The sequence below is a fragment of the Niallia oryzisoli genome, from assembly GCF_043641075.1.
Lineage (GTDB): Bacteria > Bacillota > Bacilli > Bacillales > Cytobacillaceae > Bacillus_BD > Bacillus_BD oryzisoli_A.
Genome location: NZ_JBHZRC010000006.1, coordinates 134,283 through 191,953, shown reverse-complemented (window position 1 = coordinate 191,953; position 57,671 = coordinate 134,283). Strand labels below are relative to the sequence as shown.

The 57,671-nt window shown below is 39.4% G+C and carries 54 protein-coding genes and 2 riboswitches (2 of these 56 cut by a window edge); of the genes, 39 read left to right on the top strand and 15 right to left on the bottom strand.

Features of this window, described 5'->3' with window-relative positions; translation table 11 throughout:
- The 5 genes from ACHUFV_RS17715 to ACHUFV_RS17695 all read left to right on the top strand — a co-directional run.
- Window positions 1-917, top strand: the 3' portion of a protein-coding gene (locus ACHUFV_RS17715; RefSeq protein ID WP_394236448.1) for an aromatic ring-hydroxylating oxygenase subunit alpha. The gene continues 166 nt to the left of window position 1, outside the view; 917 of the gene's 1,083 nt are visible here — the last part of the coding sequence; its start codon lies beyond the left edge, outside the window; it ends in the stop codon at window positions 915-917.
- The gene (locus ACHUFV_RS17710; RefSeq protein ID WP_394236446.1) at window positions 914-2,368 is read left to right on the top strand and encodes an aldehyde dehydrogenase family protein; all 1,455 of its coding nucleotides are present in this window, start codon (window positions 914-916) and stop codon (window positions 2,366-2,368) included. The genes ACHUFV_RS17715 and ACHUFV_RS17710 overlap by 4 nt, the downstream gene beginning before the upstream one ends.
- Before the next feature lie 31 nt (window positions 2,369-2,399).
- A complete protein-coding gene (locus ACHUFV_RS17705; RefSeq protein WP_394236444.1) occupies window positions 2,400-3,494 on the top strand; it encodes a tartrate dehydrogenase in 1,095 nt (364 codons plus the stop codon).
- 86 nt (window positions 3,495-3,580) lie between these two features.
- Window positions 3,581-5,185: a BCCT family transporter gene (locus ACHUFV_RS17700; protein ID WP_394236442.1), complete on the top strand. Its 1,605-nt coding sequence runs from the start codon at window positions 3,581-3,583 to the stop codon at window positions 5,183-5,185.
- A gap of 178 nt (window positions 5,186-5,363) precedes the next feature.
- Entirely contained in the window at window positions 5,364-6,068 is a 705-nt protein-coding gene (locus ACHUFV_RS17695) for a vanadium-dependent haloperoxidase (RefSeq protein WP_394236441.1), read from the top strand.
- Window positions 6,069-6,095: 27 nt separating this feature from the next.
- On the opposite strand, the gene ACHUFV_RS17690 is transcribed toward ACHUFV_RS17695, so the two are convergent.
- The gene (locus ACHUFV_RS17690; protein WP_394236439.1) at window positions 6,096-7,049 is read right to left on the bottom strand and encodes an HD-GYP domain-containing protein; all 954 of its coding nucleotides are present in this window, start codon (window positions 7,047-7,049) and stop codon (window positions 6,096-6,098) included.
- Window positions 7,050-7,253: 204 nt separating this feature from the next.
- Entirely contained in the window at window positions 7,254-8,144 is an 891-nt protein-coding gene (locus tag ACHUFV_RS17685) for a 5'-methylthioadenosine/S-adenosylhomocysteine nucleosidase (protein WP_394236437.1), read from the bottom strand.
- Window positions 8,145-8,322: 178 nt separating this feature from the next.
- Here ACHUFV_RS17685 and ACHUFV_RS17680 point away from each other — a divergent pair, with 178 nt between their 5' ends.
- From ACHUFV_RS17680 to ACHUFV_RS17670, 3 genes are all read left to right on the top strand, one after another.
- On the top strand, window positions 8,323-8,646 hold the full coding sequence (locus ACHUFV_RS17680; RefSeq protein WP_394236435.1) for a hypothetical protein: 324 nt from the start codon (window positions 8,323-8,325) through the stop codon (window positions 8,644-8,646).
- 164 nt (window positions 8,647-8,810) lie between these two features.
- A complete protein-coding gene (locus tag ACHUFV_RS17675) occupies window positions 8,811-10,076 on the top strand; it encodes an MFS transporter (RefSeq protein ID WP_394236433.1) in 1,266 nt (421 codons plus the stop codon).
- Between the two features lie 62 nt (window positions 10,077-10,138).
- A complete protein-coding gene (locus ACHUFV_RS17670) occupies window positions 10,139-10,699 on the top strand; it encodes a DNA-3-methyladenine glycosylase I (RefSeq protein ID WP_394236431.1) in 561 nt (186 codons plus the stop codon).
- A gap of 85 nt (window positions 10,700-10,784) precedes the next feature.
- Here ACHUFV_RS17670 and ACHUFV_RS17665 read toward each other — a convergent pair whose 3' ends face one another.
- The 7 genes from ACHUFV_RS17665 to ACHUFV_RS17635 form a co-directional block, all read right to left on the bottom strand.
- Window positions 10,785-11,078 (bottom strand): Dabb family protein, encoded by a 294-nt coding sequence (locus tag ACHUFV_RS17665; RefSeq protein ID WP_394236429.1) that lies wholly within the window; start codon window positions 11,076-11,078, stop codon window positions 10,785-10,787.
- A 7-nt stretch (window positions 11,079-11,085) separates the two neighbouring features.
- Window positions 11,086-12,342 (bottom strand): flavin-dependent oxidoreductase, encoded by a 1,257-nt coding sequence (locus ACHUFV_RS17660; protein ID WP_394236427.1) that lies wholly within the window; start codon window positions 12,340-12,342, stop codon window positions 11,086-11,088.
- 155 nt (window positions 12,343-12,497) lie between these two features.
- Window positions 12,498-14,222 (bottom strand): methyl-accepting chemotaxis protein, encoded by a 1,725-nt coding sequence (locus tag ACHUFV_RS17655; RefSeq protein ID WP_394236425.1) that lies wholly within the window; start codon window positions 14,220-14,222, stop codon window positions 12,498-12,500.
- A 169-nt stretch (window positions 14,223-14,391) separates the two neighbouring features.
- Entirely contained in the window at window positions 14,392-14,790 is a 399-nt protein-coding gene (locus tag ACHUFV_RS17650) for a sporulation protein (protein ID WP_394236424.1), read from the bottom strand.
- A 389-nt stretch (window positions 14,791-15,179) separates the two neighbouring features.
- The gene (gene corA / locus ACHUFV_RS17645; protein WP_394236422.1) at window positions 15,180-16,136 is read right to left on the bottom strand and encodes a magnesium/cobalt transporter CorA; all 957 of its coding nucleotides are present in this window, start codon (window positions 16,134-16,136) and stop codon (window positions 15,180-15,182) included.
- 179 nt (window positions 16,137-16,315) lie between these two features.
- Entirely contained in the window at window positions 16,316-17,401 is a 1,086-nt protein-coding gene (locus tag ACHUFV_RS17640) for a zinc-dependent alcohol dehydrogenase (protein ID WP_394236420.1), read from the bottom strand.
- A gap of 15 nt (window positions 17,402-17,416) precedes the next feature.
- On the bottom strand, window positions 17,417-18,409 hold the full coding sequence (locus ACHUFV_RS17635) for an ABC transporter substrate-binding protein (protein ID WP_394236418.1): 993 nt from the start codon (window positions 18,407-18,409) through the stop codon (window positions 17,417-17,419).
- Between the two features lie 189 nt (window positions 18,410-18,598).
- On the opposite strand from ACHUFV_RS17635, the gene ACHUFV_RS17630 reads away from it, so the two are divergent.
- The 18 genes from ACHUFV_RS17630 to thiC all read left to right on the top strand — a co-directional run bounded on the left by ACHUFV_RS17630 (window position 18,599) and on the right by thiC (window position 37,252).
- Window positions 18,599-19,351 (top strand): IclR family transcriptional regulator, encoded by a 753-nt coding sequence (locus ACHUFV_RS17630; protein ID WP_394236416.1) that lies wholly within the window; start codon window positions 18,599-18,601, stop codon window positions 19,349-19,351.
- A 377-nt stretch (window positions 19,352-19,728) separates the two neighbouring features.
- Entirely contained in the window at window positions 19,729-20,751 is a 1,023-nt protein-coding gene (locus ACHUFV_RS17625) for an ABC transporter substrate-binding protein (protein ID WP_394236414.1), read from the top strand.
- A gap of 33 nt (window positions 20,752-20,784) precedes the next feature.
- Window positions 20,785-21,594, top strand: coding sequence for an ABC transporter ATP-binding protein (locus tag ACHUFV_RS17620; protein WP_394236412.1), 810 nt, complete (start codon window positions 20,785-20,787; stop codon window positions 21,592-21,594).
- Window positions 21,594-22,400, top strand: coding sequence for an ABC transporter permease (locus ACHUFV_RS17615; protein WP_394236410.1), 807 nt, complete (start codon window positions 21,594-21,596; stop codon window positions 22,398-22,400). Before ACHUFV_RS17620 ends, ACHUFV_RS17615 begins: the two co-directional genes overlap by 1 nt.
- 277 nt (window positions 22,401-22,677) lie before the next feature.
- Entirely contained in the window at window positions 22,678-23,970 is a 1,293-nt protein-coding gene (locus ACHUFV_RS17610; RefSeq protein ID WP_394236408.1) for a Rieske 2Fe-2S domain-containing protein, read from the top strand.
- 99 nt (window positions 23,971-24,069) lie between these two features.
- Window positions 24,070-24,306 (top strand): Rossmann-fold NAD(P)-binding domain-containing protein, encoded by a 237-nt coding sequence (locus tag ACHUFV_RS17605; protein WP_394236406.1) that lies wholly within the window; start codon window positions 24,070-24,072, stop codon window positions 24,304-24,306.
- A gap of 7 nt (window positions 24,307-24,313) precedes the next feature.
- Window positions 24,314-25,294 (top strand): DMT family transporter, encoded by a 981-nt coding sequence (locus ACHUFV_RS17600; protein WP_394236404.1) that lies wholly within the window; start codon window positions 24,314-24,316, stop codon window positions 25,292-25,294.
- A 38-nt stretch (window positions 25,295-25,332) separates the two neighbouring features.
- Window positions 25,333-26,010 (top strand): class II aldolase/adducin family protein, encoded by a 678-nt coding sequence (locus tag ACHUFV_RS17595; RefSeq protein ID WP_394236578.1) that lies wholly within the window; start codon window positions 25,333-25,335, stop codon window positions 26,008-26,010.
- Between the two features lie 150 nt (window positions 26,011-26,160).
- Window positions 26,161-26,850, top strand: coding sequence for a phosphatase PAP2 family protein (locus ACHUFV_RS17590; protein WP_394236402.1), 690 nt, complete (start codon window positions 26,161-26,163; stop codon window positions 26,848-26,850).
- Between the two features lie 327 nt (window positions 26,851-27,177).
- On the top strand, window positions 27,178-28,299 hold the full coding sequence (locus ACHUFV_RS17585; protein ID WP_394236400.1) for a ferritin family protein: 1,122 nt from the start codon (window positions 27,178-27,180) through the stop codon (window positions 28,297-28,299).
- Between the two features lie 17 nt (window positions 28,300-28,316).
- Window positions 28,317-28,613, top strand: coding sequence for an MmoB/DmpM family protein (locus ACHUFV_RS17580; protein WP_394236398.1), 297 nt, complete (start codon window positions 28,317-28,319; stop codon window positions 28,611-28,613).
- A gap of 15 nt (window positions 28,614-28,628) precedes the next feature.
- Entirely contained in the window at window positions 28,629-30,131 is a 1,503-nt protein-coding gene (locus ACHUFV_RS17575; protein ID WP_394236396.1) for a YHS domain-containing protein, read from the top strand.
- 25 nt (window positions 30,132-30,156) lie between these two features.
- Window positions 30,157-30,441, top strand: coding sequence for an EsaB/YukD family protein (locus ACHUFV_RS17570; RefSeq protein ID WP_394236394.1), 285 nt, complete (start codon window positions 30,157-30,159; stop codon window positions 30,439-30,441).
- 93 nt (window positions 30,442-30,534) lie between these two features.
- Window positions 30,535-31,560, top strand: a complete 1,026-nt coding sequence (locus ACHUFV_RS17565) for an NADH:ubiquinone reductase (Na(+)-transporting) subunit F (protein ID WP_394236392.1) — start codon at window positions 30,535-30,537, stop codon at window positions 31,558-31,560.
- A gap of 278 nt (window positions 31,561-31,838) precedes the next feature.
- A complete protein-coding gene (locus ACHUFV_RS17560) occupies window positions 31,839-32,753 on the top strand; it encodes a catechol 2,3-dioxygenase (protein ID WP_394236390.1) in 915 nt (304 codons plus the stop codon).
- A 48-nt stretch (window positions 32,754-32,801) separates the two neighbouring features.
- On the top strand, window positions 32,802-33,134 hold the full coding sequence (locus tag ACHUFV_RS17555; RefSeq protein ID WP_394236388.1) for a 2Fe-2S iron-sulfur cluster-binding protein: 333 nt from the start codon (window positions 32,802-32,804) through the stop codon (window positions 33,132-33,134).
- A gap of 152 nt (window positions 33,135-33,286) precedes the next feature.
- On the top strand, window positions 33,287-35,143 hold the full coding sequence (locus tag ACHUFV_RS17550) for a XylR N-terminal domain-containing protein (RefSeq protein ID WP_394236386.1): 1,857 nt from the start codon (window positions 33,287-33,289) through the stop codon (window positions 35,141-35,143).
- A 99-nt stretch (window positions 35,144-35,242) separates the two neighbouring features.
- A riboswitch (TPP riboswitch) is annotated at window positions 35,243-35,358 on the top strand.
- A 136-nt stretch (window positions 35,359-35,494) separates the two neighbouring features.
- Window positions 35,495-37,252, top strand: coding sequence for a phosphomethylpyrimidine synthase ThiC (gene thiC, locus ACHUFV_RS17545; protein ID WP_394236384.1), 1,758 nt, complete (start codon window positions 35,495-35,497; stop codon window positions 37,250-37,252).
- 52 nt (window positions 37,253-37,304) lie between these two features.
- Here thiC and ACHUFV_RS17540 read toward each other — a convergent pair whose 3' ends face one another.
- The gene (locus ACHUFV_RS17540) at window positions 37,305-38,231 is read right to left on the bottom strand and encodes a DUF4405 domain-containing protein (RefSeq protein ID WP_394236382.1); all 927 of its coding nucleotides are present in this window, start codon (window positions 38,229-38,231) and stop codon (window positions 37,305-37,307) included.
- Window positions 38,232-38,400: 169 nt separating this feature from the next.
- Between ACHUFV_RS17540 and ACHUFV_RS17535 the strand changes: the two genes are divergently transcribed.
- Window positions 38,401-39,348, top strand: a complete 948-nt coding sequence (locus ACHUFV_RS17535) for a D-2-hydroxyacid dehydrogenase (RefSeq protein ID WP_394236380.1) — start codon at window positions 38,401-38,403, stop codon at window positions 39,346-39,348.
- A 165-nt stretch (window positions 39,349-39,513) separates the two neighbouring features.
- The gene (locus tag ACHUFV_RS17530; RefSeq protein WP_394236379.1) at window positions 39,514-40,215 is read left to right on the top strand and encodes an L-2-amino-thiazoline-4-carboxylic acid hydrolase; all 702 of its coding nucleotides are present in this window, start codon (window positions 39,514-39,516) and stop codon (window positions 40,213-40,215) included.
- A gap of 200 nt (window positions 40,216-40,415) precedes the next feature.
- Here ACHUFV_RS17530 and ACHUFV_RS17525 read toward each other — a convergent pair whose 3' ends face one another.
- Window positions 40,416-41,516 (bottom strand): DUF4236 domain-containing protein, encoded by a 1,101-nt coding sequence (locus ACHUFV_RS17525; RefSeq protein ID WP_394236377.1) that lies wholly within the window; start codon window positions 41,514-41,516, stop codon window positions 40,416-40,418.
- A gap of 924 nt (window positions 41,517-42,440) precedes the next feature.
- Here ACHUFV_RS17525 and ACHUFV_RS17520 point away from each other — a divergent pair.
- From ACHUFV_RS17520 to ACHUFV_RS17510, 3 genes are all read left to right on the top strand, one after another.
- Window positions 42,441-43,061, top strand: coding sequence for an HAD hydrolase-like protein (locus tag ACHUFV_RS17520; protein ID WP_394236375.1), 621 nt, complete (start codon window positions 42,441-42,443; stop codon window positions 43,059-43,061).
- A 33-nt stretch (window positions 43,062-43,094) separates the two neighbouring features.
- Window positions 43,095-44,168, top strand: a complete 1,074-nt coding sequence (locus tag ACHUFV_RS17515; protein ID WP_394236373.1) for an NAD(P)H-dependent flavin oxidoreductase — start codon at window positions 43,095-43,097, stop codon at window positions 44,166-44,168.
- 167 nt (window positions 44,169-44,335) lie between these two features.
- The gene (locus tag ACHUFV_RS17510; protein ID WP_394236372.1) at window positions 44,336-45,697 is read left to right on the top strand and encodes an FAD-binding oxidoreductase; all 1,362 of its coding nucleotides are present in this window, start codon (window positions 44,336-44,338) and stop codon (window positions 45,695-45,697) included.
- Window positions 45,698-45,764: 67 nt separating this feature from the next.
- Here ACHUFV_RS17510 and ACHUFV_RS17505 read toward each other — a convergent pair whose 3' ends face one another.
- On the bottom strand, window positions 45,765-46,475 hold the full coding sequence (locus ACHUFV_RS17505; RefSeq protein WP_394236370.1) for an NUDIX hydrolase: 711 nt from the start codon (window positions 46,473-46,475) through the stop codon (window positions 45,765-45,767).
- A gap of 276 nt (window positions 46,476-46,751) precedes the next feature.
- Between ACHUFV_RS17505 and ACHUFV_RS17500 the strand changes: the two genes are divergently transcribed.
- The 5 genes from ACHUFV_RS17500 to ACHUFV_RS17480 all read left to right on the top strand — a co-directional run bounded on the left by ACHUFV_RS17500 (window position 46,752) and on the right by ACHUFV_RS17480 (window position 52,408).
- A complete protein-coding gene (locus ACHUFV_RS17500) occupies window positions 46,752-47,990 on the top strand; it encodes a GGDEF domain-containing protein (RefSeq protein WP_394236368.1) in 1,239 nt (412 codons plus the stop codon).
- 270 nt (window positions 47,991-48,260) lie between these two features.
- The gene (fabZ, locus tag ACHUFV_RS17495; RefSeq protein WP_394236576.1) at window positions 48,261-48,686 is read left to right on the top strand and encodes a 3-hydroxyacyl-ACP dehydratase FabZ; all 426 of its coding nucleotides are present in this window, start codon (window positions 48,261-48,263) and stop codon (window positions 48,684-48,686) included.
- A 152-nt stretch (window positions 48,687-48,838) separates the two neighbouring features.
- A riboswitch (SAM riboswitch) is annotated at window positions 48,839-48,954 on the top strand.
- A 90-nt stretch (window positions 48,955-49,044) separates the two neighbouring features.
- The gene (locus tag ACHUFV_RS17490) at window positions 49,045-49,398 is read left to right on the top strand and encodes a peptide-methionine (S)-S-oxide reductase (RefSeq protein ID WP_394236366.1); all 354 of its coding nucleotides are present in this window, start codon (window positions 49,045-49,047) and stop codon (window positions 49,396-49,398) included.
- Window positions 49,399-49,598: 200 nt separating this feature from the next.
- Window positions 49,599-51,239 carry a spore germination protein gene (locus ACHUFV_RS17485; RefSeq protein ID WP_394236364.1) on the top strand — a complete coding sequence of 547 codons (1,641 nt, stop codon included), beginning with the start codon at window positions 49,599-49,601 and terminating at the stop codon, window positions 51,237-51,239.
- On the top strand, window positions 51,236-52,408 hold the full coding sequence (locus ACHUFV_RS17480) for a Ger(x)C family spore germination protein (RefSeq protein WP_394236362.1): 1,173 nt from the start codon (window positions 51,236-51,238) through the stop codon (window positions 52,406-52,408). Before ACHUFV_RS17485 ends, ACHUFV_RS17480 begins: the two co-directional genes overlap by 4 nt.
- A gap of 115 nt (window positions 52,409-52,523) precedes the next feature.
- Here ACHUFV_RS17480 and ACHUFV_RS17475 read toward each other — a convergent pair whose 3' ends face one another.
- From ACHUFV_RS17475 to ACHUFV_RS17465, 3 genes are all read right to left on the bottom strand, one after another.
- Window positions 52,524-53,645, bottom strand: coding sequence for a GerAB/ArcD/ProY family transporter (locus ACHUFV_RS17475; RefSeq protein ID WP_394236360.1), 1,122 nt, complete (start codon window positions 53,643-53,645; stop codon window positions 52,524-52,526).
- Window positions 53,646-53,871: 226 nt separating this feature from the next.
- Complete coding sequence (locus tag ACHUFV_RS17470) at window positions 53,872-53,973, bottom strand: YjcZ family sporulation protein (RefSeq protein ID WP_394236358.1); 102 nt, start codon at window positions 53,971-53,973, stop codon at window positions 53,872-53,874.
- A gap of 259 nt (window positions 53,974-54,232) precedes the next feature.
- A complete protein-coding gene (locus ACHUFV_RS17465) occupies window positions 54,233-54,577 on the bottom strand; it encodes a hypothetical protein (RefSeq protein WP_394236356.1) in 345 nt (114 codons plus the stop codon).
- 315 nt (window positions 54,578-54,892) lie between these two features.
- Between ACHUFV_RS17465 and ACHUFV_RS17460 the strand changes: the two genes are divergently transcribed.
- From ACHUFV_RS17460 to ACHUFV_RS17450, 3 genes are all read left to right on the top strand, one after another.
- A complete protein-coding gene (locus ACHUFV_RS17460; protein ID WP_394236354.1) occupies window positions 54,893-55,336 on the top strand; it encodes a flavodoxin domain-containing protein in 444 nt (147 codons plus the stop codon).
- 131 nt (window positions 55,337-55,467) lie between these two features.
- Window positions 55,468-56,085, top strand: a complete 618-nt coding sequence (locus ACHUFV_RS17455) for an HAD family hydrolase (protein ID WP_394236353.1) — start codon at window positions 55,468-55,470, stop codon at window positions 56,083-56,085.
- Between the two features lie 858 nt (window positions 56,086-56,943).
- Window positions 56,944-57,671 carry the start of a helicase C-terminal domain-containing protein gene (locus tag ACHUFV_RS17450; RefSeq protein WP_394236352.1) on the top strand. Its footprint extends 1,543 nt past the window's final position, so only the first 728 of its 2,271 coding nucleotides appear in the window; it begins with the start codon at window positions 56,944-56,946; the stop codon falls past the right edge of the window.

Below are 57,671 nucleotides of genomic sequence, written 5' to 3'. Positions count from 1 at the left end.
TCTTCACAACGGAAGTAGCAGGTGAACCGATTATCGTTACCCGTGGAATGGATGGAGAAATCCGTGCCTTCTATAATGTCTGTCCGCACCGAGCGACGAAGCTGGAAAAAAAGGAATCAGGGCAAAAGAAAATTCTTCAATGCGGATACCATGGCTGGACCTTCCACTTAGACGGTCAGCTAAACAAAGCCCCTAACTTCAGTGGTGAGGATGCCTCATGTATTAGTGATCGCTGTTTAAGAGGGGTAAGGATGGAAGTCATGCAATCCTTTATTTTTGTTAACCTGGACGATGATGCTAAACCGCTGAATGAATCCTATGGCGATTTCGCTAGCAGACTCGATAAATATCCATTTTTAGGTGAATTAAAACGAATTAATTCTAAAACAAGGATTATTAAGGCAAACTGGAAGGCCTTTATTGATAACTATTTAGAATGCGACCATTGTTATGTGGCACACCCATCATTTGTTTCAACTCTTGATATGAAAAACTATCAAATTATTACCTGTGAAAATTATTCTGTACAAGGAACGGTTGTGAAGCCTGATAAACAAATGGGAACCACTGATTTGAATGAAGCTGAAATGCAGGGCGGGGAGTTCTTCTGGTTATGGCCGAATTTAATGATGACTATTTATCCTGGACCAGGGAATATCGCAACCATTCAAATGATTCCAATTGATCATGAAACAACCTTAGGAGTTTATACTTATTATTTCAGAGATGAAAACTTAACACAGGAAGAAAAGGATTTAGTGGCATTTGCGGAACAGGTTCGCCAGGAGGATGTGGAGCTGGTGGAATTGGAGCAGGTAGGCTTCCGCTCACGTGCCTTCAATAAAGGGGTGTATTCTCAATCAGAAAAGGCGATTGTTCAATTCCACGATATGGTACTGGAGGCATTAGGAAAATGATAAATAACGTACAAGACACATTACGATTGAAAAAATATCTATTCATCGATGGAAAAAAGGTTGAGGCTGATAGATATACAGATTTATTGTCACCGTATTCCGGAGAAAAAATTGCTGAAATAGCCATGGCTGATGAGAAACTAGTAAAAGAAGCCATCTCGGTTGCGGACAAGGCTTATCCAAAGATTGCCGGTATGCCTGCGTTTGAGCGTGCAGCCATTTTAGAAAGAGTCGTAGCTTTATTAACGGAAAGAGCAGATGAGGCTGCGAGAATTCTAGCATTAGAGTGTGCGAAACCGTTAACGTTTGCGAAAGCAGAGGTTTCCCGAACGATTGAAACCTATAAATTCGCTGCCGAGGAAGCAAAGCGGATTCACGGGGAAACGATCCCATTTGATGCTTCACCAGGCGGTGTTGGTAGAATCGGCTACACGGTCCGAAAACCAATAGGTGTCATTGGAGCGATAACACCGTTTAATTTTCCGCTGAATTTGGTGGCCCATAAGGTAGGGCCTGCGATTGCATCAGGGAATTCAGTTGTATTAAAACCGGCATCGCAAACGCCTTTGTCTGCACTTTTTATTGCGGAGCTTTTTCAGGAGGCGGGATTGCCTGACGGTGTTCTGAATGTCGTGACAGGCTCCGGCAGCGTCGTAGGTGAAGCGTTAATTCATGATGACCGAGTACAGATGATTACCTTTACAGGAAGCCCTGCCGTTGGGATTGGAATTCGAAATAAAGCCGGTCTAAAGAAAACAACATTGGAGTTAGGCTCGAATGCAGCGGTAATTGTTGATAAAAATATCGAGATTGATAGAATAGTAGATAGATGTGTAATGGGGGCGTTTTCAAATCAGGGACAAGTATGCATTTCCCTGCAGCGCATTTATGCACATGAAGATGTTTATGAGGAATTAGTAGGGAAATTAGTTACCGCAACAAAACAGTTAAAAATAGGCGACCCGCTTGACCCAGAAACACATATTTCAGCACTTATTTCGAAAAATGAAACAGAACGTGCTGTGAGCTGGATTCAGGAAGCAAAGCAACAGGGGGCCGTTGTATTAGCCGGCGGGCAGACAGAGGATGGGATTTTACAGCCAACGATTCTAACGAATGTACATCCAACCTTAAAGGTTTCGTGCCAGGAAGTGTTCGCCCCAATTGTAATTGTAAACAAAGTGAGTTCAGTTGAAGAAGCGATCGAGTATGTTAACGATTCACGCTACGGCTTGCAGGCTGGCATTTACACTGAAAATATTAATCAGGCATTAACTGCAGCGAATCAATTGGAGGTCGGAGCCGTCCTAATCAATGACATTCCAACATTCCGAGTGGATCATATGCCATATGGCGGCGTAAAAGAGAGCGGAACAGGAAGAGAAGGCATAAAGTATGCCATTGAAGAAATGACAGAAATGAAATTAATTGTTTGGAATCAAAATCTGTAAGCTTTAATCAACAGGAATAAGGAGACAAGCGATGAAAACATTTAAAATTGCCAGCATTCCCGGTGACGGAATTGGACCCGAAGTCATTCAGGAAGGAATTAAGATTCTTAATAAAGTAGCAGAAAAAGATGCAGGCTTTCAATTTGAATTTACTGAATTCCCATGGGGCTGCGAATATTACACAAAGCATGGCGTCATGATGGATGACGATGGAATGGACAAGCTAAAGGAATTTGATGCCATATACCTTGGGGCAGTCGGCTATCCGGGTGTACCTGATCATATCTCGTTATGGGATTTATTATTAAAGATTCGGAAGGGCTTTGACCAGTATGTCAATATCAGACCAATCACATTATTGGAAGCAGCACCATGTCCGTTAAAGGATACGAAGCGCGAGGATGTTAACATGCTGTTTATCCGTGAAAATAGTGAAGGCGAATATGCAGGAGCAGGGGATTGGCTGTTCAAGGGTAAGGAGAATGAGGTTGTTTTGCAAAATGGCGTCTTTTCCCGCAAAGGAACGGAACGTATCATCCGCTATGCCTTCGAAACAGCCCGTAAAGAAGGCAAAACGCTGACAAGCATCAGTAAAGGAAATGCCTTGAATTATTCGATGGTTTTCTGGGATCAGGTGTTTGAAGAAATTAGCAGCGAATATCCGGACGTGAAGACAGCATCCTATCTTGTTGATGCAGCAGCTATGCTAATGATTAAGGATCCAAAGCGATTTGAAGTGGTTGTCACTTCGAATTTATTCGGTGACATTTTAACCGATTTAGGTGCGGCCATTGCAGGTGGAATCGGCCTGGCGGCGGGTGCGAATATCAATCCTGAAAGAAACTACCCATCTATGTTCGAGCCGATTCATGGCTCTGCACCGGATATCGCTGGACAAGGTATTGCCAATCCACTTGCTGCGGTTTGGTCAGCGAGTCAAATGATGGACTTTTTCGGCTATGAAAACTATGGTGAAAGTATTTTACAGGCCATTGAAAAGGTATTAATGGACGGAACTGTCTTAACGACAGATATGGGCGGGACGGCCACAACGGAGCAGGTTGGAGATCAAGTGATAAGGTACCTAGAAGAAATACTTGCGAAGCAGGCAGTAGAAAAAATATAAGGCATCAGACTATCACATACTTTTTTGTTGTGTGATAGTCTGAAAATAATATTCCGAATATTGGAAAAATTATGTGGAGGGATAAAATGAAAAAGGAGAGCAAGATTGATAAGCAGATACTGAGCATGGCATTAGTATTGATTCTTGTTATTACAGTGCCCATTTTAATTAATCCTGAAAAAGGGACAGCCTTTTTAAATGGGGTATTAAATTTTATTACAGGTAATTTTGGCTCCTTTTATTTATGGGTCTGTTTAGGGATCTTTGGGTTTTTATTTTGGCTGGCATTTAGTAAATACGGCAAGATCAAATTCGGCAATGAAAAGCCTGAGTTTTCAACCTTTAGTTGGCTTGCACTTATTTTTACGGCTGGAATTGGTTCCGGGATTATGTACTGGGGCATTATTGAATGGGCTTTCTACTATGATTCACCGCCGTATGGATTAGAGTCAGGGAGTGTGGAAGCGGCAGGGTTTGCCTCTACATATGGAATGTTCCACTGGGGTTTTTCCGCCTGGGCAATCTACTGTGTACCGTCGATTCCCATTGCCTACGCTTTATATGTAAGAAACTATAATTCCGTTCGCTTGAGTACAGCCTGCCGCGGGATCATTGGAGACCGTGCAGATGGCTGGTTAGGAAAACTGATTGATGTATGCTTTATGTTTGGCTTAATGGGTGGAATTGGAACGTCGTTAGCATTAGGAACCCCTTTAATAGCGGAAGGGATTCATCAGTGGTTTGGTGTTGAGAAATCAACAGGTTTAAACCTAAGTATTGTATTAGGATTAACTGTCTTTTTCTGTATCTGTTTATTCTTTGGGTTGAAAAAAGGCTTGAAGCTTTTGAGCGATTGGAATTTGTATTTATATTTTGCGCTGGCAATCTTCGTGATCATTTTTGGACCAACAGCCTTTATTCTGGCTACCTTTACAGACAGTGTGGGAATACTGTTCCAAAACTTCTTTAGAATGAGCCTTTACACAGACCCGGTTGGGAAATCAGGCTTCAGTGAAGCATGGACGATTTTCTATTGGGGCTGGTGGTTCTCCTATGCACCGTTTACAGGCATGTTTGCGGCCCGTATTTCAAAGGGCAGAAGTATTAAGGAACTGATTCTTGGTCAATTAGTCGGCGGAACCATCGGCTGCTGGGTGTCCTTTGCGGTATTTGGAAACACGAGTATGTTTTTTGAAATTACAGGTGCTGCACCGATTATCGAAACACTTAATGCAGAAGGTGCACCAGCAGCCATTTTTGCCTCCCTACAAGCGTTGCCATTAGGAGGTATTGTGACTGTGTTATATGTAGTAGTAGCAGCGATTTTCCTTGCTACAACAGTCAACTCAGGTGCTTATACATTGGCAGACGTTGCCTCTAAAAATCTACGTAATGGGGAAGAGCCGGTTCGCTGGTATCGTGTATTCTGGGGGATTTTATTAACAGGTATTGCAATCGTATTAATGTATGGCGAAGCCTTAAATGCCTTGCAAACGCTAACAATCATAACAGCACTGCCATTAGTATTTATCATGATTCTCATGATGGCCTCTTTCATTAAATGGATCAAAGAAGACGAAAAAATGCTCTTCGGCACAGAAACAAACACAGAAGCAAAAAAACTAAAAGAAGACAAAACTATCCCAACTATTGAAATAACAATCAATAACAAAAATGAGGAAGTCATTTAAGAAGCAGAGGGTCGGTTCTCATGCTTCCAAATACAATAAAGCTGACAGGCTGCATCTTCATGAGTGCTGCCTGTCAGCTTTTCCTATTTAATTTTGTGTCAATGTCCACTCTCAGTGACATATTCCAACGTAGTTAGTCATAGAAAAATAAGAGAATAATCGTGAGGGGTTGAACGACATGCCGACAAGGTATAGAAAATGGTCAGACTATCCTTACCCCGGAGATATGGTACCGCCTAAAGGGAATCCAGCACCAGCCTACTGGCCAATGTTTTTTATTAATAGGCCAAGTACCCATGAATTTTTTGATCCCTTTCGGCAGCGTATTGCTTGGAACATTCGCCATCCAGCTCAAATTAATTGGACAGAAGAATTGACCCTCGTTCAACAAACTCAAGCCTCCTTAACGCCCGAACAAAAACGCATTGCTCAGTATTGGGGGACAGGGGAAGCAACGGAAAAGATGACGAGGTTACTTTTCCGTTTAGCAGAAAAATATAGAATGGGTTCCCCGATGACTGCTAGAGTGTTAGCGTTTTTTCATGCAGCTGTTAATGATGCTTTAGTCATATCATGGTATTTCAAATATCTTTGGGATGTTGCACGTCCTAATCAATATGATCCAAATCTGTCCACTGTCGTGTTTACACCTAAGTTTCCATCCTATCCGTCCGCACATGCAACGGTAGCAGGCTGTGCAGAGGTTATAATGAGTCATTTCTTTCCGAGAGAAGCAGCTGACCTCAAAAGAATGGTGGATGAATGTGCTCTTTCAAGGCTATACGCAGGTGTACATTTCAAAATAGACAACGATGAAGGGCTTAAGCTAGGCAGGCAAATCGGAAGAATCGCAGTTCAACTAATGGTTTCCCAAAATATATGAAGCAATAGAACCGTCCCCATGCTTCCATTAACCATTCACTAATGATAATGTTTGATTCCTATCTGGATTAGCTTGCTTATTCATAAAAGAGGAGCCTTCTTTTGTGAATACATTGTAAAAAGCATTTACGACTAAAGGATCGAATTGAGATCCTTTATTTTGATTTAGTTCGGTAAAAACATCCTCCCAAACTAATTGATTCCGATAGACCCTTTTGGAGGTCATGGCATCGAAGGCATCCGCAACCGCCATGATTCTTGCTTCCAAAGGAATATCGTCACCTTTTAAGCCATTTGGATAGCCCTTCCCATCATATCGTTCATGGTGATGTAGGATCATATGTAAGATTCCGGTACTTTTAAATCGCTTAATATGCTTGACCATGTTATAGCCGATCTCCGGATGCTGTTTAATCAGTTTGTATTCCTGCTCAGATAATGTAGCTGGTTTATTTAATAGGACTTCGGCTATACCAATTTTACCTATATCATGGAGAAGACCACCCATGTAGATGTTTTCGCATATCCTTGGGGAAAGCTTCATTTCTTCCGCAATTTTTCTAGCGTAATTTGCTACGTTTTGAGAATGAAAGGCCGTGTATTCATCCCGGGAGTCTAGTGATTTAGCTAAGCTAGTAATAAGGTCAAAAGTATTCCGCTTCTCGTTTAGATATTTTTCAATTAAAGTCATGATAAAAGCGGATAGGGTAAACGAGGTGATCCAATGAAATGTAATCATATGCAGGTTCATAACGGAGAAACGAGGTTCTCCAAGTAATGAAAATACTCCACTTAGTATAGCTTGTATCCAAACTTTGCGAAAAGATAAGGATGAGAGAATAAGCAATAATAGATTGAAAATAAACAGGGTCTCTCTAGTATCCGTGTACTGGTCCGCAAAAAAATAAATAGGCAATAAAATGAGTAACATGCATCGGTAGATGAAGGTTTTTTCCAATATAATGGACAGCTTCGAATTCATTATTCTGTCTCCTTTTTGTTGCTTTGATCTTTGATAAACAATATAAGATAAAAAGCTTAAAAAAAGCTTAAAGTATAGATAGGGACCTAGAAAAAGGGTGTCAAGCATCCCCACAATTCAGTATCTCGTATCACATGCGTAACATGCATGGGACATTGATGGATTGTGGATGATGCTTGACACCCTTAACGTACAGCACTGCACCTATTTAATCATAGATATATATTGCTTTACGACTTCAAACACATATTCTTGATTGGCTGCAGCTGTATTTGGATTGTATTTTCCTTGGTTTACTTTATTATTGGATAGGATTCGGATCACTAGGAGTGGTACATTGTAGGAGCCAGCAATTTGGGCAGCAGAGGCACCTTCCATTTCTTCAACAGAGGTTCCGAATTTTTCATGGAACCATTTGATACGGTCTATTTCATTATTCCAGGTATCAGCCGAGCCGATGGTTCCTTCTACAACCTTTCCTTTTGTGTATTTATGTTTTACAGCATTAGCAGCGGCAAGAAGCTTCTGGTCCCCGTCAAAGTAGCGGATTTTCTCTGCGTTCGGGTCTTCCCCGGCACTGCCTTCAGAGGCTAATAAATCCATTGGAATCCATTTCATCGGATCACTTCCTTTACCTTCTGCCAGCTCCGGCGTTTTAAATGAACCGATGTTAGTTGTTCTTCTTCCTAGCACAATGTCATACACGTTTAAACTTGCATCATGCCCGCCTGATGTTCCTTGATTGATTATTGCAATGGGATGATACCGTTCAATCGCGATGGCGGTCGCAGCAGCAGAGTTTTCCATCCCTTTACCCGTTTTCATCACGATGACAGGATAGTCATCAAGCGTTCCAATCCAGAAAATAAAGCTTCCGGACTTTTCTACTTTTACATGTTTCAATCTTTGGGCAAAATGTTCTCCTTCGATTGGCATAGGGGCCTGAATAATGATTGGTTTAAGTGCAGTTTCTGATACTGCTTCCGATTTTTGCTGAGCATGAACCTGTACAGGTGCGTTCACGCCGGCTGCTCCCAAAAATAATAGAACAGCCATAATCATTGAGACGGATTGTTTTACCACGTTACGCTTCATCATATTTCCCTCGCATTAGTAGAATGATTTTTTTTTCATCCTTCTCTATCATTTTCCCAGGCCGAAAAACTTATTCAGAGAATGGATGATGGCTCTGGCTTATAGCAGGTAGCAATCCGATCGTTTTTGCGATATAATTAATTATTGATTCGTATCATCTAGATTTGGAGGAAAGTAAGTGAAACGTACCTTTGTTAAAATAGCGTCGTCACTGCTATATTGGAAATATTCAAGAGAAGAAGAGAGCTATGATCGCAACCTGAAAATATATAAATGCTATAGCGGATTAGGAATTTCTAATATTATCGTCAGTGTCATTTTATTTTTTCTCATTTTAGGGATTGGATCGATTTCAGCTGATATTGAAAGCGCATTAGATTCTGCTTTTATGATCAGTCTTATGTTTGGATTCATCCATTATCTTCTGCAAAAATTGCATGGCCTAGAGGTTTATGCAAAAGTAAAAAAGTCAATCGGCGATGTCAGTGCAAAACAAGATTAATAATGACTGCTTAAATCCACTCAATCTCTTTTTTGGGTGGATTTTACTTTTTCATCATACAAAAGCTAAATTGATGTGATTGCTTTTTCACGATAGAATAAAAGAGTGGAAACTATCTAAATAATCACATATGAGAGAGTATTGCATCATAGAAAGGGGTAACGATGAAAACAAGGAAATTTCACTATGCCTGGATGATCGTGTTTGTTACGTTTCTTACGTTTCTTGCAGTCCAGGGCGGCCGCTTAGCTTTTGGGGCTTTCGTTGGACCATGGGAGGGGGATCTTTCCATGGATAGAGGAACCACCTCACTCATTTCCGCCTTAAGCTTTGTCATTTATGGCATTTCACAGCCGGTAATTGGCAGGCTCGTAGATAAATATGGGGCCCGGCTTATTATTTCTGCAAGTACGTTACTAGTGGGGGTCAGTTTCTTTTTCATTACATTTGTTCATCAGCCATGGCAATTATTTGTGCTTTATGCTTTTGTCTCACTTGGTGTTGGCGGTGCATCGAATGTAGCGGGTACCGTACTTGTCATGAATTGGTTCAATAAAAAACGTGGGCTGGCATTAGGAATTTTGGAGGCAGGTTTTGGATTTGGGCAAATGCTGATTGTCCCAGGTTCACTTTTATTAATTCAGTATATTGATTGGAGAATGACGAATTTATTATTAGGTATCTTTTTAATCCTCATCGTATTTCCGGTCGTGGTGTTCTTTTTACGAAATCAACCAAAGGAAAAAGGGCTCGAGCCGATTGGAGGACAGCAGAAGGAAATAAATCCCTCGATGGATGACAGGCCTGAAGCAAAATTTTCGATAGCGGAAGTATTGAGGAAAAGGCAGTTTTGGTTCCTGATGCTGCCGTTTGCCGTATGTGGTTTTACAACAACGGGCCTAATGGATACCCATTTGATACCGATGTCCCATAATCATGGATTTTCCACGACTGTTACAAGTGCGGCCGTCAGTATATTAGCGGCCTTTAATATTATCGGCATTCTTTTATCTGGTGTGATTATTGATTACTGGAGCAGTCGAAAACTGCTTGTCTTTCTATATATTACACGCGCATTATCGATTGTGATTCTTGTCTATTCTCATAATCCGGTATTGTTGCTGATCTTCGCAGCCTTATTTGGATTAGTTGACTTTGCAACGGTAGCACCGACACAACTGTTAGCAGCTGAATATTTTAAGAACTATTCAATTGGCTTTATCGTTGGGTGTCTGTCTTTAAGTCATCAGGTAGGCTCGGCACTAGGGGCATATGTCCCAGGTTATTTATATAATTTGTCTGGGAATTATAATTTCTCCTTGTATATTTCGATCTTAATCTTGGTCGCAGCCTTTATCATGAATCTTTTACTGCCGGAGCCTGATAAAAAACCAATGACTAATACTGAGTCTGTAGAGCTTCCAAGTTGATTCAGGGCAATAATTAAGGTACAGTTCGAAACAGGAATCTTTTATGGAAGGAACATTCTGGAATGAAAAGATGCGCGTGGGTAACAAGTGAGCCATTATATATAGAGTATCACGATCAGGATTGGGGAGTACCTGTTTATGATGATCGATTATTATTTGAAATGCTGTGCCTGGAAGGGGCCCAGGCCGGGTTAAGCTGGTGGACGATCTTACAAAAAAGGGAAAATTACCGAAAAGCCTTTGCTAATTTTGATGCGGAAAAAATTGTCCATTTTAGCGAGGAAAAATTGGAAGCGTTAAGGGAAGATAAAGGAATTGTCCGAAATAAGCTGAAAATTCAAAGTGTCGTCACGAATGCAAAAGCATTCCTGAAGATTCAAGAGCAGCATGGTTCATTTTCCGAATATATATGGAGCTTCGTCAATCACAAGCCGATTGTGAATGAGTGGAAAACGAAGGAAGAGGTACCGGTTACAAACGAAATCAGCGAAAAGATGAGTAAACAGCTAAAAAAAGACGGCTTCAAATTTGTCGGAAGCACCATCTGCTACTCCTACATGCAGGCAGTCGGCATGATCAACGACCACACATTGGATTGCTTCCGCCATCCACATAATAAATAACAGTATACAAGGTGTCAGGCACCACAAAAGGACATTTCTTGCATTTTGTCTTTTTGTGGTGCCTGACACCTTTTTTGCTTTTTTATTAAATCTCAAAATCTACAACAATCGTATCTTCAAGTCCTAATTCCTTTAAGGATGCTAGGATTTCTTGATGTTTAGGGTGTGGGAGGTAGTTTTCTAATGCTGCTCGGTCGGTAAAGCGTGCCGTTAAGGCAATCTCATATCCCTTGCTGCGAGTTGAAAAGTTACGTCCCTGCTGGATATCAATGATGCCTGGAATATAGTCTTTTAAACTCAATGTTTTCTGAATCAGCTCATCAAGCTGGGCATTTGATAGTTCATTTTTAAATCGAATTAAGACAATGTGCTCGATCATTTTTTTGTCACACCGCTTTGCTATTTAATGATTGACGGTCAAATCCGGCAATTTGTTTGTATTTGTTGGCTATTTCCTCTAATTCCTGCTGCGAGACTACATCGTTTAGGTTCGCAAATCCATTCGGTGCCCGTTCCTCTACAATCTGCATGACACTTTCCGGACCGTTCTTCCGGTTTGTCAACACAATGTTCGCAGTTGGTTCCATGCGGGCATTTGCATATGCAGTCAATGCTTGTTCCATAGTTTCCTGTTCGACAAAGGCTTGTCCCAAGGCATCAGCATCCAAGATTGCCTGTGAAGCCCCGTTAGATCCGATTGGATACATTGGATGTGCTGCATCACCAAGTAAAGTTACTCTCCCAAATGTCCATTGTGGCAGCGGGTCACGGTCAACCATTGGAAATTCATAGACCGTTTCGGTTTCCTCAATTAACTTTGGTACATTCAACCAGCCAAAATCCCACTTGGAAAAGGCAGGTGCAAATACTTCTTTTTCTACTTTCTTATTCCAATCATTACGGGGAGGAACGTCTCCAGGAACAGCCAGCTCAGCGATCCAATTAACAAGAGAACGGCCTCTTTCAGCTGTTTCAGGGCAAACCGGATAGGCGACAAATTTTTGATCCTGGAATCCAGACATGATCATCGATTTCCCTGTTAAAAATGGAGCTGATTCCGTTATGCCACGCCATAAAATACGGCCGCTGAATTTGGGCAGACCTTCATTTGGATAGAAGTGTTTACGGACAACCGAATGAATACCATCTGCAGCTATAAGAAAATCACCGCGATACATTCCAATAATATCACCTGTTTTTCTGTTTTCAAAAGTAGCTTCAACGCCATCATCAAAGGATTGGAAGGATTTTAGGTGGTGACCGGTAAAAATGACTTCTTCACCAATCTGCTCTTTTACTGCATTTAATAATAGAATATGTAAACGGCCGCGATGAATGGAATACTGCGGCCACTTATAGCCTGCATCCAAGCCTCTTGGCTCATGCCAAATAGGCTGGCCAAACTTGTTATAATAATTTAATTCAGCTGTAGGAATCCCGGTTTTCTTCAATTCTTCAGTCAACCCTAATTCCGTTAAAATTCGAACGGCATGCGGCAGTAAATTAATTCCTACTCCTAATGCTTTAATCGTTTCTACACTTTCAAATATACGCACTGACACGCCAACGCGGTGAAGTTTCAGGGCGGTAACAAGCCCTCCAATACCACCACCGACAATCATTGCTGTTTTATCCTTATTCAACTTTTTCGCCTCCATCTAAAGCTGTCATAAAAATTGGGTTTATAGTTTTCCTACTATATTTTTTTATTATCACATAATTTAGAATATTTTTAAAGAATAAAGTAATAGACACGAAATAGAAAGGGACGGTAGTTCATAGAACACCGTCCCTTATACTATTCTATTCTAAAATGGTCAACTGATTTATTTAAATCCTTAGCTAATCGTGCAACTGATTCAGATATAGCAACAATCTCATGCATGCTACCAGTGGATTGTTGGATCGTAGCAGAAGCCTGTTCAATGCCTAAGGATGTCTCTTGAGAAATGGATGCAACATAATTAAGGGAATCCTTAATATCTCCACTCTTTGTAAAAATGTTCTTCAGATTTTCGGATATAGTCTCGGTTTGTAACTGCATATTTACTACTGCTTGTTTTATATCATTAAAGGTGTCCCCGGTCAATTTTATTTTTTTCTTACCCTCAACGACTTGTGTATAGCTGAGCTGCAAGGCTTTTACTGTATTATTTGATTCAGGTTGAATCCTGTTTACCATCTCTGTAATATTTCCAAGTGACCCTGTAACCTGCTCTGCCAGTTTGCGAACTTCACCAGCCACAACGGCGAAGCCTTTTCCATGTTCCCCGGCACGAGCTGCTTCTATTGCAGCATTGAGTGCCAATAAATTGGTTTGAACAGCAATGGCTTGAATCACCTGCACCAGCTTCGATATTTCCTTTGATTGTTCATCTAATAGCTTTACCTTTTCAATGGATTCCAATACACCACTATGAATCGTATCCATTTGATTTTCCGATTCATTCATGAGCTGATAGCCATTTTTCGTTAATTCAATCACTCCAAGAGAGGAAATGCTCATTTCGCTTCCTTTTTCCGCTGCCTCTTGTATTTGACCGGTGAACTGGTTCATTGTATGGAAAACTTGGTTAGCTGAAGATGCTTGACTATCTGATCCTTTTGCTATTTCCTGCATTGTGCCGGCAATCTGTTGGTTCCCTTCACTTACTTCACTGGAACCTTCTAAAAGCTGATTGGATGAATGGACCAATTGAATAGCATTCTTGTTTATACCATGTATGACTTGTTTTAAATCATTCATCATTTGTTGAAATGCTCTTGTTAATGTGCCAATTTCATCTGTTCGACTCGTTGCAAGCTGGACGGACAGGTCACCGGCTCCCACTTTTTGCACCTGGGCTGTAAGGTTTTTTAATGGCTTAACTAAAAAGTAGGTAACGATGTATATCATAAGGGCACTAATCAATAATATACCAACGGTCACGGTAATCATTTTCTTTTTATATGAATCCATTAATTGATAAACATTTGTTGCATCTAAATCAGCCCCAACAATGCCGATCACTTCACCAGAATCAGTCTTTAAAGGCAGATAGGTGGAAAGGAGGGCCCCGTATTCTTTATCGTTTGACATCTCGATTTGCAATTTGCCTGTTTCAAACGCTTTTTTGATTTTGGGATATTGTGAAATATCCTCCTGATCACCTAATTGTGATGCATCTTTATCACCGATCGGCATGCCATCAACCATATAGAAATATTGATAGTCATTTTCTACTGGTTTACGGGACATTGTATATAAATAAGTTAAACCAGTATTCTCTTTTAAAAGATTTAATTTTTTGCGTAATTCAACATAATAGTTCGTTTCTCCAGATTCCAAAGTGATTTCCTGCTGATATTTATCCATATCAATCGTTTCAACAGCCTGTTTTGTAATATTTTCTGCAACATTGCTTAAAGAATCTTTGACTAACGTAACAGAGGATTGATAGCTGTAATACGACACAACCAAACAGGATAATAACAACAAAGCGGAAAAAACCATAATGATTTTTGCCTGAATATACTTTTTCATTCTACCCACCACACATTCTCAAAAGAAAATTCATTATAAACTCTAAGAATATTATAATGGTATAATGAAAAACTTCCAGTAAAAAGAAATTCTCGCCTAAGGTGTCAGGCACCACAAAAAGACAAAATACAGGAAAATGTCCATTTGTGGTGCCTGACACCGATACGAATCATTTAGATTTTGGTTTTAAATAAATAATGTCGTGGTCTTTACTTTCAGTTCCTTCATGAAAAACAAGCTTTGATTTAAAGTAATAGTATTGATCCTTCCGTGATTGATCAGTACCGTCGGGAATGGTAAAGGTAAATGATAATTGATCTTCCTGGTTCGGTTGAATCTTCCTCGAAGTCAAAATGGTTACAGTATCTACAATCGTTTCTTGTTCCGTTTCTGTATCCACAACAATCAAATCACAATGAATTCGACTTATGGTTTGGTCTACTGTACCACCCTTCAGCAGGAAATGACCAGAAACCTGTTCGCCAGGGGAGTACGTTTCCTTTTCCAAAACTAAATCAATGCTTGCCGAGCCTATCCCTAAAAGTGACATGGTTTTTCTTAATAACATTTGTATATCCTCCATTTATTGGTTTTATCTATTTACAAAAATTGAATAGCCTTTACCAAAGATGGTAAAGGCTTTGAAAAATAAAAGACCTCTACCGGTTGGAAGGTAAAGGTCTAAGGACATAAAAGACCTCTACCAGCTGGTAAAGGTCTTGCTAACAACAATTGTTGCCAACAAAGCCGAGAGTTTGAGACTCCGAAATGACGACTTTGTTGTAAAAGCTACTCCCCTTTAGGAGAAAACGATTCAATTTATAAATTTATCATATAGTTACATACTGTATATTGTCAATTGTTTTTCTTGATATTAACAAATGCTTAATACATTAGAAATATTTCAAAGAAGGAATTTATTGCTCCGTCGAAGAAATAGAACCTCCCTGTGTTTGTTTAGTTAAACCATCCTTTTCTCTTAAACCAAATATACATTAATACTCCAATTATCCCCATAAATCCAAGGGTAATAAAATAACCGTATTTCCATGATAATTCAGGTATATGCTCAAAGTTCATCCCGTATATTCCCGCAATAAATGTAAGAGGAGAGAAAATAGAAGTAATAATGGTAAGGATTTTCATCACATTATTTGTCTGATGTGAATTTAACGAGAGGTAACTGTCTCGAATGTCTGCAGTAATTTCCCGATTAGCCATAACCATTTCCGATAATTTTAAAAGATGGTCATAAATATCAGAAAAATATTCTTTCCTATCCTTTATTCCATCCAAATGATGAGAATTTAACATACGGTAAAGTAAATCACGCATTGGATTAACGGTATGCATTAAATTTAATAACATATATCTTGTGTTATATAATTCAGTCATTAATAGATTCATTGATTTATGGTGCGTGTTATCTTCGATTTTATCTAAATCTTCCTCTATTTGGTACATAATAGGAAAATAGTTATCTACAGTTTCGTCCAATATTTTATAAAACACATAATAGGTATCCCATTTTTCAATATTCTTTTGAGACAATAATTGAGCCCAAACCTGATTGACTTCCTTTGATGGTGTTCGATGAAATGTAACAATAAAATTATCTCCAAGAAAAAAATCTAATTCTTCTTTTAAAATTTCTTTCTCTTCTTCTCGAACAATATGTGTAACATAAAAAGTATGGTCATCATAATAATCCAATTTTGGACGTTGAAGTCTCTGTAAACAGTCTTCAATCGCAAGCGGATGAAAATGAAAAGTATAAGCTAAATGTTTTACCTCCTCATCAGTTGGTTCACTAAAATCAACCCAAAACCATTTGTATTTAGATAAATCGATATGATCAATAGAAATATCTTTTTCAAAATGATTGTCATTCGTAATTCCAATTATATTTATCATCGTATGAACACCTTCTAAAAATAACTTCAATAACATTATACATGTTAATCATATTCTTCAACCACTTAACATAGAAAAGTAAGAAACTAATTCTATTTGGGGTTGATAATGGTGCCTAAAAAAACGCGGGGACGGTTCTACTGCTTCCATGAAGCAGTAGAACCGTCCCCGCGCATCATTTATGGTGTAACAGTAACTAACAAAGGTCCAGGTTCACCTTCGCCGCCGGCTGTTTTTAATGCTAAATCTACCTGATCTAACCTATAATTATGAGAATTTAGCAGGCTGAGAGGGAACCTGCCTGCTGCGATGAGTTCAGTAGCCATTTGAACTGACTCGAAGCTATGTCCTCTAACACCTTTAAGAGTTAGTGTTTTTTTGATCACTGTATCGACATCCCATTCTGGAATGGCTTGATACTTGTAGGCTCCAAGCAGGACTATTCCACCTTTTTTTGCAATATTAATTGAGTCTGTAATCGGAGCTGTACCGCCAGATGTTACATCTAGCACTACGTCTGCCATATGACCGTCTGTTATTTGCTCAATACTGGAATATAAATCATCCGTAGTCGTATTAATGATGTAATCCATTCCTAATTCTTTGGCTAATGTTAAGCGGCGCTGACTAGAACTTCGTCCAATCATAATGACTGTTGCTCCGGCAGCTTTAGCAGCGAGTCCGCAAGCTAATCCCTGCTGTCCAGGCCCGTAGATGGCAACAACTTGACCGGTAGTTACTTTTCCTTCCATACTCATCCATTCAAACCCGTTTGCTAATGGTAATGTCAGTGCTGCTTCGACAGCTGGTACATGGTCAGCCATCTTATGAAGAACAGAATTAGGATGGAGGTACATATATTGACTAAATCCGCCCCATAATGATGGATTCATAGAGATAGGGACTGTTCCATACCGGATTCCGCCAGAACGGGGGTCAGTAAAGGTACATGAACGATAGGCACCCGTCCTGCAGGCTTTACACTGACCACATGGAATATATTCCTCCATTGCAACCCGATCACCTGGTTTTAATCCCCATTTTTGGGATGCTATATCGCCAATCTTTTCAATATACCCCACAACATGATGTCCTAATATTTTAGGCTCCTGAAAGTGACGATAATAAGCCACATCTGTTCCGCAGATCCCAACTATTTCGACACGGAGAATGCCTTCCTCCGGAGAGATATCAGGTAATTCAAATTCACGGAGAGTTGTTTCCATTTCACCTACTGCGACTGCTGCTAGCACTTTTTTTCCCATTTGTTTGCCTCCTTACTATAACGTATATTTTTCTAAAGTAGATTTGGCAAACAAATCCTCTATCTTTAATTTATTCTTAATCATTCCTTGTTCATAGGAATAGGTAACGGCTGCTTCTAATGTCTCGCGGTTATTTTCTAATCCGTAGGGCCAGAAATCTTCGCCCATTAATTCTCTCGTATTTTCCCACTCTGAAGTAAACCAAGGTAGGGTAACTTTTAGGGCTGCTGTTTGCTTAAAGCCTTCATATACTTTTTGTTTTGACTGCTCAAAGGCCTTGAATAAATTTTGTGCGACCCATGGGTGCTTTTCTAAAATTTCATCTTTAATGGCTACTACATGCATAATAGGGAAAATTCCCGTACGCTTAAAATACTCCTTTTCAACAGCTGGATAATCAGGAAAAAGACGCTGAACATTCGGAGACCCTTCAAGAAAACAAGATGGTGCACGCGGTGCGATAAAGGCATCTATTTCACCAGATTCAAGCATTTGATTTAAGGTTTGGTTATCATCGATTTGTCTGATGTTAATATTCCAAGGAAGATCAAGCTTAATTTTCTCGATCCGACCGGCTGTTTCTTGACCGCCAATATACCAATTCATGTCAGCTGGATGAATACCATAATCATGCTGGAGTATTCCACGAATCCAAAGGCAGGCCGTTAACTGGTATTCCGGAATCCCAACTCGTTTCCCTTTTAAATCTTCGGGTTTTTCTATTCCAGAATTTTTATTGATGTAAATGCCGGAATGGCGGAAGAATCGGGACATAAAGACGGGAATGGCTGTGAAATTAGGATAACCGCGATCCTTTGCAACTAAATACGAAGATAAGGATAATTCTGCTACATCAAATTCTTGATGGCGCATCATTCTCCAAAATGTTTCCTCAACCGGCATATTCAGCCAATTCAGATCAACTCCATCTACTTGAACGGAACCGTTTGTTAGAGCATGGATCCGATCATAATCCCAGCAAGCAAAGCTTAATGATAGTTTTGACATATAGCCACTTCCTCTCAAATCCTATAATCAAAGTTCTATATTCATAATGTCTTATGGATGCCGATGCTGAAAATAGCCTGTTCTTTCATACGGCACAATACGTGATAAAATTATTGAAAATATTGCAATTATTTGTTAAATTTAGAATAATTAAAATATTATACAAAAGTAGAAAGCGGGGGACGAAACGTGTTGTCTTCTGTACATAATGCAATCAGAATTTTGCAGACCTTTTCGAAGACAGAAACAGAATTAGGTATTACTGAATTGAGTATGCGATTAGGGTTAGCAAAGAGTACTGTGTTCCGGCTTATGAAGACATTAAATGAAACAAATTTAGTCGAAAAAAACCAGGAAACTCAAAAATATCAATTAGGGATTGCTGCTTTCGAACTCGGATTTACCGTCTATCATTCGATGGAGCTGCGAAGAGTGTCAGTCCCTGTCCTTGATAAGCTTGCAAAGTCAATTAATCGTGTTGTACGTCTTGGTGTGTATGATAAGGGTGGTGTAGTATACCTTGTTAAACTAAGTCCAAATGGAGAGAGTGGAACAAAATCCAAGATTGGTGACCGAATTCCAACACACTGTTCTGCAATTGGGAAAATGCTATTAGCACACCAGAGTAACGATGAGGTTGTACGGGTTATCGAAGGAGGTTTACCTCGATATACAAATAATACAATTGTTACCGCAAGCGACTTGGAAAAAAACTTAATCGAAATTAGACAGAAGGATTACGCGTTAACAATGGAAGAATTGAGGGATGGAATTTCCTCTGTAGCCGTCCCAGTAAAAAATGATTTGGGAAAAGTAGTAGGAGCGATTAGCATTACTGGTTCTCGAGCATCTTTCTCTTTAAATCAAATCGAGCAATATGTAAGGGAACTCAGACAATGCAGCAGACTGATTACTGAACAAATGGGAATGGACTATTATTAATAAATAGTGGCATAGGAAAAAGAATTACATATTTCATTTCTAGTAATGATTAGTCTCTACTAATCATTCTTTCTTTTTATATAGGGTTGTAATTTCGTTCTTTTCCTTTGATCTGATCGAATTTACAAGTTAACAATAGTGTAAATTTTTTTAAGGCGTGTTCCATATACAAGAACAAAGCAAATCACATGTGAAATTTTTATGAGAATATGATAACTGTAATATTTAGAATATTTGGAAATTATTCAGAATTGTTATTTTATAACAGAGTGAAAGCGTTTCCTGAAAGAGGAGGGGATAAGGGTAGAAGGAATCGTTTAATAAAACTGTCAATTGTATTTCTACTATTTATAAAACAATTCTAGGGGGTCTTAATGATGAAAAAAGTAGTAAATGGATTTTCACCAAAACTATTCATTGTACCATTATTAATACTTGCTTTAATTCTTAGTGCCTGTGGAAAAACGGAGAAAACTCAATCTGATACAAAAGCTGCCGGTGGTACAAGTAAAGATAGTAAAACGAGTATAAGTATGGCATTCCCTTCTTATAATGCAAGCTATCTGCCAGCATTCGTAGCTGAAAAGCATGAGTTATTTGAAAAGCACAATCTAAATGTGTCTTTCACAAAGGTACAAGGCGGAGTCATTGCACTTAGAGGACTTCAGACAAATGAGTTTCAAATTATTTCTAGTTTGCCGGAATCAGTAATTAATGGAATTGCATCTGGTGCAAATATCAAAATGATTGGGACTTTTGATGATCAATCAATGTATAGTATTTACGCAACATCTGATATCCAAAAGCCTGAGGATTTAAAAGGTCAAGTTGTCGCAACGAACCGTACTGGAAATGGAACGGATATTCAGCTTCGCTGGTGGTTAAAGAACAATGGATTAGAGCCTGACAAGGATGTCCGTATCGTTGAAGCAGGGGAAAATTCAACACGTCTTCAGTCATTAGTAACAGGCCAGGCAAAGTTGACGATTCTTAGTCAGCCAACTGACTTAAAAGCGGAAGCTGCAGGGATGCATCAATTAGGACTTATGAGAGAGGATCTTAAAACATATAACCATAACATGTTAATTGCTAATGGCGAATTTATGAAGAACAATCCAGAAGCAGTTAAAGGCTTTATGGCTGCAATCGCAGAAGCAACCGAATATGCTAAGAAGCCGGAAAATAAAGACGAAATGATTCAAATCATTATGGAAAAATTAGAAATGAATCAGGAAGACGCTCAAAAGTCGTTTGATTTTGTTCAGCCTGCATTAGCAGACAAAGGAAAAATCAACATTGAAGGATTAAAATGGGCGATTGATACAACCAAAGAAGCAGGAATGTTAACAGGTGATGTTACGGTCAAGCAATTATACGATGATTCTTTTATTGCAGATTAATCTAGTCCATTCTAATTTGTAGAGGTGAAGTCTATGACAATGGTAAAAACAAAGACTCCTATTTTAAAATTTGATCATTTAAATGTTATTTATAATGAAGGTCAGCCGAATCAAGTGCATGCTTTAAAAAATGTATCCGGTGAGATACATGAAGGGGAGTTCATTTCGATTATTGGACCGAGTGGATGTGGAAAAAGCACCCTTCTTCACACATTAGATGGGCTGCTCACACCTACTTCTGGTACGATTACGATAAATGGTTCAGAAGTTCATGGACCTGATGAAAATAGAGCAATGGTATTTCAAGATTTTGCGTTAATGCCATGGCAAACGGTTTATGATAATGTTGCCTTTGGGTTACGAATGGCAGGAAAGAAGGACAAGCAGATACGTGATAAAGTTCTGCACTATATCAAAATGGTAGGATTAGAAGGTTTTGAACATAAATATCCCCATCAGCTGTCAGGAGGAATGAAGCAAAGGGTTGGAATTGCTCGTGGTTTTGCTGTTGAGCCAAAGGTATTACTTATGGACGAGCCATTCTCTGCTATAGACGAACAAACTCGCGAAATTATGCAGGAAGAAGTATTAAAAATCATGTTGAATGAGAAGAAAACAGTTATTTTCATTACTCACTCGATTGATGAGGCAGTTTTTCTTTCCAGCAGGATCATCTTAATGTCCGTGCGCCCAGGAGAAATTGTGGATGAAATTAAAATAGATATCCCTTATCCAAGAACACTTGAAACGAAGGTGTTACCAGAATACCAGGAATACAAGCAAACAATTTGGGATCATCTAAAAGGGGAAGTTAGAAGACAGTACAAGAAGGGGGAAGCATAATGCAAGAAATAGAAGTGACGAAAAGTCTTCCACCTACGATGAAAAAGAGTACATGGAAGATACCTAAAAGTATTCTCTATCCCTTTGTGACCTTGCTTATTATTCTGATTGTTTGGGAAATCTGCGGTCGTTTAAACCTTATTGATCCGTTTATGTTTAGCTGGCCAAGTAAAATTTTTACCGAAGCAGTAGCGTTTTTCGTTTCCACAGAGGTTTTTACTCATCTTGCTGTCAGCGGGATTGAGGTTGGAATAGGCTTTGCAATGGCGCTAATTGGAATTCCAATCGGATTAGCAATGGGGTATTGGAAAAATCTTGAGTTAGCTTTTGACCCTTTTGTAACAGCACTCTATACAACACCAATGATAGCTTTAACACCATTATTTGTGCTATGGTTTGGCTTAGACACTCTATCCAAGGTTATGATGGTATTCGCTTTATCCATATTTCCAATCTTGATTAACACGATGTCAGGTGTGAAAATGACAGATCCATCCTTAATCAAGGCTGCACGTTCCTATGGGGCAAGCAGAGGACAAATGTTCAAAGAGGTTATTTTGCCTTCTGCGATCCCATTTATCATTACAGGTATACGCTTAGCGATAGGTAGAGCATTAATTGCAGTAGTTGTTGCGGAAATGCTGGCGGGAAATAAGGGGATTGGCTATGCAATTAGACATGCATCAGAGCTGTTTCAAACTGCCCAATATTTGGCTTATGTTGCGGTATTAATGGTTCTATCTGTATTACTCACAGAGCTGTTAAAGATATTTGAGAAGAAAATTGCACCATGGCGGAATTTATAAGAAGTCGGTTGCTCCGCGATTGTATCTATTAAATTCAAATAGTTTTATAAAAAAAGTGTTTCAGCTGCATGCTGAAACACTTTTTTCCTTTCACAGAAATATCATCTAATCTATGTTATTTCAACAGAAGGGAATCAATAGTTTAAAAATATTAAGTATTTTTTCTATATTGTTCCATATGCAAGAACCCTCCCTATTTCAAGCCTTTCAGAGAAAGTATAATTTCTTTATAAATAATCAATAAATTCAAAATATTTACTAAAAGGAAGTGGGTCTTATGTTAAAGAAAGAGGATAATGAAAGATTATGTCTGACTAGTAAAGGAACGCCAATGGGGGAAGTATTCAGAAAATACTGGATTCCTGCGATTCTCTCTGAGGAAGTTCCAGAGCCAGATAGTCCTCAAATTAGATTGAAATTATTAGGGGAGGATCTCGTTGCTTTCCGCGATTCAGAAGGGAAGGTAGCCATTCTAGATGCCTATTGTCCACACCGCCGAGCGCATTTATTCTGGGGTAGGAATGAACAATGCGGGATTCGATGCACGTATCATGGTTGGAAATTTAATCGAGACGGTGAATGCGTGGATATGCCTAATGAACCAAGCGATAGCAATTTTAAACAAAAAGTTCATCTAACATCCTATCCGACTTGGGAGAAGAACGGAATTGTATGGACTTATATGGGACCAAAGGAAGAACAGCCAAATCTTCCAGATTATGAGTGGCTGCGAGCACCTATAACTCATTTCCAAGTATCAAAAACCTATGAAGGCTGTAACTGGCTGCAAGCTCTAGAAGGAGGGATTGATACATCCCATTCATCGTTTGCTCATAATAACAATATCCAAGATAAAAATTCTCTACGTAACCGTGCAACTAATCCTAAGCTTGAGGTTGATAAAACGGACTACGGTTTCCGATATGTAGGGATCCGTGATTTACAAGACGATGGTAACTATGTTCGTGCCTATCAGTTTATTATGCCGTCCCAGCAAATGCGTGGGCAGATGTTGAAATGGCAAGATGGCAGCCAAGAGGACTATCCAACTATTCGTGGTCACATTTGGGTACCAATTGATGATGAAAGTGTATGGGTGTGGAATTTTAAATATACTTCTGAACCTTCTATTCCTTTAGATCCGGACTTCTCGTTACAACAGGAAATTGCATTTGGAAGAGGTCCTGATGATGTACTGCCAGGGTATCGTTTAAAACGGAATCCTTCCAATGATTATCTCATTGATAGAGAAGTGCAGCGAACGAAGACATTTACGGGAATTGAGGGAATTAACACCCAGGATTATGCTTTACAGGAAACAATGGAAAAACCATTTGCGGATCGTACAAAAGAACGTCTTGGAACTGCCGATTTAGCCATAATTGCAGCAAGACAGCTATTGTTAGAAGCAATAAGAGATGTGGAAAATGGCAAAGCTCCAAAAGGAATTCATCCAGAAACAAGCCGTAATGTACGTGCTTGTGATGCCTTCCTTCCAAAGGGAATTGATTGGAGAGAAGGACTAAAGGAAAATATGACAGCTAAATATCAGTTAATTAAATCGAATTAAAATCAGTTTACAAGATGTTCAAAAATAGACAAATTCTTGTACGTAAGAAAATCGTTAATGTTTCTTTCGTACAGGTTTTTATTTTAAGGGGTGGATTGTATGCCATTAGCGGAACAATTGGTTATTCCAAATTATTTTTTTGGTAAATCTGTTGCGATACTCGGATATAGCAAAGAGGTTAGTGAATTTGCAAAACTGTTAAGGGAATATGAAATCTCAGTTGTTATTGGGCTTAGGCCTGTTGACGATTTATGGGCAGAAGCAGAACGTGATGGATTTGAGGTGAAAAGCCTTTGGGATGCAGTAGAATCAGCGGATATTATTCAGGTTTGGTAGTTGAAAGATGATTGGAGAAACGTTAGCTTTAGTGGCTGCCTTTTCTTTTGGTTGTGCCAATGTAATGGTAAAAAAGGGGGTAACACCTCATTCAAAAAATAACGGAGCTTTCCTCTCTGTGTTGATAACCTTCGGAATGGCAGGGATTATTACCGTTGCAAAAGGCGTATTTCAGGGTTGGCCGCCCTATTCAACAAAAGGGATCGGATGGTTCATTTTAGCAGGTATCTTAACAGCATACATTGGAAGGACGTTACTTTTTACATCTATTCAGCATTTAGGTTCAGTACGGGCTTCTACACTTAAACGTTTAAATTCACTTTTTGCTGTCCTTATTGGTGTGTTTTTCCTGCACGAATCAATGAATCTATTGGTGTTCATTGGGATGTTGATGATTTTTGCCAGCTCGTCATTCTTGATGTATGAAACGATTATTACGAATAGAAGATTACAAAAAAAAGAGACTGCTGCAGCGAAGGAAACCACATTGGTAAAGACTAAGTTAGAAAATGGGGATAAAAGGAATAAGTGGACCAATCGCTTTAAATTCATTACCAGTTTGGGATATATGTACGGAGTTGTATCCGCCTTAGCCTATTCAATCGGTTATGTAGTAAGAAAAGAGGGGCTGCATGAAATACCTGAACCTTTCTTCGGTACCATGATTGGGGCATTTGTAGGAATACTGATATACATCCTTATTTCCTTAGTGAAAAAAACATTTCATCAATCAATCGTATCAACCTTTAAACATTATCAACCATGGTTACTTGGAGCAGGAATTTCAACTTCTTTAGGTCAAATTTTATTTTTTTCAGCATTAATGTTTAGTGATGTGTCCAAAGTGTCAATTATTTCATCAACCGATGTGATTTTTACTCTCATATTGTCAGCTTTTATTTTTAAAACCTATGAGAGAACAACGAAAATGGTGTACATGGCAGCTATTGTGGCAATGATTGGTGCAGGTTTTATTGTGATTGGTTAGATAGTTGATGTAAGTGTGAGGAGGTTAGTTTATTGAACGTGAACAGTCTTGAAGAGTTAAAACAGCAGTTGGTGGATGGAATTCGGATGCTGGAGAATATCGGACATATCGACTTTAATGGCCATTTCAGTGTACGGATTCCTGAAACTGAATTAATTTTGATCAACTCAGCAGAAGCGAGCAGAAGCTCTTTAACGATAGAAAATATCATTACGATTGATTTAAAGGGGAATCTTATTGAAGGAACGGGGCGACCGCCAAATGAATTTCCGCTTCACACGCAAATATACAAGCGCAGGCAAGATGTTCAAGCAATCAGCCATACCCATCCACGGTGGTCAACGCTGTTTACAATAGCAAAGATGCCGCTGCGTCCAGTCATTATACAGGGAGCTGTGCTTGGTACTATTCCCGTTTTCTCTAAATCACATTCGATTAGTAATATTGAAATAGCTGATGAATTGGCAGAAAAACTAGAAGATAATCATATTACTCTATTAAAGTCACACGGTGCAGTCATTACCGGGTATTCTATTGTTGAAACATTTGTTCGTAGTGTGTTTTTAGAGGAAAACGCACAACGTCAATATATGGCAAGTCAATTAGGCTATGCTCATTCATTAGAGGATGATGAAATCGTAAGTATGTCAAAATTTATATGGCAGCCTAGAAATATCCAAAAGGTTTGGGATTATCACCTGAGTAAACTTAAATAAAACCTCCAATATTGGGGGTTTTTATTTTTGTGTAGTTTAAGCATAATTCTTTCTGCCTGTGCAAACAATTTAATCTCTATTCCTGTTATCACATTCTCTGATCTCTATACATAGAAAAATAAAAGAATACTCTACAGGGAGTTGATTTTGTTGGCATATAAAAAATGGTCAGAGTATCCGTATCCTGGACAATCAACTCCACCGAAGGGAAAACCACTACATGAATTTTGGCCGCTGGTTTTTATTGTTCGGTCTGGAACACATGTATTCCTGGATTCCAATCAAAGAAGAATCAATTGGAAACTTACACATCCTAATCAAGTAAATTGGGAGTCAGAATTATTGATGGTTCAACAAACATTAGCAAGCTTAACACCAGAGCAAAAAAAATTGGCTGAGTATTGGGGAAATGGAATCGTAGTGGAGAAAGTCACTCCCATCATTTATCGCCTTGCAGAGAAGTACAATATTGGCGCAATCAAGCTTTCTATCGTGTTAGGCTATGCCTATGCAGCTGCCAATGATGCTTTAGTGATGTCCATGTACTTCAAATATTTGTATAACACGGCCCGTCCAATCCAATATAAGCTGAACCATTCCGCTGTCATTCACACGCCTCCATCTCCATCGTACCCCTCCGGTCATGCAGCCATTGCAGGATGCTTGCAAATGGTACTCAGTCACTTCTTTCCAAAGGAATCCGCTGCCATAAAAAGAGTGATGGAGGAATGTGCCCAATCAAGGCTATATGCTGGAGTGCATTTTAAGGCAGACATTGAGGCAGGTCTGAAATTAGGAAAACAAATAGGAGAAATCGTCATTCATCAAGTGAAAATCTAAGCAAGCGAATGCTCTATGAACGGAAGCAATAGAGCGCTCCCTTGCTTTTTTTAATACTCAGTTTTAGGACAAGACTTGATGTTCCAACTATTTAAACAGTTGAAATAGTTGCAATTGGTATGAATCGTACCAAAATGGCAAATAAATTGGGAGACATCATCCGTATACTAAATATTCAAACTATTTTAAGATTAGTATACGCTTACAAATTAGAAAATAAAAACGAAAGTAATACAACCTACTAAAATAGAACTCAATTATATTTTTCATACAGAAGAATCAAAATCAACGCTAAATATAGCGGCCATAAATAAAGGGGGAAACGGAATGACAGCAAAACCTGAATTTAAGAAAACAATCAGGGATACAGCTTGGGATTACAAAACGAAAAATGAGTATGAAGATGTGACCGTCAGACAGCAGCCGTATGTACATATGCACTATCGCCATATTTTTGATGAACGTGATTATGATATTTATGATCCACGTTATACACGTCTGAAATCTTCCGACTGGGAAGCCTTCCGTGACCCGAAGAAGTTCTGGTATACACCTTATGTAAACAATCGTAAGAAAATGGCGGAAGAAATTGAAAACGCATTCAACCAGGCGAACGAACTTGGTGTTGTCGAAACCCTTTCGCCGCAATGGGCGGATGCATTAAAGGATATATATACACCGCTTCGTCATTTGGAATATGGCGAAAATGTCCAAATGCAGTACGTCATTCGTTATGCATTAGGCTCAGCCATTGAGCAGTGTGCAACCTACCAGGCTTACGATAAGACAGGAAGAGCGCAATGGATTTCTCAATGGGCCATGAATATGCAGGAGCATCATGGTGATTTCCTAGCACATGGGAAACAGGTCCTTCTGAACGAGCCTTCGTATCAGCCGCTGCGCCGCTATGTGGAAGAGATTCTAGTCACAGAGGATTGGGCAGAGGTACTGGTTGCGGAGAACTTAACCTTAGATTTATTGCTAGGGAATCTGATGTACCGTGAATTTAGTAAGACAGCGATGAAACAGGGGGATACCCATTTAGCGGTTATGAACCTTGTGATTGCGAAGCAGCTAGATTGGCACCGTGATTGGGCATTCTCCTTGTTTAAGTTGTTAGCACAGGATACAGCCGAAAGCCGTTGGGATTATTTGAAGGCCCTTGGCTATGAAGATTGGAAGGGCGATTACCGCTGGGGCAAAGTATTAAGCGACCCGAGAGAGACACCTGAAGAAACCTTATCAAATGCAGAAATCATCCAGGAATGGGTTGAAAAATGGTATCCAAAAGCCTTTGAAGCAGTGCTTGCGTTAGCTCCTTTATTCGAAAAGCATGGAATTGACATTGATCTTCCAGCCACATTGAAAAAGATTGAAGAAGAAGCGATTATTCCAATCTATAAAAAATATAAATTGCCATTCAAACAATATGAAATAGCACTTAGCTAAAGGAGAGGACGGGTAATATGACAGTAAAACAAGCATATGTAGGAATGGATTTAGATACAAGCGGAGGAAGTATTGTAACCGCAATCATTGCAGCGATTGAAGAGGATAATGAAGGCGTCATTGTCGAGGATTTCCATGTATATAAAAAAGTAAAAGCACCGGGGAGAATGGTGTTAAAAAGAGAATCGGTGGAAGAGCATCTTGGAGCAGATTTTGATATGGATCAAGTCCATCTCGTCATGTCATCTGCATTTGGATTTATTACGGATTGGGACGAAGAACAGCTAATCATTGAATGGGAAGATGCAGAATAAGGAGGGATCGGATACATGGCTAAAATGGGGATAAAAGAAAAGTATCATGCAATGACAAGGGATTTAATGTGGGAACCGAAGGATTTTGATATGAACAAGGTGTATCCTTTGATCGAAAAAGAAGGGATTATTCTTAAGGACCCAAGCAGATGGGAAGATCCATTCCGCATGGCTTATAACCAATATGTAAAGATTCAATCGGAAAAAGACGGCATTTATCATGCGGTACGAAATGCCTTTGAGGCAAACGATGGACATGCCAAAGTGGTCGATTCCCGCTGGTATGAAGGGGTTAAAGTATTTGCAAACGCTGTTCAGCCTGCTGAATATTCTGCGCACCGCTTGATGGCCTATGTTGGCCGAAACATTCCAATTGAAGCGATTCGTTTTGCGACGTTTAATCAGGCAATCGATGAGCTGCGTCATGCACAGATTGAAATTAAGCACTATGCACATATGAGTAAAGAAATTGATGGACTTCATGCCTTTGCGAATACATCGCAAAACCTATGGTTTAATACTGTACCAAAATCTTTCTTCGATGATGCGATGACTGCCGGACCGTTTGAAGCGTTAATGGCGATTTCCTTCTCCTTTGAATATGTCTTTACGAATATTCTATTCCTGCCATTTGCTTCTTCCGCTGGTGCCGTTGGGGATGAAAACTTTGCCGCCGTTGGAAAAACTGTCCAATCGGATGAATCCCGTCACATGGCATTGGGAATGTCAGCATTGAAGATGCTGTTAGAGGAAGATGACCGCAACATTCCGATTATTCAAGGATGGCTTGATAAGTGGTATTGGAGAGCGTACCGTATGTTCTCTGTTGTCGCAACACTTGTAGACTATTATCCTCGTATTCGTCCAATTTCTTGGAAGAAAGCGTTTGAAATGTACGTGGAGGAACAGGTGTTTAACGGCCTATTTAAGGATTTACGCAAATACGGCATTCGCCTCCCGAAGCATGCAGAGGACAGCATTAAAGAAAAAGAGCATTATTCACATGTAACGATGCGGATTCTGGATCAGTTCAAACATGCCAATATGTTTAGAGGCTTCCAGCTGCAGCCGGATGATTATGAATGGTTATCGAATGAATATCCTTTATTTGACGAGTATTATGCACCATTCTTCCGCCGCAATGACCATAATGTCTTTGCAAATGCAAGTCCAGGGGTTCCAGCTATTTGTCAGGTTTGTCAAATTCCAGCAGAGTTTCCGGACCCTGATAATCCGACAAAGCTATGGACACAGTACAGCGAATATAACAATAAAACCTATATTACTTGTTCTCCTGGCTGTAAGCATATTTTTGAACAGGAACCATTTAAATACATGCAGATTTGGTGGCCGGTTGAAGCCTATCTGAATGGGGAGTTTGGTGAAGATCCGGTAGCAGGGTTGTTCAAATATATTGGTTTATCGCCAAATGAAGCGGGCGAACACTATTCCTCAAATGAGCATGCTCGCTGGCTCGAGTATCGCAGGCATTTAGGACTCGATAAGAAATATTTCTAAAAAAGCTGAGGTAGGAGGGGTTTGAATGGACTACTTGAAGGATGAAAACAATCTGATTGTCTGGTTTGTACTACGGCCGGAAATCGAAACGGAGCTTGGTACAAGTTACCTTGGCATGCGGGCGCGCCAGGATATGACAACAAAGGAATTGTTCTATCAAATTTTAGATACGTATAAAGCAGATAAAGAAAAGAACTACCGCTTCGTCTTAAAAAGAGCTGCTGGGGATATCGAACTATCCTTGGATCAGACTGTTCGAGATGCTGGTATGCGAAATGGAGACTGCCTCCAAGTCATTGCGGCTGCTTAAACTAAATTTTTTCAGAAGTAGAGGATAGGCAATCGCTTATTCTCTACTAACTAGATGAAATTACATAGATAAATAGAGAGGGGAGAAAGAAACATGAGCAAAGCAACTACAGCAGTTGAAACCTATGAAATTACATTAGAGCCGAGTGGAAAAGTCATTACGGTTAAGGAAGGCCAAACGATACTGGATGCTGCGATTCGCAACGGGATTCAGGTAGCCTACGGATGCCGTCATGGCAGCTGTTCGGCCTGTAAGTGTCAGGTTCTTGAAGGCGATTATGAGATTATGGACCGCGTTTCGGACTACTCCTTAATGAGCTTTGAAAGAGAAGAAGGCTTTACGTTAATGTGCAGTACGCTTGTTGAAAGTGATCTTGTAATTGAAGTAGAGGAAGAAGAATCAGACCTGCCATTCTTTGCGGTTCATGATTTTGAAGCCGAGGTTGTAGAAAATAAAGCTGTTACACATGATATTCATCTGATCACGCTAAAGCTTGAGGAGCCTGTTGAAATTCCCTATGGTTCTGGACAGTTTTTTGAGTTTGATATACCTGGCTTAGAGGATACACGTGCCTACTCAGTGGCGAATAAATATCAGGATTCAAGCCTGATTGAGTTTCATATCAAGCGTGTGCCAGAGGGCAAGGGATCAAATTATATGTGTGATCTTAATGTTGGTGATGCTGTAACAGGTTCTGGACCTTATGGAAGCATGCAGCTTCGCAACCGTGATAAAAACATTATTTTCGTTGCCGGTGGTTCAGGAATGGCGCCGATTAAGTCACTTGTAGAAGAGCTTTTCTCCGAGTCCTTTGAAAAAGAAGCATGGTTCTTCTATGGTGCTCGTACGAAAAAAGATTTGTATTTAACCGAAGAATGGCTGGAATTAGCAGAAAAGCATCATAACTTCCACTTTGTTCCTGCACTGTCACAGCCGGATGCCGCTGATGAGTGGGATGGAGAAGTGGGCTTTATTGCAGACGTCATCACTAAGACGCTTGCGGACATGTCAAATAGTGATGCCTATCTATGCGGTCCTCCGATTATGATTGAAACAGCCTGCGATGCACTCACAAAAGGCGGCGTAAGGGGTACTGACATTTCATACGATGAATTTTAATCAATAGCTGTGTTAAAGCACAATGTTGTTTTGTTAGCAGGTTGATTGCGGTGGAAGGCACGAAGACTCCTCGAAAATTCTATCGAATTTTCTCGTGCGTGGATTCAGGGAAGCAATTCAATGTCCTGCGGGAGAAGCGAGACAGTCGAGACCCCGCAGACACGAAGTGTCGAGGCGGCTCGGCGGTCGCCCTAAGGTGCGCGAAGTGCCTGGAACGGAAATCAACTACCATGTTTAAAATAGTCTAATAAATACTAGATTGTTAGGAGGAAAAAAGAATGGCTAGAGTAATGCGTATCGGTAGAATTGAATTAAAAGTGCTGGATCTTGAAAAATCAGTAGAATACTATACAAAGGTAATTGGCTTAGAAGAAACAGGCCGCATGGGTGACAGTGTTTACCTAAAGGCATGGGATGAATATGATCATCACAGTGTCATTTTAACAAAATCCAAAAGTGCTGGAATGGCACATTTCGCTTTTAAAGTAGAAACGTTAGATGACTTAGCATACTACGAAAGAAAGATTGAAGAATTTGGCTGTACAACAACGAGAATATCGAAGGGTACTAGATTGGGTGAAGGGGAGGCGGTCCACTTTATTTTACCGACAGGCCATCAGTGCGAGCTGTATCATGAAATTGACTTCCTTGGAACAGCTGTTGGAACGTTAAATCCACATCCATGGCCGTTAGGAAAAGTGGGAATTGCGCCGCATCGCTTTGACCACTGCTTATTAACAGGTGATGATTTACCTACGGTTACACGGTTCTTCATTGATGCACTTGACTTTAAACAAAGTGAAAAGATTACAACGGTTGATGGTGAGGTTCTATTAGGAAGCTTCCTGTATACAACGAATAAAGCGCATGATTTAGCGTTTGTGAAAGGCCCTGATGCTAAGTTCCACCATGCTGGGTTCCATGTGGATTCACTTCATGATGTATTCAAGGCAGCTGATATCCTATCGATGTATGATGTTCCGTTTGATGTGACACCGACACGTCACGGGATTACAAGAGGTGAAACGATTTACTTCTTTGACCCATCCGGTAACCGAAATGAAGCATTTTCGGGTGGATACATAACCTATCCGGATATGCCGACCATTACATGGACGGAGGATAAGATTGGTCAAGGTATTTTCTACCACCGCCGTGAATTAACCGAATCCTTTATGAAGGCATTAACTTGATCTGATTTTTTTATAGAAAAAAAACTAGAGGATAAGGGAGGGATTTGCATGAATAAAATCACGCTTAAAGCAAGAGGGCAGCAGTTTGAATATTCCTGTGCAGCAGAGGTTACGCCATTACGAGCAGCACGTGATCAGTTTATTCCGATTCCAACAGGCTGTATTAGAGGCGGCTGTGGAATGTGTAAGGTGAAGGTTCTGGATGGTCAATATGAGCAGGAGGTTATTCGTTCCCACGATGCTTTATCTGATGAAGAAGTAGCGAACGGTTATGCGTTAGCCTGCTGTATGACAGCAAAGAGTGATCTGGAAATCATTACTGTTGAGGATTATGAGAAGGTACAGAAGGAAAGTTCTGAAATAATCAGCGGAAGAAACTAGTAGAATCGTAACGAATGCATCCCAGCATCTTTTAGGAGCTGGGATCTATTCGTTATTTTTTGACTTTTTTGATAAAATAACACATAGAGATGTCGTTACATGTCCTAAATGGCTAGTGGTCTAGATAAAATATTCATTTGGCGGTGAATTCATTGAAATATGGACAAATAAAGGTTGATAGCCAGCATATGATCAAGATTCCAAGTACAGCATTTGGGGCACTTCGCAGGGAATTGATTGATACATTAGGGATAAAGCGTTCAAAGGGCTTTCTTCTTCGTTACGGCTGGAATTGCGGTGTAACCGATTGCAGAAAAATGATGGAGCTAGATTGGGAGAACAAGAGGGACCTCATCTGGGCAGGACCTAAAATGCATACCGAAAATGGTCATGTGGTTGTAGAGCCTCATATATTGGAGGTTGATTTTGAACATGGAAGCCTGCATTTTGAAGGGGATTGGCTTAATTCCCAAGAAGCTATTGAGCATATTAAGCTCTTTGGACAAGGTGAAGATTCTGTCTGTCATACGCTAGTAGGCTACGCGAGCGGCTATCTTTCTGAGTTAATCGAAAAACAAGTAATTGTCAGAGAGACCAGCTGTATCGCAAAGGGTGATGAGAGATGCCATTGGGTTTGCAGGACGGTGGAGGAATGGAATGGGGACCCGGAGGCTGAGAACGAGCTTCGTTTTTATGAAGCAGATCACATAAACGCCGAGCTGGAGGAAACCTATGAGAAGCTGAGACTTGAAAGAGACTCCTTGAGTAAAACCTATGATGTTCACCAGAAACTATTTAAAGAGATTATCTTTGAAACAGGTGTTCAACCAATTGTTGATGTTTTATATGAAACAATGAAAACACCAGTAATTATGGAATCACGTAATTTTGAAGTACGTGCCGTTGCGGGCATTTCCATGCAGGAGGCAACGGTGTATGCCAGTGAATTAAAAGAATGGATTGCGAATAAACATCGTAAGAAGAGCCATCAAAAGCATGAGATACTGGAAACCATGTTGCTGGAGCTTTCACCAGGGCATAAGAGAGTCATTACCCCTATCTATTTTCGGAAAAAAATCCATGGATACTGTTCCATTTTTACACAGGAAAATGAAGTGACGGAAGTAGACAAAATGGTGTTAGGACAGGCTGCTTTAGCATGCTCGCTGCACTTGCTGAATGAACAGACTCGTTTTAATACCGAACAAACCATTCGAGGAAGTTTTCTCGATGATATTCTAAAAAAACGGATTACTCTGTCTGAAATTGTGAGAAAAGCCCATTATATGGATTTTGACTTATACCCGCCCTATTCGATGGTAGCCCTTCAACGCCGGATTGAGGAAACCTCGATGAAGGAGGAAATTGAATTTACCGACCAATTTATGAATGATCTTTTCAAATATTTCCGGAGCAAAGACATAAAGGTTCTGTTAGGAAAAAAAGAAGGAAGGGTGATCCTTTTATTTTCTGATTCAACGTTCTTACGTCGCAATATTGATAAAGAAAGCTTCTGCAAACAGTTACTTTCCTATTGCACAGAAAGATTTCCACAGTTTACTTTTTCAATGGGTGTGAGTTCAAGTATTCCGTCTATTGAAGCGGCACCACAGTTATATAATGAAAGTGTTGCTTCATTAATGGTAGCAAACCCACATCACAATCCAGTATATTTCGATTCATTAGGGGTCGTAGGGATGCTGCTTCAAACAAATAATTTGGAAGCGCTTGAACAGTATGCCTATAAAATTGTCGGTCCTTTAATGGATGAAGATCGAAACAAAGGGATGGAATTATTGATCACCCTCTACTATTATCTAGAAAATGGCTCCAATGTCCATAAAACAGCACGTGCCATGAATTTTTCCGTCAACGGCCTGCGCTATCGCCTAGGAAAAATCAATGAACTATTACAAGTCGACCTAAACCACGCGCATAACCGAAACGAAATCTATGTGGCACTCCAATGCCTCACCGCCTTAGGAGAATTAAAGCTGCCAGCGTGGTAAGCAGGGGGACGGTTCTCGTGCTTCTAGTTCTATCGTTCTATTTTTGTGAAAACTATTTCTATTTTCTGAATTTCCCTATATAATGATGAGGAATTTAATAAGCATAACTAGGGGTGTCCAATGAGTTGGGCTGAGAGAGAAGCGCGCCGAAAGCTTCTTAACCCTCGGGACCTGATCTGGTTCATACCAGCGTGGGGAAGTTTTGAAATGCACTTTTTTCCATTTCTTCTACATATATCAAGCCGGGTCCAACCATTTATTGGACACCGGCTTTTTTAATTTATGGAATCCTCTTCTCCCTGCTCGTTTGTTCCCTTTCTGGCCCTTTGTGCAAACAAAAGGAGAGATAGTATGTCAACATCATCACTAAATGAACAAAACATTTCCATCATGACCAATTTTCCAGGTAGTAAAAAAGTTTATGTAACAGGTTCAAGAGCTGATTTGAGAGTACCAATGCGTGAAATCGGTTTAAGTCAAACCAACACAAGCTTCGGTCAGGAAGAAAATGCCCCTGTCCGTGTCTATGATACAAGCGGTCCTTACACAGACCCGGAATATACAGTCGATCTGACAAAGGGTCTTCCTGCACTTCGCCGTCCATGGATTGTGGAACGGGAGGATGTTGAAGACTATGAAGGCAGGGAAATCAAGCCCCAGGATAACGGGTACCAGGCTGCAGATGATCCAAGGGCGAATCAACAAGTATTCCCTGGGTTAAAGCGAAAGCCTTTGCGTGCAAAAAAAGGTCATAACGTAACGCAGCTTCATTATGCCCGAAAAGGAATCATTACCCCTGAAATGGAGTTTATTGCGATACGTGAAAATCTAAAGCCTGAATTTGTCCGTGATGAAGTGGCAAAAGGCCGTGCCATTATTCCAGCAAATATCAACCATCCAGAAGCAGAGCCGATGATTATTGGACGAAATTTTCATGTAAAAATAAATGCGAACATGGGGAATTCCGCTGTGACCTCTTCGATTGAAGAGGAAGTCGAAAAAATGACGTGGGCTACACGCTGGGGTGCCGATACCATCATGGATTTATCAACAGGTAAAAACATTCATACAACCCGGGAATGGATGATCCGAAATTCTGCCGTTCCAGTTGGGACTGTGCCATTGTATCAAGCGCTGGAAAAAGTGAATGGAATTGCCGAGGATCTCTCATGGGAAATTTACCGTGATACATTGATTGAGCAGGCAGAACAAGGGGTTGATTACTTTACGATACATGCCGGTGTTCTGTTGCGTTATGTTCCATTAACGGCCAAAAGGGTAACTGGAATTGTTTCGCGCGGTGGTTCGATTATGGCGCAATGGTGCCTGCATCATCATCAGGAAAACTTCCTCTATACACATTTTGAAGAGATCTGTGAAATCATGCAAACCTATGATATCTGCTTCTCATTGGGTGACGGCCTGCGTCCCGGGTCGATTGCTGATGCGAATGATGAAGCGCAATTTGCCGAGCTTGAAACTCTTGGTGAACTGACAAAAATCGCTTGGAAGCATGATGTGCAGGTGATGATTGAAGGACCAGGGCATGTGCCAATGCATTTGATTAAAGAAAACATGGATAAGCAATTAGAGGTTTGTGATGAAGCACCATTTTACACATTAGGACCGCTGACAACAGACATTGCACCTGGTTACGACCATATTACTTCAGCCATTGGAGCGGCGATGATTGGCTGGTTTGGTACCGCAATGCTTTGCTATGTCACACCGAAAGAGCATTTAGGGCTGCCAAATAAAGAGGATGTTCGTACAGGTGTTGTCACTTATAAAATTGCTGCCCATGCAGCGGATTTGGCAAAAGGGCATCCTGGAGCTCAAATACGAGATAATGCTTTATCAAAAGCTCGCTTTGAGTTTCGCTGGAACGATCAATTTAATCTATCATTGGATCCAGAACGGGCCATCGAATACCATGATGAAACGCTTCCTGCAGAAGGTGCGAAAACGGCTCATTTTTGCTCGATGTGCGGTCCTAAATTCTGCAGCATGAGAATTTCCCACGATATCCGCAAGAATGAAGAAATGAAAATGGGTATGGAGGAAAAGGCGAAGGAGTTTACGGAATCTGGTGGGAGTATTTATCAATAAAGGGTTTTTAATAAGCAAGGAGGCTGCCTTATTTGAGCAGCCTCCTTGTTTATTAATTTCTTGTTACATCTGCTGCCTTTAAATTTGCCAGCTTCTTTTTAGATTTCTTACGTCTAAAAAATTTATCAATATAGTAAACAACGATAATGATAACGGACATGATGCTAAAGTATTGACCAATCACTTGAAACACATTTGTGCTGGACATGCCGCCTTCTTTTCCCTCAAATCCACCTTTATGAATAGGTGCTTGATCCGAGTGATCATCGCTGGTTCCTTCCTCTTCAGAACCACGATCAGGAATGTTATCTGGATTAAATGTACCTTCTTTTCCTGCAAAGCCTTCAGCAAATGCACGTTTTCCTCTGCCTTCGAACCCATCACCTGGCATTTGTGAGGAGGAAGGATTAAATACTTGCGTAACTCCCTGCAAATGCATGAAGAAATTGGATGAATACATTTGGTAGCCTCCAACGACCAACAATGCTGCTACTGCTACTTTTGCAACAAGGCCTACAACAGGTCTTTTTCCTTTGCGTTTTATGATGTTTTTAAAAGTATTGACCACCCAATTCCAATGTAATCCAACATGGATGGCAACTAATACAAGCGCTAAATAGGAGACAGACATATGGGTTACTTTAAACCATTGTTCATTTCCAATATTGACATTTGGAAAAACGACACGGGAAATGAAAATCCCGCTGATTATAACAAATGCCATCGTCACTAACAAAAGTAAATTGAGAAGGTAATTAAGTTTTACTTTAAATGGTAGTTTAGAATCAAATAGTTTAAGTGTTACATTCTTCACCCATCTCCCATTCAACAAGACATGGATAAAGAAAACCCCTCCAATGACGAGACCGGCAATTTCATGAAAGGCTAAACCTCCTAATACACGTTTATTGAAAAATAATACAAACGTAATGGCCATCATTATATCTAAAATAAGCTTTACAACATTTATTCTTTTCATTGCTATTCCTCGTCTCCTCGTAATGTTCGTTGTAACTAAAGTACTGTACAAACCTTAAAAAAAGCTTAAAAGGAGTAATCTGCCTATTCAGAAAATGGAGTAGTTTTAGCTGTAAAAAAATAAAATTAATTGTATAGTAATAGTAGGAATGAAAAGGGAGGCCTGTATAGTGGCGAAGAGAAAAATGGTGATTACAAAGGATTTGCATAAGGATTTAATCGATCAAATTAAACAGGTTGTTCCTGACTGGGACATCATTGCAGGCAAGGATAAGGAAATCTGGGGTCCTCATGTCAATGAAGCGGAAGTGACGCTTGGCTATAAGCTGGAGCTGGAGGATTTTTCTAATCTAAAATGGACACAGTCTACAAGTGCCGGGATTAACCATTTTCCAACAGAGCAGTTTAAGTCGAATGGCATCCTACTGACAAGTGCAAATGGAGTTCATGCATATCCTATTTCTGAAACGATTTTTGCTTATATGTTAGGGTTAACGCGTAAAATTCATACATATGTAAAAAATCAACAGGAAAAGGTTTGGCACCATAGCAATATGAAGCTGGAAATGCATGAAAAAACGATTGGAATTATTGGTGTTGGTGCCATTGGAAAAGAAACCGCCAAAATCGCGAAGGCCTTTGGCATGAAGGTACTCGGTGTCCGCCATTCAGGTCAGCCGGTTGAGAATGTGGATGAAATGGTTACGCCGGATAGGTTGGACGACCTACTGCCAAAATGTGATTATGTTGTCGTAACATTGCCATTAACAGATGAAACCTATCAGCTATTTACAGCAAGGCAGTTTACATTAATGAAGTCATCGGCATTTTTTATCAATATTGGCCGCGGGAAACTCGTGAAGGAAGAGGATTTGATATCGGCTTTACAATCGGGTGAAATAGCAGGTGCAGGTTTGGATGTATTTGAAAAAGAACCATTGGGTGAGGATCACCCGCTCTGGGAAATGGACAATGTCATCGTCACACCACATACTGCCGGTTCAACAGAATACTACGATAAACGTGTTGTCGAGGATATTTTCATTCCTAATTTGAAAGCCTACCTGGAAGGTCAAAAACCATATATTAATCTAGTTGATTATTCAAAAGGATATTAAAAAGATAACGAGTGGTGTCAGGCACCTCAAAAGGACAAATGGGAACCATTTGTCTTTTTGAGGTGCCTGACACCGTTCATAAATTATTCATGTGATTTAGTGATTAAAATTTATATAATCGAATCAAAGTACGTCATTAGACATTAGTTTGGAGAGTGTTTCTATATGAATGCAGGACTACAAAAAAGGGCAACGTATTCGATGGAAGTCATGACAACAAAGCTTTTTTCAGAAATTGAGAAAGTAGTAATAGCTAGATTTGGGGAACAAGGAAAAGTGCAGCTTCAGCAGGGTATTGAACAGTTTGGCTACAAGGATGCCGAGGACATTGCTGCTAAAGCAGTTATGGAAGGGGATTTTCACACGTTGTATGAGTATATCCCAAAAGGTCATGCTGCGAAAAATAAGTATGAGGGTTTGACCCCGTTTGCATTGTTTGCTAAATTATTTGCCCAACTAGCAAAGGCTGTAGTCGATACATATGGTGATGAGGGTGAGCAGGCAATAAGAGAAGGTGTTTGGGCATTCGGTGAAAAGCGCGGATACGGAATTGCATTAAGAGCCAGAGCAAACGGACAGGAAAATACTGTGGAACATTACCTGCCAAACTATGATATGGAGAGAAGTGAGTTATTTTCCATCGATCAGGAATTTCTGTCTAACGGGTTCAGACAAACATACACAGTATGTCCTTTAGGTCAACAATGGGCAGATGATGGCATGAAAACATATGGTCATCTTTATTGTTCGGTCATCGATAAAGCCATTGCACACGGCTATAATGATCAATTTGAAGTGGAACAGGATCAATGGCTGCCAACAGACGGCTATTGCCATTTTCACTATCAAATGAAGGATACGGAATAAATAAATGGACAGGTGTGATTCAACAAGTTTGGAGAGTGCCTGTCTTTTTTTGTTATTAGGATGGAGGTTGCATTGGGTGGTTTGTAGGATTTATCTTCTTTTTATATAGAAGGAGAGTAATTCCTTCAGTTAATTACGAATATTTTGATAAATAATTTGATAAGGACAGCCTTGTGTCCTTTTAGGTTGGCCCCTATTTGTTACTTCTCTATTTTTTCAACCGGGTTAAAGCCCTTTGTTTTCCTGTAGTCCATATGATGCGGGAAGTTATTCATAGAGTCGGAGCAGTCAATCCGGTCAAAGTTTAATGAAAGTAAGGTAGCACGGTCTATTTTAATAGAGAGAATTAATTGTCTTTCCTCGTGCCCCGTTTGGGTGCTGATTTGTTCATCATAAGCATGGATCATGACCATTTCTAATGGAAGCAGGGCAAACAAATCCCGAGCAATTCGTAGTGTGCAGCTGCACACATAATCCTGCTGTAGTTCAAAATAGCGAGTCTTTGTCATCTGTTTGATGGATAATTTCCCTGTTTTCGTCAACGATTTTTCTTCTGTTGGAATGACGTGTTGGGAGTGGACATCAAATTCAACTTCCATGTATTCAGGAGAATCAGTCGAGAATTCAAAGCCGCTGCCAAACTCACTCAAATCACCTAATGGATCCATTTCTTCTATTACTTGAAAATAGGTATCGATATCCCCTGCCATGACCCTTTCAGATAATTGAACGAGCTCTTCCCATTCACGATAGTCTGCTTTATCTTTCATTTGTGCCTGTACAATTTCCAGCTCTAGTTGCGCAAGTATTTTTTTATCTTTTTTAAATAATCGTTGAAAAAAGGTGGGCTTATATTGATTGTACACAAGACTAGCAACTTTTTCCTTTGGTCCTATTTCGCCAGGAGGATAGGGTGGTGGACTGGTAAGGATATGTTGCCAATCTACATCCTCATCACTTTCTTGATGGATGGACTTCACGATTTCACATTGATTTTCAAACAACTCAACCTCAAGCCTTGCCAACTCTTTCTCTTGTTCCTTTTGTAATTGTCTTTGTCTGGCCTGTAAGCTTTGTTGAGACTGGTATGCTTGGGTTTTATAATTTTTTCTTTTTGATGAGGATGTTGAAACGTATGAGAGTCCGGTCCCCGGGATGCCGGCGCTTGCCGTTCTTTTCCCACGGCTATTGATGGTGTACCGCAATCCTTTTCCGCCAAAGCTAATGCTAGTACTATTTTTATTTACATTAAACCGAACTCCTGGCGCAATTTTAAAGCTTTTCCGAAAGCGCAGTCCCATTTTACAATCACCCTTAAATTAGTGTTTAGAAAATTATATCATGAAAACAACATCTTACCAAAAATCTGGTAACTATAACCGTTCTTTCATTTTCAACTGAAAAATTTGGTTAGCCTGATATAGCATGGTTCGAGAGAATCTTTCTTTTTCCATTATCACTGATGGCGAATGAGTTTTTTCGCTATTTTTGTAATTTTTCGACAGAAGGAAGGATTTTGAGAAAAGCTAAAGAATATGTTGGTACGGATGAATTTGATTGGAGAATGGAGCTATTACGTTTACCTAGGAAGATTGATATAGTTAGAAACCTTATGAAAGGAGAGATGTCATGAGAAAAAGTAGCTTAGTAAACAAAATGGAAGATTGAGAACTAGTGGCTGTGAAAAAAGAAAACCAGATCATTCACATACAGCATAGAGATTGGATTATTAAATATCATAGGAAAGATAAGCGATATAGTTTATATGTGAAAAAGGCTAATTAGAGATTTCTTATTTTGAAGTCTGGAGGTGAAAAAGAAGAAAGATCAGAAGAGGGGTGATCATGAGACAGACTTGCATTATAGAAAGCAAGATTTGTCAGAAGTGAAGTCATTTTGAGAAAGACTTGTTTAATAGAAATCCCAATCTGTCAGAACCGGAATCCTTTCGTGACGGCTCTCCCTTTGTAGTATCCCCGAATAGCTTTTTACCTTTTTTGTCCGTTTATCCTGCTTCCAATTTCGAAATCATTCCTAAAATAAAAATCAAGACAGCTCTTCTTGTCAACATTACTATTAAAAATTGTACTCTTGTATATCGTGTAACCCCACTCTGCAGTTAATCCCGAATGAGGATAGTTTCAACTTCAAAAGATTGATTGTTGTTTCATTCATACTTTAAACTGTTAAAATAGAGGAAAAGTGATGGAAGCAGGGTGTAGAATTTGAAACATGTAATGTTTGATTTTGATGGAACATTAGCTGATTCTAGCGAGATATTTATGAATGCTTGGAATACATATGCAGCTCAATACGATTATGATCCTGTCGTAAAGGAGGATTTAATTTTAACAAGAAACTTAACGATTCAGCAGAGGGCGAAGCAGTTTCGCTTTCCTATGCATAAATTACCGGTCATCTTACCTAAGATTTATCGCTATTTTAAAGAAAATGTTACAGAAGTAAGGCTATTCAATGGGATAAAAGAAATGCTGGATACCTTGTCAGAAAAGGATTATGAAATTACGATTCTATCTTCAAATGCGAAAGAAAATATAGAGCTACTCTTAAAGCAGGAACAAATCCAAAGTGTTTCACAAGTACTAAATTCAAGTAAATTATTTGGCAAGGATACGGTTATTAAGAAATTTTTGAAGCAGAAGCAGCTGGCACCTGAACAATTATTGTACGTTGGCGATGAAGTGCGGGATATTATCGCCTGCAATAAAGTCAATGTTCCGTTTCTGTGGGTTAGCTGGGGATTAGACGGTTATGAAATGATTGAAAAGGAAAATCCGAAATATGTTGTCCATACACCTAAAGAGCTTTTGGATACATTAGTGTAGCTAGTAATTTATGATGAAGGAAGAGGTGTTTCTATGTTAACTACCGAAGTGACAAAAGTATTAAAAATAAAATATCCTATTATTCAAGCCCCAATGGCCGGGGGAACAACAACCTCCGAATTAGTTGCGGCCGTATCGAGCAGCGGAGGTCTTGGCATGATTGGAGCAGGCTATCTGAAGCCAACCCAATTACGGCAGCAAATTCGGGAGGTTAGAGAGTTAACTTTACATCCTTTTGGTGTAAATTTGTTTGTTCCAGAGGATTTTAGCGTATCCTCAAATGATATCGATTTTGCTCTTCAAACATTACAGCCTTTAAAAGATCAATTAAACATTGAAGGGGATGGTTTTGTTCTTCCTGATTCTCGTAAACTAGTAGATACGTTTCATGAACATATAGAGATATTGATTGAAGAACAAGTCCCTGTTTGTTCATTTACATTTGGAATCCCATCGAGGGAAGTCATGATTAGATTAAAAAAGCATGATATGATCCTAATCGGAACGGCTGCAACGGTAAAAGAAGCTGTTGAAATTGAAAATAGCGGCATGGATATGGTCGTGGTTCAAGGCAGTGAGGCTGGCGGACATCGTGGAAACTTTATCAATCCGCACCAAGAGAGCATGATCGGGTTAATATCCTTAGTCCCACAGGTTGTTGATTGTGTTGGGATCCCAGTTATTGCGGCTGGGGGAATTATGGATGGAAGAGGATTAATGGCCGCTATTTGCTTAGGTGCACAGGCTGTACAATTGGGAACGGCTTTTTTAACATGTATTGAAAGCGGGGCCAATCGACTGCATAAGGAGGCCATTCTTCAAGCAGATGAAGATCAGGTCATCCTAACTCGAGCATTTTCCGGTAAATGGGCGAGAGGGATTCAAAACCAATTTATCTCAGCTATGCAAGTGCATGAAACAGCTTTCCCGGAATTTCCGGTTCAAAATTCTTTAACGCAGTCGATTAGAAAAGCAGCAGCCGCTCAGGGTAATCCAGCTTATATGTCTCTTTGGTCAGGTCAGAGCCCGAGATTAGCAAGGAGTCAAACTGCTGAGGAACTGATCCAACACATGATGGCGCAAGCTGTAGAAATAAAAAATAAATAAACGTCCACATGCGATTCTTTCTCAAAAGGGTGGCATTTTTTTAATAACTAATTATCTTGAATTTAAAATATTTAGAAACTCCGAATAACTCTTACTCTCTCAAAATATCATAAATGGTATGCCTTTAAAATGATTCCTTTTACCAAAATATAGGAGTGATTCTAAGTATGTTTAGTACCCTTGAGCAACAAGTTGGAAACCGATTAATTCTTCCGGGCGATAGCCGTTATGATGAAACGAGAAAAATATGGAATGCTGCTATTGATAAGAAGCCGGCCGCAATTGTTGTGTGTCGATCTGAAGAAGATGTTAAGGCTGCTGTACAGTTTGCGAGGGAAAAAAATCTATCCATTTCCATCCGTGGAGGCGGTCATCATGTAGGCGGATTTGCTGTTTGTAATGATGGCTTGATGATTGACCTTTCACAAATGAGAAAGGTAAAAGTAGATACTAAGAGACAGGTGGCGATTGTTGAAGGCGGCGCGACTCTAGGGGATATCGATGCTGAAACACAAAAACACGGACTTGCAACCCCGACAGGAACCATTTCAGAAACTGGTGTTGCAGGATTAGCGCTAAATGGCGGAATAGGCTACCTGCGAGGAAAATATGGGTTAACCTGTGATAATCTTGTGGGTGCCAGAGTCGTAACCGAAAAAGGCAGCGTGCTCTATGTTAATGAGGAAAACCATCCAGACTTATTTTGGGCCCTTCGTGGAGGAGGCGGTAATTTTGGTGTTGTGACGACCTTTGAATTTGCCTTATATCCTGTAGGACCAGAGGTTTTTGCCCTAGATGTCCTGTACGATTTAAAGGATTTCAAGCAAGTCCTACATAATGCTCAAGCCTTTTTAGCAGATGCACCGGATGAAGCGGTTTCGATTAATTTCACGGCTGCCGTGCTGCCTCCTGCACCATTTTTACCTGAATTCCTGCATTTTAGAAAGGTCGTTATGGCAATCGGAATGTATGCGGGTGATGCAGAAGAAGGGGAAAAGGTGATGCAGCCGCTGCGTGAGCTGGCTCAGCCAATCATGGATGATACGTCCGTAATACCTTATGTACGTCTCCAAAAAAAGCTCGACCCAATGGTACCGCCACATGTGCCGGTATACGGGACTTCGTTATATTTAGATGATTTAAATGATGAAGTAATGGATATCCTTCTGTCAAAAATGGAAAGTACACCAGCTCCAAGCTTTCTCGTTCAGTTATGGTCATTGGGAGGACAAATGAATCGAGTACCTGCAAATGCCACTCCGCTTGCCATAAGAAAGGCAAAGTATGTTCTATTAGTCGATGGAATGGAAATTGGTGATGAAGGTGTGTTATGGAAAAAATGGACCGACTCTTTTTATGACGAATTGCTTCCATACTCACATCAAAAAGCATCCTATCTAAATGCGTTTGACAAGGATGAAGAAGTACTAAAAAATACAGTTCGAGAAAATTATAATCGATTGGTGAAAGTAAAGAAAAACTATGATCAAAAAAATAGATTCCGGCACAATCATAATATTCAACCTTGAATATCGAAAAAGCGAGGGGACGGTTCTCCTGCTTCCTTGGAAGCAGGGGAACCGTCCCCATGCTTTATCATTTTCCATCTAACCTTTCTACTAGCTTGTAAGGTCGGACGTTAAATGATTCATAGGGGATAGAATGCCCCTTCATGGCGTCTAATACTCTAGGAAGAAATTTTCCTCGTGTTATATATTGATGAACATTCGATTCATCGAGTTTCACAAAACGAACATCCTGTGTTTCATGAGATGTCTTCAGATCCCCGCCAACTATTTCTCCATGGAATACGATGGATAGGGTACTTCCATTTGAATACACTCCTGTAACGCCAAATAATGTAACTGTAATCCCGGTCTCTTCAAAGATTTCCCTGCATAGTGCTTCATCCAATGTTTCTCCGTCATCTACGCCTCCTCCAGGAAGCTCCCATGTATCTGACCTCCAGTAGGTTTGAACTAATAGCGCTTCACCACGTTCGTTTGTAATATAACCGCTTACTGTCACGTTTTGTTTTGGTGAATGATAAACACCTGTAGAAGTTAGAAATTCTTGACGATAATCTAAATAGGGATTCCCTAATGTTAAGAGCTGTTTCTTGGCCTGCTGATGTAGTTGATCCTTTTTTACTCTTTTTTCAATTTTTAAATAGTCCCCATAGTTAGGATAATGCCACATAGTCACGATCTCATTTTTATCCTCTGTTATCCAGCGTCCAATCAATTTTGCCCCATTTTTTAGCTGATTTGGTAATACGTATTCATCAAATAATTTATTTATATCCATGATTCTTTCAGGGGAAATCCTGTGTATTTCTCTTCTGCAGAACATGATTATCCTCTCTTTTCGAAAAAATATAACGAATGAGTTTATTGTATGTGTGGTCCAATCACTGTGCCAATCAGATTTGTGGATGCAAGACAGGGAGCGGTTGGAAGCAGAAGAACCGTCCCCCTGCTTCTACATGAGCAAATTAATAGTGTAATAAATTGGAATGTAATAAAGTAAGTAATAATGAAATGTGATACTTTTGACCTAAAAAATAGTTGATTGAGGTTGTATATGAAATTTTCAAATGTGCTTGATTCACTGTCCGTATCTCCTGAAAAACAAAAATTGCTGGAAAATCATATATTCTATAAAAACCTACAGCGCTGCAAGCTGTTTGCAAAGATTGTAATCCTGTTTGAGATGATTCTCATTTGTATGAACGTCACAACTAGTTATGTGACGGATCATCGTATTTTTGTATTTACTATTTATTTACTGCTATATACTCTTTTGCTTACGATGAGTATCGCCATGCTGTTTTATATGCTGTGGTTTGAAAAGAAACGGAACTTCTCTGAACAGCAATTTAAATGGTTTCGATTCGGGTTATTGTGCTTTGTTTGTTTCTTTTTAGTGTGGGGATCGGTTGTCACACTGGTTGATCAAAAGGTATATGGTCATGTCATGGCGTTTGTAGTCAATATCATGTGTGTATCGATTCTTTTTCTTGCTTCAAACCGCACCATGATTAAGCTATATGTGCTGCCCATAAGCGTGCTGTTCATCGGGCTGCCATTTTTTCAGCCATCTATGGATATTGTAATGGGTCATTATATTAATCTAGTTGTCTTTTTATTTTTTTGCTGGCTGGCCTCAAGAATGCTGTATAACAGCTATGCATCTAATTTTTTTAATGAAATGCTGCTCAAGGAATCCAATCATAATTTAGCTTTAAAGATGGAAGAGAACTTGGCTATGAATGAAGAATTAAAAAAAGCGAATGAACGGCTTAGGCAGTTAACATTAGTGGATGAGCTAACGAAAATTCCGAACCGAAGAGGGTTTCAGCAATATATACAAGATAGAATGGCTGGCGCCACTGAAAAGCGAGCGGTGTCCTTAATGATGCTTGATATTGATTCGTTTAAACTATTCAATGATAACTATGGACATCTGGAAGGGGATAGAGTGATTCAAACGGTTGCTCGAACCATTCAACAGCTTATGGAATCTGAAGGTAGTATTCTTTCACGCTTCGGAGGAGAAGAATTTGTGGTTGCTGTATTTGATTGGGAAAGAGAAAAAGTCTATCAATTTGCTGAAAAGATAAGAAAATCAGTGTACGATACCGGAATTGTTCACGAATTTTCTCCCGTAACAAACCGTGTTACGGTCAGTATTGGAGTGGATACAGGTGATGTGGTACACATGCTGGACATTGAAGGATTATTGGAGAATGCGGACAATGCCCTTTATGAGGCGAAAAAGAAGGGGCGAAACCGGGTTGAAGTGTTTGCTGGCATGAATTGAAGGCTGAGTTATAAAAAATTATATGTTCAGGATAAATAGTTTTATCCATTCTAAACTAAAAAACCTCTAATTGTTTGGAGGTTTTTCTGTGATTAATTTTAAGAGAAATTCAGTTTATTTTTCCTAAAAGGAATCTTGAGTTGAAAATTGATATTAATAGAGGTTTAGCAGTAAAAAATAGGAATTAGTACCAACTATTAGTACTAAGTGTTAAAATATAGATAAACATCGATAGTATTGATCAGAAACTAAACCATGGGGGCTGTTAAGGTGTTAGATATTCAACAAATTAAGGAAGTTGTTAAGCATCGTTATCCATTTCTATTAGTTGACAGGATTCTAGAATTAGAAGAAGGAAAAAGAGCAGTGGGTATTAAAAATGTAACAGCAAATGAGAAATTTTTTAATGGTCATTTCCCTGACTATCCCGTTATGCCTGGCGTATTAATTATTGAGTCATTAGCCCAAGTAAGTGCGGTGATCATGTTAACGAAGGATGGAAATCAAGGACGGTTAGGACTTTTAGCAGGAATAGATCAGTGCAGATTCAAACGGCAGGTAAAACCGGGCGACCAGCTCCGTCTAGAGGTAGAAATTACACGTTTAAAGGGTCGTATTGGAAAAGGCAATGGAATTGCAACAGTGGATGGAGAGTTAGTTTGTGAAACAGAATTACTATTTGCATTTGGTGATTAAGAAACTAATGAAGGGTTTTTAGAAACGTATTTTCCAGCCATAACATGAAGCAGGGACAAGTTAATTCAATTTATTTTGAAAATATTGCTTGAACTTTCGTTTACTGAGTGATATTATCAATAACAATAAATAAAAAATTTAATAGCGATAACTTCTTATCCAGAGTGGTAGAGGGACAGGCCCTATGAAACCCGGCAACCATCAGGTCAACATTTTGACTTGAACGGTGCTAATTCCTGCAAAGGTGTTAACCTTTGAAAGATGAGAGGAATGTATGCAATTCATACGAACCTCTCTTTTGTACAAAGAGAGGTTTTTTGATTGGAGAGAAGCTATCGCTCATAAGGAGCGAATGGAAATGGAAAGAGCAGTATTTGGAGCAAGTGAGTTTTTTAGTCAAAAGGCATTTTTAACAAGTTTTCGTGGAATTGAAAAGGTTCGAATTGAACATGAAGTTGAGACAAATCTAGATATAGTAGAAATCTGGTTTAATCCTTGGAAGGTTTCTTATAATGAGTTACTGGAATTATTTTTTGACCTCCATGACCCAACAGCTAGAGATAATCAAAAGTATAAAAATGAATCCTTGATTTTCTTCTCTGATAAAAATCAATTAACATTAGCGAAACAAAAGAAAAACGAACTAAAGCAGCTTTTTAAAGATAAAATCATTACTAAAATTACTCCAGTCATTGAACAAATTAATGCTTAGAAGATTGTTATCCAGTAAATGATATCAAACAAAGATTAGATGTGAATTTTTAAATAATTAATGCAGAGGGACGGTTCTATTGCTTCCAAGATTTTGGAAGCAATAGAACCGTCCCTCTGTTTTTATATAATTAGGAATTTATTTCTATTTTGGATAAATACTAACAGTGAAACTGTTAGTTGGAAAGAGGAAGCAGGGGTATGAAAAGAATTCGGTATCGTACAAAATTGGATTTGTTTAAAAATGATGTTCGTAAAGACGAAGCGAAGGGTGTTCAGAAACATCAACAAAAGAACCAATCCATTTCAAATACAGGTGAATTGGATAAGCAATTGGATAAGAATATCGAATATATTAAGAGCCTGTATGGCAAAAGTGAGGATGTTAAATATCGGGAAATAGAAGTGGTTACCTCGAAAAAACATCGTGTTTTTCTTTGTTTTATTGATGGATTGGTGAATGAAACCTATATCAATGTACATATTATTAAATCTTTAATGGAACCCGATCATACTGTAAGCTCTCCCCTATTAGTAGAAGAGGAATCCAGTGATTTTTTAAAAATAATAGAAAGCAGGATCGTAAGTTCATTAAATGTGAAAGAGGTAAGGAACTGGAAAACTGCGACAGATAGTATTTTGCTAGGAGAAACTCTTCTGTTGATAGATGGGTTCGAGACTGGACTGCTTGTCAGTACCCAGGGATTTGCCTCTAGAAATGTAGGAGAGCCTGATACCGAATCGAGTGTACGAGGACCTCGGGAAGGCTTTAATGAAGTGTTAAAGGTAAACACATCGCTCATTCGAAGAAAGATAAATAATCCCAATTTGGTTTTTGAAGGCATGAAGCTAGGCAAGCAAACGAAGACAAGCATACGAATTGGCTATATTGAAGGTATTGCCAATCCAAAAGTCGTAGATGAGGTAAAAAAACGATTAAAAAACATTGATACAGATAGCATTTTAGAATCGGGCTACATTGAACAATTTATTGAGGATCATCCTTATTCCATTTTTCCTACGGTGGCAAATAGTGAAAAGCCAGACAAAGTGGCTGCGAAATTACTTGAGGGAAGAGTGGCCATCCTTTGTGATGGAACTCCATTCGTATTAACCGTGCCACACCTGTTTGTAGAGAATCTTCAGGTTGGCGAGGATTATTACTCAAGGCCTTATTTATCTTCGTTTATAAGGCTGTTACGACTGCTTTCCTTATTTCTAACAGTAGCTTCTCCTAGTATCTATATTGCACTAACCACCTATCACCATGAAATGGTTCCAGCGCTCCTTTTGACAACAATGGCTGCTGCGCAAGAGAAGGTTCCATTTCCTACTTTTATAGAAGCGATCATGATGGCGATTGTTTTTGAAATCCTTCGTGAAGCCGGGGTTCGAATGCCAAGGCCGGTAGGAGCTGCGATTAGTATCGTCGGGGCATTAGTCATTGGGGAGGCAGCTGTACAAGCGGGATTTGTTAGTGCACCGATGGTCATAGTGATTGCCATTACCGGAATTTGCGGGTTTGTTGTTTCCTCATTAAGCGATGCCATTATCTTATCACGGTTTCTCCTCATCTTTTTAGCAGGAGCATTAGGCTTATATGGGATATTGATGGGGTTTCTAATGCTACTAGGGCATTTATGCTCATTGCGTTCCTTTGGTTCCCCGTTTTTATCCCCGCAAGCACCGATTAACTGGAATGGATGGCGAGATTCCATCATTCGAATGCCATTGTGGTTTCAAAAAACAAGACCTCATTCGGTGGTGTGGAAGGAATCAGTGAGGCAAGGAAACCAAAATAAACCTACAAGGCCTGATACTGAAGGAGAGGAAAAGAGTTGAGAAGGTATAGTTTCGTTATTCTTTCCATTTTCTTATTATCGGGGTGCTGGGATAGAAAGGAATTAAAAGAAATTGGTATGGTGGGAGCGATTGCCATTGATAAGGATCCTGAAACAAAAGAGTTTATCCTGACTTCACAAATATTAATTCCAGCTGCCGAAAGCTCACAAAATCCTAGTCCCGGTAAACCTTTTTTATTGGAAACGGCAACAGGAAAAACCATATTTGAAGCACTCAGAAGAACAAATCAAATGATTGATCGAAGAAGTTTCTTTGCACATAATAAAATCATTATCATAAGTGAAGAGTTAGCTAAAGAAGGATTAATTTCAATATTAGATTCTTTTTATCGAGGGAAGGAAATTAGAGGCTATGTATGGATTTGTATTGCCAAAGAGACAAATGCCAGGAACATATTAGAAGCAGAGAATATAGGCGTGTCGCGTATCCCAGCTAACTTTTTAAATAATATGCTTGAACAAACAGATTCTCACTTAAACTCTGTATCCACCAACTTGTTAACCTTTTATAAGGATGCACTAGAAGCAGGAACAGATCCTGTAGCAGGTGTCCTTGTTATGGAGAAAAAAGAGAAGGGCAAGTATTCTCAGGATAAAAACGTAACGCTATCAGGCGCTGCTGTGTTTAAAAAAGATAAATTAATGGGTTTATTAAACGAAAGTGAAACGAGAGGCTATCGATGGATAACGGGGGATATTAAAGCAGGAGCCTTTTCTCTCCCATCTGATATACAAGAGGGGAAATATGTCAGTGTTGACGTAATAAAAATGAACGCGAAGATTGTTCCTGAAGTAAAAGGGGAACAAATCTCCTTTGCAATTCATGTTAGTGAAAAAGGAAAAGTAACGGAACAACAGGCAACCGTCCAATTTAGTGACGCCAAACAACAAATCAATTTTCTAAATTCACTTCAAGCGGAAAATAAAAAAGTTATTGAGGACGAAATGAATCAAGTCATTAAAAAAGCCCAAGCATTACAAACCGACATTTTTGGGCTTGGAAACGCATTAAATAAAAGGTATCCGGAGACCTGGAATAAGGTAAAAGACGAATGGCCTGATAAATTTGCTGATGTTCCCATTTCCTTACATGTAAAAGTGAATATTACAAGTTCAGGATTAATGAAAGGACCGTTTAAACCTGAGTAAAAACGGTCCCTATCGTTTAAAGAGTAACGCAATGGAATGGAAGATAATCATGAGTATCAAAATCAAGATAGACAAACTTCCTCCTATAAATAAGGGGCTAAAAAGGAGGTCTGCACTAATGATTTTCTGAAGGACTGACATTAGAATTCCCCTTTTTCGCTATTACTTCCCTTTTCTTTTTAATATATAGCAGCATAAGAAGAAGAATTGGGATTACTGCATATATTAACACCGCATACAATTCGATATCTCCCTTCCAACGTTTATAATCCAGACCAGGAAAACGGTACATGGTGAGTAATGGAAAAAGCAGTCCTGAGATAATCAGGATTTTATTAGGACTTTTTGCGCCTAATAGCCATGTAACGACTAGAACAAACCCATAGAAACGAAGGGACATTTTATAAAAACCACCGATAAACATGAGTAAAACAGCGAGAATATCTAGATTTGTAATAATATCGGCAATATTCACCGTTAAAATGGTTTCCAGCAATGGAATTTCCGCATTTCCAGCCAAATCCACCCCCAATACAGAAATAACGGCAACCAATGTGAGAATAATGGCGAGGGTTGATAGAATTAACGCAGCAAATGCTGTCTTTTTAATCCCTTCTTGCTTGTCTACATAGTGCCAATATAAAAGAAAGACAACCATTTCACCAAAAGGAAAGGCGATTACTGCATATAGCTCTGACAGAATAGGAGAGATTCCATTTCCTAGTACTGGCAGCATTTCATTGATATGAAAATTGCCAGAAATCAGGGTAATGATATAAATAACAAGAAGAAAAATTAAAAAAACGGGAAATAGTATCTCAGCCGTCCGAGCTAACACCTCAAATCCTAAATAGAGAATATAGATCGCAGCAATGATAAATAAGTACAAAATAATTAAGAGCGGTGTTGTGGGCAGTGCGGTCATTTTAATCAGCTGTCCAAATTCGTAAAAATTATGGCTGGCACCGCTTAATAATTGTATTCCAAATAACAAAAGCAGCAGGGCGGCGAACTTTTTTCCGACAATTTGAGTTAATATTTCAGCAAAGTTTTGCTTTGGGAAATATTTTGGGAATTGCGCATAAACCCACAAAAGAAATAATCCTACTATCGACGATATGGACACCACAATCCAAGCATCCTGTTTTGCATCAATTCCTAAGACAAAAAGCGTTGTACTGCCAATTTCAAATAACATGATTAGCGAAAATAATTGAATTTTAGAGATTTTAATCATACCGATGTGATCCACCTTCGAGGTAAAAACAAAAATGCAAGAATATATTCTTTATCAAGCAGACAATGTATTTCTACTTTTAATTCCCACTAGCATTTTAGCCATATCAGTAAGTTTATAATCTACATGAAGAAGGTGGTTGATCTATCGACAAAAACAAGAACAAGGAAAAGTAAAAAAGTTGACTCGCCCGCCAAGGACAAGTCAACTCTTTTTACATTCCTTATTAATAGCGATAATAAGATGATCCAACAATGATTAATAAGATAAATAGTACAACGATTAATGCAAAGCTTCCGCCATATGATCCGCCATGTCCTCCAGACATCCTTATCCCTCCTTCTAGTAAGAAGTGATCTTACATTAATAGAATATGTTGGTGGATGAAGGTTCGCATGGACATGTATCCTTTGTTATGATCTTTTTTAAAAAAAGAAATATGTTAAGTAAGGATAATTGGATCATATGGTTATTTGGTTCCCTAAAAGTAGGAAGAAGGAACAGATTCAAAGGTCTGGACCAAATGGCAGGGACGAGGGTGTCCCTTTACATTTCTACAATTCCTTGATATCTGTCATGGTTGTTGACTATCGTAGTGCATTTATCATTGCATCGTAGGATGTTAACACTTCTTCATACGTGTTTTCCATATGCTTCAGATCAACCTCTTTATCATAATTTGTTGAAACGCCTGTAAAATTTTCACTATATAACTCTAATTTTAGTTGAAATGTTTGGACCTCAGGCAGCTGTTTAAGAGTAGCATCAATATACGTATACACATCAAAGGAATGTTGGTTCGCACAAAATCTTTCATATAAATCAGAACGAACCTTGCCTTTTTTCTTAGCACTCCGGTTCAAATCCTTCATGCTTTCTAACACGTTCTGCCCCTGCTGCAACATCATCTCGATAGTATTTGTTGAATCCATTCCTATTACGACCTTTCTCTGATTTTTTACCATGTTAAGCAATTAAAATAGTAGGATATCTCTTTATCTCTCATTATAACATAGTAGGAAAACAATCTTTCCCTATCTTTATTTTCGAGCTGTTTAAGGAACGAACTATTTTTTTTATCTACTAAATTGATTAGAATCAATTTAATTCATACAAAAGCAGTCTATTATTTGTTTGTACTATTAACAAAGTGTATCTAGTTATAAATAGTGTAGCAATCTTTTTTGATAGGGACAGAGAGTGGATCCTGTCCTTCCTTTTAAGGAAAAACACATGGGGGCGAGAAGATGAATACGATTGTCGTATATGCAAGTATGACGGGAACGACCGAGCTGATGGCTCGAACGATAGCAGATGAGTTAACAAAAGCGGGTGATCAGGTGGTTGTGAAGGATGCACTGGAAGCCTATGCTGATGAATTATCCTCATATGAACGAATTTTAGTTGGGAGCTATACATGGGGGGATGGAGAGCTGTCAGATGAAATCATGGGTTTTTACGATGAATTAGAAACAATCGATTTGGCTGGTAAAAGCGCCGCAGCATTTGGCTCCGGATGCTCATCCTATGAACAGTTTGCCAGTGCAGTTGATATTTTAGAGGAGGCATTGAAACGGAAGGGATGTAGCATCATCACAGCGGGATTAAAAGCGGATACTTGGTCTGACGATGAAGAGAAAATCGAAGCCAATTGTGTTGATTTTGTTAAAAGAATCATCACTTTGTCTTAAGAAGTAAGCGCTACTTAAGACACTTAAATATCAGAATGCAAGTGATGAAATGGACTGGACTTTTTTGCGAGGTTCATTCAAAGTAAGAAGTGAATGGGTACCACGGAAAAAGTTTAAGGAGATTTCAAAAAATGGACAGCATAATTTTTGATTTGGACGGGACATTATGGGATTCAACTGACACGGTTCTGCTCGCGTGGAATACTTTGATGAAGGATTACGAGAGCATCACAAGGACCATAACAAAGAAGGATTTGCAAAGCGTCATGGGACTTCAAGTTCCCGAAATCGGTAAAAAATTGTTTCCTGAATTAAATGAGACTGACCGGAACCGGTTTTTAGAAGAAAGCTGCCAAGTAGAAAATACATATCTAGGAGAACAGGGCGGGATCCTGTTTGATAGAGTCGAGGATGTATTAAAGAGCCTTTCACAAAAATTTAAGCTTTTTATTGTAAGCAATTGTCAGGATGGATATATTGAGGCATTTTATCAGTTTCATCAATTAGAAAAGTACTTCACAGATTACGAGAACCCTGGGAGAACGGGTCTGTCAAAAGGTGAAAATATTAAATTAATTATGGAACGAAATCACTTAACAAAGCCCGTCTATGTAGGTGACACGGAAGGGGACCGCAAGGCAGCTCAATTTGCCGGAATTCCCTTTGTGTATGCCAAATATGGATTTGGTCAGGTAAGTGAATATGACTATAAAATTGATTCCATTGATGATCTTTTGAAAATCTTTTAAATTTTAACTTTCTGAAGGACAAAACCAGTGATAAGCGGTGACGGGATGTCCTTGATAAGGGCTCTGAAGGACAAAATCTAAGGGAACCAGTTATGAAATGTCCTTGATGAGGGTTCTGAAGGACAAAATCCAAGGGAATCAGTTATGAAATGTCCTTGATAAGGGCTCTGAAGGACAAAATTCAGGGGAACCAGAAACGAAATGTCCTTGATAAGGGTTTTGAAGGACAAAATTCAGGGGAACCAGAAACGAAATGTCCTTGATAAGGGCTCTGAAGGACAAAATCCAGGGGAATCAGTTATGAAATGTCCTTGATAAGGGCTCTGAAGGACAAAATTCAGGGGAACCAGAAACGAAATGTCCTTGATAAGGGTTTTGAAGGACAAAATTCAGGGGAACCAGAAACGAAATGTCCTTGATAAGGGCTCTGAAGGACAAAATCCAGGGGAATCAGTTATGAAATGTCCTTGATAAGGGCTCTGAAGGACAAAATTCAGGGGAACCAGTTATGAAATGTCCTTGATAAGGGCTCTGAAGGACAAAATCTAAGGGAACCAGTTATGAAATGTCCTTGATAAGGGCTCTGAAGGACAAAATTCAGGGAAAGCAGAAACGAAATGTCCTTGATAGGAGTTCTGAAGGACAAAATCCAAGGGAACCAATTATGAAATGTCCTTAATAAGTAAAGGACAAAGATTCTATTAATTAATCGAGGGTCTGATTCTAGTGAGAGCAGGGTGAAGTTCTATTTGCTATAGAGCCGCAACCTGCTTTCTTAAATTATCCAACATCAGCTGATATCTGTTATACTTTCTATATCAAACATATATTCTTATTTTTCGGTAAGCTGGTGATGTCATGTTAAAGGAAGTTCATATATCAGTACGGACACTTGTGGAATATGTGTACCAAAGCGGAAGCATCGATTCACGTTTCCGATCCCAATCCACGATGGTAGAGGGGACGAGAATACACCAAAAAATCCAAAAAACCTATCAAGATACAGATCAGAAGGAAGTGTATTTACGGACAGAAATTCCATTTGAGCAGCTCCTGTTTGTTATTGATGGCAGATGTGACGGCCTATTATTTCATGATGGTGAGGTCATCATAGACGAAATTAAGTCGTTTTCACAGCCGCTCGACCAGCTGTCGGATGAAGGGTATGAGGTACACTGGGCGCAGGCCAAAATGTATGCCTATATGTACGCCAGAGATCATGAGCTAGAGGAAATGACGGTGCAGCTTACCTATGTCCATGTGGAATCAGACGTAAAAAAATATTTTAAAAGGAACTTCAGTTTTTCAGAATTAGAGCGTTTTGCGGCAAAAATGGTGGAAGGATACGCACCCTTTGCTACGCTTATGCAAAAGCACCGCCACAATCGAAACGAAAGCCTGAAAGACCTAGCCTTTCCATTTGAAACTTACCGCACGGGTCAGCGAAAACTTGCAGGCGCCGTGTATAAGACCATTCTGGAGGAAAAAAGTCTATTTGCGATGGCTCCGACTGGAATTGGCAAGACGATTTCCACGCTTTTTCCATCGGTAAAGGCAATGGGAGAGGGTCTACTGAATCGTCTATT

Coding starts and splice junctions, on each gene's coding strand:
- ACHUFV_RS17710 (WP_394236446.1), top strand. CDS start 914: ATGATAAATAACGTACAAGACACATTACGATTGAAAAAATATCTATTC.
- ACHUFV_RS17705 (WP_394236444.1), top strand. CDS start 2,400: ATGAAAACATTTAAAATTGCCAGCATTCCCGGTGACGGAATTGGACCC.
- ACHUFV_RS17700 (WP_394236442.1), top strand. CDS start 3,581: ATGAAAAAGGAGAGCAAGATTGATAAGCAGATACTGAGCATGGCATTA.
- ACHUFV_RS17695 (WP_394236441.1), top strand. CDS start 5,364: ATGCCGACAAGGTATAGAAAATGGTCAGACTATCCTTACCCCGGAGAT.
- ACHUFV_RS17690 (WP_394236439.1), bottom strand. CDS start 7,049: ATGAATTCGAAGCTGTCCATTATATTGGAAAAAACCTTCATCTACCGA.
- ACHUFV_RS17685 (WP_394236437.1), bottom strand. CDS start 8,144: ATGAAGCGTAACGTGGTAAAACAATCCGTCTCAATGATTATGGCTGTT.
- ACHUFV_RS17675 (WP_394236433.1), top strand. CDS start 8,811: ATGAAAACAAGGAAATTTCACTATGCCTGGATGATCGTGTTTGTTACG.
- ACHUFV_RS17670 (WP_394236431.1), top strand. CDS start 10,139: ATGAAAAGATGCGCGTGGGTAACAAGTGAGCCATTATATATAGAGTAT.
- ACHUFV_RS17665 (WP_394236429.1), bottom strand. CDS start 11,078: ATGATCGAGCACATTGTCTTAATTCGATTTAAAAATGAACTATCAAAT.
- ACHUFV_RS17655 (WP_394236425.1), bottom strand. CDS start 14,222: ATGAAAAAGTATATTCAGGCAAAAATCATTATGGTTTTTTCCGCTTTG.
- ACHUFV_RS17650 (WP_394236424.1), bottom strand. CDS start 14,790: ATGTTATTAAGAAAAACCATGTCACTTTTAGGGATAGGCTCGGCAAGC.
- corA (WP_394236422.1), bottom strand. CDS start 16,136: ATGATAAATATAATTGGAATTACGAATGACAATCATTTTGAAAAAGAT.
- ACHUFV_RS17640 (WP_394236420.1), bottom strand. CDS start 17,401: ATGGGAAAAAAAGTGCTAGCAGCAGTCGCAGTAGGTGAAATGGAAACA.
- ACHUFV_RS17635 (WP_394236418.1), bottom strand. CDS start 18,409: ATGTCAAAACTATCATTAAGCTTTGCTTGCTGGGATTATGATCGGATC.
- ACHUFV_RS17625 (WP_394236414.1), top strand. CDS start 19,729: ATGAAAAAAGTAGTAAATGGATTTTCACCAAAACTATTCATTGTACCA.
- ACHUFV_RS17620 (WP_394236412.1), top strand. CDS start 20,785: ATGACAATGGTAAAAACAAAGACTCCTATTTTAAAATTTGATCATTTA.
- ACHUFV_RS17615 (WP_394236410.1), top strand. CDS start 21,594: ATGCAAGAAATAGAAGTGACGAAAAGTCTTCCACCTACGATGAAAAAG.
- ACHUFV_RS17610 (WP_394236408.1), top strand. CDS start 22,678: ATGTTAAAGAAAGAGGATAATGAAAGATTATGTCTGACTAGTAAAGGA.
- ACHUFV_RS17605 (WP_394236406.1), top strand. CDS start 24,070: ATGCCATTAGCGGAACAATTGGTTATTCCAAATTATTTTTTTGGTAAA.
- ACHUFV_RS17600 (WP_394236404.1), top strand. CDS start 24,314: ATGATTGGAGAAACGTTAGCTTTAGTGGCTGCCTTTTCTTTTGGTTGT.
- ACHUFV_RS17585 (WP_394236400.1), top strand. CDS start 27,178: ATGACAGCAAAACCTGAATTTAAGAAAACAATCAGGGATACAGCTTGG.
- ACHUFV_RS17580 (WP_394236398.1), top strand. CDS start 28,317: ATGACAGTAAAACAAGCATATGTAGGAATGGATTTAGATACAAGCGGA.
- ACHUFV_RS17575 (WP_394236396.1), top strand. CDS start 28,629: ATGGCTAAAATGGGGATAAAAGAAAAGTATCATGCAATGACAAGGGAT.
- ACHUFV_RS17570 (WP_394236394.1), top strand. CDS start 30,157: ATGGACTACTTGAAGGATGAAAACAATCTGATTGTCTGGTTTGTACTA.
- ACHUFV_RS17565 (WP_394236392.1), top strand. CDS start 30,535: ATGAGCAAAGCAACTACAGCAGTTGAAACCTATGAAATTACATTAGAG.
- ACHUFV_RS17560 (WP_394236390.1), top strand. CDS start 31,839: ATGGCTAGAGTAATGCGTATCGGTAGAATTGAATTAAAAGTGCTGGAT.
- ACHUFV_RS17555 (WP_394236388.1), top strand. CDS start 32,802: ATGAATAAAATCACGCTTAAAGCAAGAGGGCAGCAGTTTGAATATTCC.
- thiC (WP_394236384.1), top strand. CDS start 35,495: ATGTCAACATCATCACTAAATGAACAAAACATTTCCATCATGACCAAT.
- ACHUFV_RS17540 (WP_394236382.1), bottom strand. CDS start 38,231: ATGAAAAGAATAAATGTTGTAAAGCTTATTTTAGATATAATGATGGCC.
- ACHUFV_RS17530 (WP_394236379.1), top strand. CDS start 39,514: ATGAATGCAGGACTACAAAAAAGGGCAACGTATTCGATGGAAGTCATG.
- ACHUFV_RS17525 (WP_394236377.1), bottom strand. CDS start 41,516: ATGGGACTGCGCTTTCGGAAAAGCTTTAAAATTGCGCCAGGAGTTCGG.
- ACHUFV_RS17515 (WP_394236373.1), top strand. CDS start 43,095: ATGTTAACTACCGAAGTGACAAAAGTATTAAAAATAAAATATCCTATT.
- ACHUFV_RS17510 (WP_394236372.1), top strand. CDS start 44,336: ATGTTTAGTACCCTTGAGCAACAAGTTGGAAACCGATTAATTCTTCCG.
- ACHUFV_RS17505 (WP_394236370.1), bottom strand. CDS start 46,475: ATGGATATAAATAAATTATTTGATGAATACGTATTACCAAATCAGCTA.
- ACHUFV_RS17500 (WP_394236368.1), top strand. CDS start 46,752: ATGAAATTTTCAAATGTGCTTGATTCACTGTCCGTATCTCCTGAAAAA.
- ACHUFV_RS17490 (WP_394236366.1), top strand. CDS start 49,045: ATGGAAAGAGCAGTATTTGGAGCAAGTGAGTTTTTTAGTCAAAAGGCA.
- ACHUFV_RS17485 (WP_394236364.1), top strand. CDS start 49,599: ATGAAAAGAATTCGGTATCGTACAAAATTGGATTTGTTTAAAAATGAT.
- ACHUFV_RS17475 (WP_394236360.1), bottom strand. CDS start 53,645: ATGATTAAAATCTCTAAAATTCAATTATTTTCGCTAATCATGTTATTT.
- ACHUFV_RS17470 (WP_394236358.1), bottom strand. CDS start 53,973: ATGTCTGGAGGACATGGCGGATCATATGGCGGAAGCTTTGCATTAATC.
- ACHUFV_RS17465 (WP_394236356.1), bottom strand. CDS start 54,577: ATGGATTCAACAAATACTATCGAGATGATGTTGCAGCAGGGGCAGAAC.
- ACHUFV_RS17460 (WP_394236354.1), top strand. CDS start 54,893: ATGAATACGATTGTCGTATATGCAAGTATGACGGGAACGACCGAGCTG.
- ACHUFV_RS17455 (WP_394236353.1), top strand. CDS start 55,468: ATGGACAGCATAATTTTTGATTTGGACGGGACATTATGGGATTCAACT.